Source organism: Kitasatospora sp. NPDC087314 (assembly GCF_044744365.1).
Taxonomy (GTDB): Bacteria; Actinomycetota; Actinomycetes; order Streptomycetales; family Streptomycetaceae; genus Kitasatospora.
The window spans coordinates 283,317-332,091 of sequence record NZ_JBIUYE010000012.1 but is presented as its reverse complement, the minus strand read 5'-3'; the positions used below and the strand labels follow the sequence as shown (position 1 = coordinate 332,091).

At 72.9% G+C, this 48,775-nt stretch carries 50 protein-coding genes and 1 pseudogene (1 of these 51 running past the window's edge); 32 read left to right on the top strand and 19 right to left on the bottom strand.

The window, feature by feature from the left end; translation table 11 throughout:
* Together ACIO5E_RS26760 and ACIO5E_RS26755 are read right to left on the bottom strand one after the other, a co-directional pair.
* The coding region (locus tag ACIO5E_RS26760; RefSeq protein ID WP_400672308.1) for a carboxyl transferase domain-containing protein at positions 1 to 410 on the bottom strand (410 nt) is incomplete at its 3' end.
* A 451-nt stretch (positions 411 to 861) separates the two neighbouring features.
* The gene (locus ACIO5E_RS26755; protein ID WP_400672347.1) at positions 862 to 1,269 is read right to left on the bottom strand and encodes a PLD nuclease N-terminal domain-containing protein; all 408 of its coding nucleotides are present in this window, start codon (positions 1,267 to 1,269) and stop codon (positions 862 to 864) included.
* A gap of 91 nt (positions 1,270 to 1,360) precedes the next feature.
* Here ACIO5E_RS26755 and ACIO5E_RS26750 point away from each other — a divergent pair, with 91 nt between their 5' ends.
* Entirely contained in the window at positions 1,361 to 2,818 is a 1,458-nt protein-coding gene (locus tag ACIO5E_RS26750; RefSeq protein WP_400672305.1) for a menaquinone biosynthesis decarboxylase, read from the top strand.
* On the top strand, positions 2,815 to 3,711 hold the full coding sequence (gene mqnP / locus ACIO5E_RS26745) for a menaquinone biosynthesis prenyltransferase MqnP (RefSeq protein WP_400672303.1): 897 nt from the start codon (positions 2,815 to 2,817) through the stop codon (positions 3,709 to 3,711). Before ACIO5E_RS26750 ends, mqnP begins: the two co-directional genes overlap by 4 nt.
* A 106-nt stretch (positions 3,712 to 3,817) precedes the next feature.
* On the opposite strand, the gene ACIO5E_RS26740 is transcribed toward mqnP, so the two are convergent.
* Entirely contained in the window at positions 3,818 to 4,684 is an 867-nt protein-coding gene (locus ACIO5E_RS26740) for a LysR family transcriptional regulator (RefSeq protein WP_400672301.1), read from the bottom strand.
* A gap of 122 nt (positions 4,685 to 4,806) precedes the next feature.
* Between ACIO5E_RS26740 and ACIO5E_RS26735 the strand changes: the two genes are divergently transcribed.
* Complete coding sequence (locus tag ACIO5E_RS26735; protein ID WP_400672299.1) at positions 4,807 to 5,406, top strand: short chain dehydrogenase; 600 nt, start codon at positions 4,807 to 4,809, stop codon at positions 5,404 to 5,406.
* A gap of 235 nt (positions 5,407 to 5,641) precedes the next feature.
* On the opposite strand, the gene ACIO5E_RS26730 is transcribed toward ACIO5E_RS26735, so the two are convergent.
* Positions 5,642 to 6,433 carry a hypothetical protein gene (locus ACIO5E_RS26730; RefSeq protein WP_400672296.1) on the bottom strand — a complete coding sequence of 264 codons (792 nt, stop codon included), beginning with the start codon at positions 6,431 to 6,433 and terminating at the stop codon, positions 5,642 to 5,644.
* Between the two features lie 165 nt (positions 6,434 to 6,598).
* Here ACIO5E_RS26730 and ACIO5E_RS26725 point away from each other — a divergent pair, with 165 nt between their 5' ends.
* Positions 6,599 to 7,075, top strand: a complete 477-nt coding sequence (locus tag ACIO5E_RS26725; RefSeq protein WP_400672294.1) for a hypothetical protein — start codon at positions 6,599 to 6,601, stop codon at positions 7,073 to 7,075.
* Between the two features lie 76 nt (positions 7,076 to 7,151).
* On the opposite strand, the gene gcvH is transcribed toward ACIO5E_RS26725, so the two are convergent.
* The 3 genes from gcvH to ACIO5E_RS26710 form a co-directional block, all read right to left on the bottom strand.
* On the bottom strand, positions 7,152 to 7,547 hold the full coding sequence (gcvH, locus tag ACIO5E_RS26720) for a glycine cleavage system protein GcvH (RefSeq protein WP_400672292.1): 396 nt from the start codon (positions 7,545 to 7,547) through the stop codon (positions 7,152 to 7,154).
* A gap of 116 nt (positions 7,548 to 7,663) precedes the next feature.
* Complete coding sequence (locus ACIO5E_RS26715; RefSeq protein ID WP_400672290.1) at positions 7,664 to 8,419, bottom strand: alpha/beta fold hydrolase; 756 nt, start codon at positions 8,417 to 8,419, stop codon at positions 7,664 to 7,666.
* A 308-nt stretch (positions 8,420 to 8,727) separates the two neighbouring features.
* Complete coding sequence (locus ACIO5E_RS26710; RefSeq protein WP_400672288.1) at positions 8,728 to 9,954, bottom strand: FAD-dependent oxidoreductase; 1,227 nt, start codon at positions 9,952 to 9,954, stop codon at positions 8,728 to 8,730.
* Positions 9,955 to 10,048: 94 nt separating this feature from the next.
* Here ACIO5E_RS26710 and ACIO5E_RS26705 point away from each other — a divergent pair, with 94 nt between their 5' ends.
* The 3 genes from ACIO5E_RS26705 (at position 10,049) to ACIO5E_RS26695 (ending at position 11,743) form a co-directional block, all read left to right on the top strand.
* The gene (locus ACIO5E_RS26705) at positions 10,049 to 10,822 is read left to right on the top strand and encodes a TetR/AcrR family transcriptional regulator (RefSeq protein WP_400672285.1); all 774 of its coding nucleotides are present in this window, start codon (positions 10,049 to 10,051) and stop codon (positions 10,820 to 10,822) included.
* A gap of 137 nt (positions 10,823 to 10,959) precedes the next feature.
* On the top strand, positions 10,960 to 11,307 hold the full coding sequence (locus ACIO5E_RS26700; protein WP_400672282.1) for a DoxX family protein: 348 nt from the start codon (positions 10,960 to 10,962) through the stop codon (positions 11,305 to 11,307).
* A gap of 67 nt (positions 11,308 to 11,374) precedes the next feature.
* Positions 11,375 to 11,743 carry a VOC family protein gene (locus ACIO5E_RS26695; protein WP_400672280.1) on the top strand — a complete coding sequence of 123 codons (369 nt, stop codon included), beginning with the start codon at positions 11,375 to 11,377 and terminating at the stop codon, positions 11,741 to 11,743.
* 38 nt (positions 11,744 to 11,781) lie between these two features.
* On the opposite strand, the gene ACIO5E_RS26690 is transcribed toward ACIO5E_RS26695, so the two are convergent.
* A complete protein-coding gene (locus tag ACIO5E_RS26690) occupies positions 11,782 to 12,498 on the bottom strand; it encodes an MOSC domain-containing protein (protein WP_400672279.1) in 717 nt (238 codons plus the stop codon).
* A gap of 135 nt (positions 12,499 to 12,633) precedes the next feature.
* Positions 12,634 to 13,377 carry a cyclase family protein gene (locus ACIO5E_RS26685; protein WP_400672276.1) on the bottom strand — a complete coding sequence of 248 codons (744 nt, stop codon included), beginning with the start codon at positions 13,375 to 13,377 and terminating at the stop codon, positions 12,634 to 12,636.
* Positions 13,378 to 13,443: 66 nt separating this feature from the next.
* On the opposite strand from ACIO5E_RS26685, the gene ACIO5E_RS26680 reads away from it, so the two are divergent.
* The 6 genes from ACIO5E_RS26680 to ACIO5E_RS26655 all read left to right on the top strand — a co-directional run bounded on the left by ACIO5E_RS26680 (position 13,444) and on the right by ACIO5E_RS26655 (position 19,367).
* Positions 13,444 to 14,118, top strand: a complete 675-nt coding sequence (locus ACIO5E_RS26680; RefSeq protein ID WP_400672274.1) for a UbiX family flavin prenyltransferase — start codon at positions 13,444 to 13,446, stop codon at positions 14,116 to 14,118.
* A 119-nt stretch (positions 14,119 to 14,237) separates the two neighbouring features.
* A complete protein-coding gene (locus ACIO5E_RS26675; protein ID WP_030232219.1) occupies positions 14,238 to 14,696 on the top strand; it encodes an Lrp/AsnC family transcriptional regulator in 459 nt (152 codons plus the stop codon).
* 4 nt (positions 14,697 to 14,700) lie between these two features.
* Positions 14,701 to 15,663, top strand: coding sequence for a threonine/serine dehydratase (locus ACIO5E_RS26670; protein ID WP_400672272.1), 963 nt, complete (start codon positions 14,701 to 14,703; stop codon positions 15,661 to 15,663).
* A 51-nt stretch (positions 15,664 to 15,714) separates the two neighbouring features.
* The gene (mqnE, locus tag ACIO5E_RS26665; RefSeq protein WP_400672270.1) at positions 15,715 to 16,878 is read left to right on the top strand and encodes an aminofutalosine synthase MqnE; all 1,164 of its coding nucleotides are present in this window, start codon (positions 15,715 to 15,717) and stop codon (positions 16,876 to 16,878) included.
* 112 nt (positions 16,879 to 16,990) lie between these two features.
* Entirely contained in the window at positions 16,991 to 18,217 is a 1,227-nt protein-coding gene (locus ACIO5E_RS26660; protein ID WP_400672268.1) for a L,D-transpeptidase family protein, read from the top strand.
* A gap of 205 nt (positions 18,218 to 18,422) precedes the next feature.
* A complete protein-coding gene (locus tag ACIO5E_RS26655) occupies positions 18,423 to 19,367 on the top strand; it encodes a beta-ketoacyl-ACP synthase III (RefSeq protein ID WP_400672266.1) in 945 nt (314 codons plus the stop codon).
* Between the two features lie 227 nt (positions 19,368 to 19,594).
* On the opposite strand, the gene ACIO5E_RS26650 is transcribed toward ACIO5E_RS26655, so the two are convergent.
* Positions 19,595 to 20,242, bottom strand: coding sequence for a TetR family transcriptional regulator (locus ACIO5E_RS26650; RefSeq protein WP_030055725.1), 648 nt, complete (start codon positions 20,240 to 20,242; stop codon positions 19,595 to 19,597).
* Between the two features lie 435 nt (positions 20,243 to 20,677).
* Here ACIO5E_RS26650 and ACIO5E_RS26645 point away from each other — a divergent pair, with 435 nt between their 5' ends.
* The gene (locus ACIO5E_RS26645; RefSeq protein WP_400672263.1) at positions 20,678 to 23,089 is read left to right on the top strand and encodes a PQQ-binding-like beta-propeller repeat protein; all 2,412 of its coding nucleotides are present in this window, start codon (positions 20,678 to 20,680) and stop codon (positions 23,087 to 23,089) included.
* Positions 23,090 to 23,169: 80 nt separating this feature from the next.
* On the opposite strand, the gene galE is transcribed toward ACIO5E_RS26645, so the two are convergent.
* Positions 23,170 to 24,156, bottom strand: a complete 987-nt coding sequence (gene galE, locus ACIO5E_RS26640; protein WP_280675335.1) for a UDP-glucose 4-epimerase GalE — start codon at positions 24,154 to 24,156, stop codon at positions 23,170 to 23,172.
* 189 nt (positions 24,157 to 24,345) lie between these two features.
* On the opposite strand from galE, the gene ACIO5E_RS26635 reads away from it, so the two are divergent.
* A complete protein-coding gene (locus ACIO5E_RS26635) occupies positions 24,346 to 25,494 on the top strand; it encodes a S1C family serine protease (RefSeq protein WP_400672261.1) in 1,149 nt (382 codons plus the stop codon).
* A gap of 145 nt (positions 25,495 to 25,639) precedes the next feature.
* Here the strand turns inward: ACIO5E_RS26635 and ACIO5E_RS26630 are convergent, their stop codons facing one another.
* A complete protein-coding gene (locus tag ACIO5E_RS26630) occupies positions 25,640 to 26,809 on the bottom strand; it encodes a sensor histidine kinase (protein ID WP_400672344.1) in 1,170 nt (389 codons plus the stop codon).
* Between the two features lie 429 nt (positions 26,810 to 27,238).
* Here ACIO5E_RS26630 and ACIO5E_RS26625 point away from each other — a divergent pair, with 429 nt between their 5' ends.
* The 11 genes from ACIO5E_RS26625 to htpX all read left to right on the top strand — a co-directional run bounded on the left by ACIO5E_RS26625 (position 27,239) and on the right by htpX (position 38,383).
* On the top strand, positions 27,239 to 27,580 hold the full coding sequence (locus tag ACIO5E_RS26625; RefSeq protein WP_371522778.1) for an NADH-quinone oxidoreductase subunit A: 342 nt from the start codon (positions 27,239 to 27,241) through the stop codon (positions 27,578 to 27,580).
* Positions 27,571 to 28,206: an NADH-quinone oxidoreductase subunit B gene (locus ACIO5E_RS26620; RefSeq protein ID WP_400672258.1), complete on the top strand. Its 636-nt coding sequence runs from the start codon at positions 27,571 to 27,573 to the stop codon at positions 28,204 to 28,206. Before ACIO5E_RS26625 ends, ACIO5E_RS26620 begins: the two co-directional genes overlap by 10 nt.
* Entirely contained in the window at positions 28,203 to 29,393 is a 1,191-nt protein-coding gene (locus ACIO5E_RS26615) for an NADH-quinone oxidoreductase subunit C (RefSeq protein ID WP_400672256.1), read from the top strand. Before ACIO5E_RS26620 ends, ACIO5E_RS26615 begins: the two co-directional genes overlap by 4 nt.
* Positions 29,390 to 30,349 carry an NADH-quinone oxidoreductase subunit NuoH gene (gene nuoH / locus ACIO5E_RS26610; RefSeq protein ID WP_400672254.1) on the top strand — a complete coding sequence of 320 codons (960 nt, stop codon included), beginning with the start codon at positions 29,390 to 29,392 and terminating at the stop codon, positions 30,347 to 30,349. Before ACIO5E_RS26615 ends, nuoH begins: the two co-directional genes overlap by 4 nt.
* A gap of 73 nt (positions 30,350 to 30,422) precedes the next feature.
* The gene (locus ACIO5E_RS26605) at positions 30,423 to 30,980 is read left to right on the top strand and encodes a NuoI/complex I 23 kDa subunit family protein (RefSeq protein WP_400672252.1); all 558 of its coding nucleotides are present in this window, start codon (positions 30,423 to 30,425) and stop codon (positions 30,978 to 30,980) included.
* On the top strand, positions 30,977 to 31,684 hold the full coding sequence (locus ACIO5E_RS26600; protein WP_400672250.1) for an NADH-quinone oxidoreductase subunit J: 708 nt from the start codon (positions 30,977 to 30,979) through the stop codon (positions 31,682 to 31,684). Before ACIO5E_RS26605 ends, ACIO5E_RS26600 begins: the two co-directional genes overlap by 4 nt.
* Positions 31,684 to 32,055: an NADH-quinone oxidoreductase subunit NuoK gene (nuoK, locus tag ACIO5E_RS26595; protein ID WP_400672248.1), complete on the top strand. Its 372-nt coding sequence runs from the start codon at positions 31,684 to 31,686 to the stop codon at positions 32,053 to 32,055. The genes ACIO5E_RS26600 and nuoK overlap by 1 nt, the downstream gene beginning before the upstream one ends.
* A complete protein-coding gene (locus ACIO5E_RS26590; protein ID WP_400672245.1) occupies positions 32,052 to 34,085 on the top strand; it encodes an NADH-quinone oxidoreductase subunit L in 2,034 nt (677 codons plus the stop codon). Before nuoK ends, ACIO5E_RS26590 begins: the two co-directional genes overlap by 4 nt.
* Before the next feature lie 62 nt (positions 34,086 to 34,147).
* Entirely contained in the window at positions 34,148 to 35,728 is a 1,581-nt protein-coding gene (locus ACIO5E_RS26585; RefSeq protein ID WP_400672243.1) for a NuoM family protein, read from the top strand.
* A gap of 56 nt (positions 35,729 to 35,784) precedes the next feature.
* Positions 35,785 to 37,332 carry an NADH-quinone oxidoreductase subunit N gene (locus ACIO5E_RS26580; RefSeq protein WP_400672240.1) on the top strand — a complete coding sequence of 516 codons (1,548 nt, stop codon included), beginning with the start codon at positions 35,785 to 35,787 and terminating at the stop codon, positions 37,330 to 37,332.
* Between the two features lie 187 nt (positions 37,333 to 37,519).
* The gene (htpX, locus tag ACIO5E_RS26575; RefSeq protein ID WP_400672238.1) at positions 37,520 to 38,383 is read left to right on the top strand and encodes a zinc metalloprotease HtpX; all 864 of its coding nucleotides are present in this window, start codon (positions 37,520 to 37,522) and stop codon (positions 38,381 to 38,383) included.
* A 33-nt stretch (positions 38,384 to 38,416) separates the two neighbouring features.
* Here htpX and ACIO5E_RS26570 read toward each other — a convergent pair whose 3' ends face one another.
* On the bottom strand, positions 38,417 to 39,868 hold the full coding sequence (locus ACIO5E_RS26570) for a PLP-dependent aminotransferase family protein (protein WP_400672236.1): 1,452 nt from the start codon (positions 39,866 to 39,868) through the stop codon (positions 38,417 to 38,419).
* A gap of 28 nt (positions 39,869 to 39,896) precedes the next feature.
* Here ACIO5E_RS26570 and ACIO5E_RS26565 point away from each other — a divergent pair, with 28 nt between their 5' ends.
* On the top strand, positions 39,897 to 40,772 hold the full coding sequence (locus ACIO5E_RS26565; RefSeq protein ID WP_400672233.1) for a DMT family transporter: 876 nt from the start codon (positions 39,897 to 39,899) through the stop codon (positions 40,770 to 40,772).
* A 31-nt stretch (positions 40,773 to 40,803) separates the two neighbouring features.
* Here ACIO5E_RS26565 and ACIO5E_RS26560 read toward each other — a convergent pair whose 3' ends face one another.
* Complete coding sequence (locus tag ACIO5E_RS26560; RefSeq protein ID WP_400672230.1) at positions 40,804 to 41,268, bottom strand: hypothetical protein; 465 nt, start codon at positions 41,266 to 41,268, stop codon at positions 40,804 to 40,806.
* Between the two features lie 263 nt (positions 41,269 to 41,531).
* Here ACIO5E_RS26560 and ctaD point away from each other — a divergent pair, with 263 nt between their 5' ends.
* The 3 genes from ctaD (at position 41,532) to ACIO5E_RS26545 (ending at position 44,725) form a co-directional block, all read left to right on the top strand.
* Positions 41,532 to 43,190: a cytochrome c oxidase subunit I gene (ctaD, locus tag ACIO5E_RS26555; RefSeq protein WP_400672341.1), complete on the top strand. Its 1,659-nt coding sequence runs from the start codon at positions 41,532 to 41,534 to the stop codon at positions 43,188 to 43,190.
* 149 nt (positions 43,191 to 43,339) lie between these two features.
* The gene (locus tag ACIO5E_RS26550) at positions 43,340 to 43,765 is read left to right on the top strand and encodes a BlaI/MecI/CopY family transcriptional regulator (RefSeq protein WP_280675309.1); all 426 of its coding nucleotides are present in this window, start codon (positions 43,340 to 43,342) and stop codon (positions 43,763 to 43,765) included.
* Positions 43,766 to 43,768: 3 nt separating this feature from the next.
* Positions 43,769 to 44,725, top strand: coding sequence for a M48 family metalloprotease (locus ACIO5E_RS26545; protein ID WP_400672227.1), 957 nt, complete (start codon positions 43,769 to 43,771; stop codon positions 44,723 to 44,725).
* A gap of 21 nt (positions 44,726 to 44,746) precedes the next feature.
* Here ACIO5E_RS26545 and ACIO5E_RS26540 read toward each other — a convergent pair whose 3' ends face one another.
* Positions 44,747 to 45,442 carry an FMN-dependent NADH-azoreductase gene (locus ACIO5E_RS26540; RefSeq protein WP_400672224.1) on the bottom strand — a complete coding sequence of 232 codons (696 nt, stop codon included), beginning with the start codon at positions 45,440 to 45,442 and terminating at the stop codon, positions 44,747 to 44,749.
* Positions 45,443 to 45,515: 73 nt separating this feature from the next.
* Between ACIO5E_RS26540 and ACIO5E_RS26535 the strand changes: the two genes are divergently transcribed.
* Positions 45,516 to 46,424 carry a sigma-70 family RNA polymerase sigma factor gene (locus ACIO5E_RS26535; protein ID WP_400672222.1) on the top strand — a complete coding sequence of 303 codons (909 nt, stop codon included), beginning with the start codon at positions 45,516 to 45,518 and terminating at the stop codon, positions 46,422 to 46,424.
* A 12-nt stretch (positions 46,425 to 46,436) separates the two neighbouring features.
* Here the strand turns inward: ACIO5E_RS26535 and ACIO5E_RS26530 are convergent.
* A pseudogene (locus tag ACIO5E_RS26530) lies at positions 46,437 to 46,676 on the bottom strand (NADP-dependent oxidoreductase); the annotation flags it as partial.
* Here ACIO5E_RS26530 and ACIO5E_RS26525 point away from each other — a divergent pair.
* Entirely contained in the window at positions 46,670 to 46,957 is a 288-nt protein-coding gene (locus tag ACIO5E_RS26525; protein WP_400672219.1) for a LysR substrate-binding domain-containing protein, read from the top strand. The pseudogene ACIO5E_RS26530 and the gene ACIO5E_RS26525 sit on opposite strands and share 7 nt — an antisense overlap.
* Before the next feature lie 36 nt (positions 46,958 to 46,993).
* Here the strand turns inward: ACIO5E_RS26525 and mug are convergent, their stop codons facing one another.
* The 3 genes from mug to ACIO5E_RS26510 all read right to left on the bottom strand — a co-directional run.
* Positions 46,994 to 47,560, bottom strand: a complete 567-nt coding sequence (gene mug / locus ACIO5E_RS26520) for a G/U mismatch-specific DNA glycosylase (RefSeq protein WP_400672217.1) — start codon at positions 47,558 to 47,560, stop codon at positions 46,994 to 46,996.
* On the bottom strand, positions 47,533 to 48,555 hold the full coding sequence (locus tag ACIO5E_RS26515) for a phosphatase PAP2 family protein (protein ID WP_400672214.1): 1,023 nt from the start codon (positions 48,553 to 48,555) through the stop codon (positions 47,533 to 47,535). The genes mug and ACIO5E_RS26515 overlap by 28 nt, the downstream gene beginning before the upstream one ends.
* 142 nt (positions 48,556 to 48,697) lie before the next feature.
* A protein-coding gene (locus ACIO5E_RS26510) for an aminopeptidase P family protein (protein ID WP_400672339.1) crosses the window boundary here: on the bottom strand, positions 48,698 to 48,775 show its 3' portion. 1,002 nt of this gene lie beyond the right edge of the window; 78 of the gene's 1,080 nt are visible here — the last part of the coding sequence; its start codon lies beyond the right edge, outside the window — the gene reads right to left on this strand; it ends in the stop codon at positions 48,698 to 48,700.

Here is a 48,775-nt window from a genome sequence, read left to right as displayed (position 1 = left end):
GCCGCGATGGCCATGTCCATGATCTTGTGGATCTTCTGCGCGTGGGCCTCGCCCAGCGCACCGCCGAAGATCCGGAAGTCGTGCGCGTAGGTGAAGACGGTGCGCCCGTGCACGGTGCCCCAGCCGACGATCACGCCGTCGGTGTGCGGCTTCTTCGCCTCCAGGCCGAAGCCCTGGGCGCGGTGCCGGCGCAGCGGCTCGACCTCGTGGAAGGAGCCCTCGTCCAGCAGCAGCGCGATGCGCTCGCGGGCGGTCAGCTTGCCCTTCGCGTGCTGGGCCTCGGTGGCCTTCTCGCTGGGCCCGCGCCGCACCTTCTCGCGCAGTTCGTGCAGCTCGGCGACCCGCCCCCGGGCGTCGGCCGGGACCTCGGTGACCTCGCCGTCGACCTGCGCCTCATGCACAACCGTCATCTCGAACCACTCCAAGGGTGAGGGAACTGTCCGACAGCCAACGTCTGCTGTGCCCCCGGCTGCGAATCACTTTCTTCACTTATGACTGTACGAGGGGCCGTGCGTTGGTTTCGGCGTCGATTCCGTACAAGGTCGGGTCCGTTTAGATGTCAGGCCTGCACAGAAGCGGCCGGGCCGAGGCCGGAGCGCTGGGTGTCTGTTCGAATACCGGGGGTTGTCGGTCAGATGATGGTCCGATGATCTGAGCATGAAGAAAAGCGCAGGTCAGGGCCGTCGTTCAGTAATGTAGGCCGGTCCTCTTGCGCTTTGCTCAAGCTCCGCTCAAGTCCGGCGGGGTGCCGGTGCCGATCCGTGTTAGCGGCCGTTCAGTCGTAGGGAAGCGCCAAAAACGCCGCAGCCCACCCGATATCGTCCGGGTGGGCTGTCCGGGGGAGCGCCCAGATCGCTCCGATCAGCTTTTTCGGCCGTCCTCCGGCTCGTCCCCGCTCCGCAGCTCCTCCTCGCGGCGGCGCAGATCGGCCTCCCACCGCTTCAACATGTCCTCGTGGTCCTTGTCGCTCTTCTTCAACGAGGCGAGGAATTCGGGGTCGTCGTCCGGTGCGAGCGGGCGGCCGCCGCGCGCGGCCGGGTGGCCGGGGCGGCCGTCGGCGTCACCGGGTGTCCCGGTCCGCAGCAGCCCGCGCTGCTTTCCGGCCACCAGCCAGGCGATCGGGCCCAGCGGCGGGAACAGCAGCACGATGAGCACCCACACCGGCTTGGGCAGGTGCTTCACCTGGTCCTCGGGAGTGGTCAGGCAGTCGATGAACGCCCACACCCAGAGCGCGAGCGGAAGGATGATGGTCAGAAGAATTCTCAGCACGGTGGCGATCTCCCCCCGGCGGTGGTGGTGGCGGGCGTCTTCCCGGGGCCCTTGACCGAGCCAGGCTATCGGGTGGCGGATACTGACAGGCATGGCATACGACGATCTCCGCTCGTTTCTCCGGGCACTGGACCGTGAGGGCGACCTCAAGCGCATCAAGGCAGAGGTGGACCCGCACCTGGAGATCGGCGAGATCGTCGACCGGGTCCAGAAGGCCAAGGGCCCCGCGCTGCTCTTCGAGAACGTCAAGGGCTCGTCGATGCCGCTCGCGATGAACGTCTTCGGCACCGAGCGGCGCCTCGCCAAGTCGCTCGGCCTCAAGGGACCCGACGACGTCGCGGAGAAGATCGCCGGCCTGCTCAAGCCCGAACTTCCGCACGGCTTCACCGGGTTCCGGGACGCCTTCGGCAAGCTCGCCTCGATGGCGCACGTGCCGCCGAGGAAGGTCAAGCCCGGCGAGGCCCCGGTCCAGGAGGTCGTGCTCACCGGCGACGACGTCGACCTGGACGAGCTGCCCGCCCTGTTCACCTGGCCGCAGGACGGCGGGTCCTTCTTCAACCTGGGCCTCACCCACACCAAGGACCCGGACAGCGGCATCCGCAACCTCGGCCTCTACCGGCTCCAGCGGCACGACCGCCGGACCATCGGCATGCACTGGCAGATCCACAAGGACGGCCGCAACCACTACGCGGTGGCGGCCCGCAGGGGCGAGCGGCTGCCGGTCGCGATCGCCTTCGGCTGCCCGCCCGCCGTCACCTACGCGGCCACCGCGCCGCTGCCCGGCGACATCGACGAGTACCTGTTCGCCGGCTTCGTCGCCGGGGAGCGGGTGAAGATGGTCGACTGCAAGACCGTCCCGCTGCAGGTCCCGGCCGACGCCGAGGTGGTGCTGGAGGGCTGGCTGGAGCCCGGCGAGATGCTCCCCGAGGGCCCGTTCGGCGACCACACCGGCTTCTACACCCCGCAGGAGCCGTTCCCGGCGCTGAAGATCGACTGCGTGACGATGCGCCGCCGTCCGATCCTGCAGTCCATCGTGGTCGGCCGCCCGCCGACCGAGGACGGCCCGCTGGGCAAGTTCACCGAGCGGTTCTTCCTGCCGCTGCTGAAGATCATCATCCCGGACATCGTCGACTACGACCTGCCCGAGGCCGGCGGCTTCCACAACTGCGTGATCGTCTCGATCGACAAGAAGTACCCCAAGCACGCCCAGAAGACGATGCACGCCATCTGGGGCGCGCACATGATGTCGCTCACCAAGCTGATCATCGTGGTGGACGCCGACTGCGACGTGCACGACTACCAGGAGGTCGCCTGGCGGGCCTTCGGCAACGTCGACTACAGCCGCGACCTGACGGTGGTGGAGGGCCCGGTGGACCACCTCGACCACGCCTCCTACCAGCAGTTCTGGGGCGGCAAGGCGGGCATCGACGCGACCCGCAAGCTCCCCGAGGAGGGCTACACCCGGGACGGCGGATGGCCCGAGATGGTCTCCTCGGACCCGGCCACGGCCGAGCTGGTGTCCCGTCGCTGGAAGGAGTACGGACTGTGAGCACGGCTGCCGTCGAGACCCCGGGGCGTACGAAGGCCTTCCTGCGCCTGGTGATGATCGAGCACTCGGTCTTCGCCCTGCCCTTCGCCTACATCGCCGCGCTGACGGCCATGTTCCTCGCCGACAGGCGGGTGCACTGGGGCGAACTGTTCGTCGTCACCGTCTGCATGGTCGGCCTGCGCACCTTCGCGATGGCCGCCAACCGGATCATCGACCGCGAGATCGACGCCCGGAACCCGCGCACGGCTTCGCGCGAACTGGTCACGGGTGCGGTGTCGTTGAAGACCGCGTACCTCGGGTCGGCCGTCGCGCTGGTGGTCTTCCTCGGCGCGGCGGCGATGCTCAACCCGCTCTGCCTGGCGCTTGCGCCGGTCGCCGTCGTGCCGATGGTGGTCTACCCCTACGGCAAGCGCTTCACCGACTTCCCGCAGGCCATCCTGGGCCTGGCCCAGGCCATGGGCCCGGTGGGTGCTTGGCTCGCGGTGACCGGAACCTGGTCGTGGGACGCCGTCGTGCTGGGCGTCGCGGTCGGCGTGTGGATCGGCGGCTTCGACCTCATCTACGCCTGCCAGGACGTCGAGTCCGACCGGCACGGCAAGGTGCGGTCGGTGCCGGCCCGCTTCGGCATCCCGGCGGCGATCCGGGGCGCGCGGGTGTGCCACGTCATCACAACGCTTCTGCTGGGGTGGTTCGCGTTCTTGACGGACGCCGGTGCGGCGTTCTGGGTCGGCCTGGTCGTCGTCGCGGGGGCGTTCATCTACGAGCACAGCATCGTCAAGCCGAACGACCTGTCGAAGCTCAACCGCGCGTTCTTCCAGACCAACGGATTCGTGGGCATCTCGCTGTTCGTCTTCGCCCTGCTGGACCTGATCACCCGCGGGCTCGGGATCTGATCTCTGCAAGGTCGCTGTTTGTATCGACCCCGTCGCCGTGGGTCGACTCGTCCGATGCCATCGCCAGTCGGCTATCGATCTTCACGCCCATGTGCGAAGTCTCCGGCTAGCCGCTCACCACTTCCCGGACCACCGTGAGGAAGTCTTCCGTCCGGGGATGGACGGGGTGAGCGGGGTGGGCGAGGTAGACGGTGGCGCCAGGGGCGTCTGAGACCGGGAGGAAGCGGACGCCTGGATGGCTGTGGCTCTCCGCAGTACCTTCCGCGCCGAGGCCGAACGCACCGCCGGTGGCGATGAGGTTCAGCCACTCGTCCACGTTGCCCACCTCGACCGTCCCAACCGGGCACTGCTCCGGGGGCCACAGGTCCGGTGAGGCGGTACCGACACCCGGCCACAGGGCCAGCGGGAGGTCCCGGCCGGCGGTGAGTTCGGCCAGCAGCACCCGGTCCCGGCCCGCAAGGGGGTGGTCGTCGGACAGAGCCGCGACCTGGCCTTCCGTGTAGAGGGCCTCGGTACGGATACGCGGATCGGCGGGGACAGCGCGGAGCACTGCCACGTCGGTGTCCCCGGTGGCGAGGCCTGCGGTGCTGTTGTCCCGCCGGACCACCTCGAGCGGGGTGTGCGGGTGGGTGCGACGCCACGACCGGAGCAGCGGGACGGTCTGCTGTCCGAGCACCGCGCAGGTGTAGCCCAGCCGTAGGGGGCGGGAGATCGTCCGGGCTTCCGCGAGGGCCGCATCCAGGTGGGCGAGGATCGCCCGGGCGTGTTCGAGGAGGGTGGTGCCGGCCTGGGTGAGGGCCAGGTGCCGGGAGGAGCGGTCGACGAGCCGGACGCCGACGCGGGTCTCCATCTGGGCAAGCGTGCGGGAGAGGGCGGGCTGCGTCATGTGTAGCCGGGCTGCGGCGGCGGTGACGGTGCCCGCCTTGGCCAGCGCGTCCAGGGCCCTGAGGTGACGCAGTTCCACATCATCCATGCCGGCAGAGCATAGTCCCTAACCAAACGGCATTTCCGGGGATGGGGCGTGATCCGTAGCGTCACAGGTACCCGGGGCGGTTCCCGGGGTTCGGTCCCGAGACGTGATGGACGGTGTGGGTCATGAGGATTCTTCTGGTCGGTGCGAGTGGAACGCTGGGCAGTGCGGTGCGCCGGGCGCTCGCGGAGCGCGGCCATGAGGTGATCGGCGTGGGCCGCACGGGCGGGGACCTGGTGGCCGATGTCGCCGACCCGGAAGCGGTGGCCAGGCTGTACACGCAGGCAGGCCCGCTGGACGCGGTCGCGGTCACGGCGGGCGACGCCGTGTTCAAACCGCTCGGCGAGCTGACCGCCGACGATGTCGCAGCGACGTTCCGTGGCAAGGCGCTGAGCCAGATGGAGCTGGTCCGCCAGGGCGCCTCCCAGGTAGCCGGGACCGGCTCGTTCACTCTGGTCAGCGGGATCCTCACCGAGGAGCCGATCGTGGCCGGGGCTGCCGCATCCGCGGCGAACGGTGCCATCGAGGCGTTCGTACGAGCCGCCGCGATCGAACTCCCGCCCCAGCGGATCAACGCGGTGAGCCCGACCGTGGCGGAGGAGTCCCTGCCCGCCTACGGGCCCTTCTTCCCCGGCATGGAGGCGGTACCCGCCACCCGCGTGGCGACAGCGTACGTCCGCTCAATCGAGGGCGCGCAAACCGGCCAGATCTACCGGGTCCGCTAGAAGAAACCGAGCCAGGGCCGGACGCTTCTCCACCACGGCACTGACCACGCACGCCATGCGCGGACGCACCGTCCGTGGCCGCGGGGACCGGGAAGGCTTCGTCATCTCCGGCAGCCGGTCGGCGGCCACGACGGCGAGCGCGGCCTTGAGCGAGGCCGGGGTCCTCTCGGGGCGGGGAGTGGTGTCGGGCCCGGGACGACTCATGAGGCAATCCTGCCGTCCCGCCTGAGTCTGGTCAGCGGAACAGGGCCGCGTGGTCCGTGGCCCAGGCGCGGAAGCTGCGGGCCGGGGTGCCGGTGATGTCCCGGACCGTCGTGGTGGCGGGCTCGGGGTCGGCGATGCGGGCGTGGATGAAGTCCAGTGCGCCGTCCGCGATGGCCGGGGGACGGCCGGTGGTGAGCATCCTGTGTCGGGCGGCTGCGCGGGGGATCTCCTCCCAGCGGGCCGGGCGGCCGGCGGCCTCGCCGATGATCCGCACCTGCTCCGCCTGCGTGGGTGACTCCGGGCCGGTGAGCAGGTACCGGGCGCCGTCGTGGCCGTCCTCGCTCAGGGCTCGGACAGCGACCGCCGCGGTGTCCCGCTCGTCCACCGGGTTCAGCCGGGCCGCACCGCCGTAGCCCTGCACGGCGGCCCCGGACCGGACTTCCTCCGCCCACTGCAGCGCGGTGGCGAACCCGTACGCCCGCAGCACCGTGTGCCGCACCCCGCTTCCGGCGAGCAGTGCCTCCACCTCGCCCTCGGCCCGGACGGCCGCGGAGGAGAGGAACACCACCCGCCCGACATTCCGGGCCAGTACCCCCACCGCCGACGCCGCCCCGTCCGCCGTGGGGAACAGCCACCCCAGCAGCACCGCGTTGACACCCTGGGCCGCCGCCTCCAGCGACGCCGGGTCGAGCAGCTCCCGCTGCGCCAGCGTCCGTACCCGCACCCCGGCGGCCGCGAGCTGCAGCCCGACATGCCGCCCGACCGTTCCGGAGACGCCCACCGCCAGCACGGGTGACGTGTCGTCAACTCGCTTATCTGTCATGTCTCGAACGTAAGCGACAAGTATGAGACGCCCAATGCGTGCGGGTCTCCGGTCCATGCGCCATCGTCCACCCGGCGCGCGGCAACTCACGCGCGCTTTTTCTCCGTCCTTTCGAACGGTCTCCTCCAGGACCGTCGCCTCAGCTATACCGCGCGAGGCCTCCTCGTGGATCTCCTCTCCCGCCCGGACGGCTGGCGCGAGGACGGGCGGCACATGGCCGACACCAGCCCGCAGGGGCGTGGCGCGATCCGCCGGGCGTTCAACGAGCTCAAGGAGGCCGGGTACTACCGGGTCGAGAAGGTCCGGATGCCCGACGGCACGATCCGCACCGACGTGCACGTGGACGACGCTCCTCGGCGCCCGGCGTCACCGAGTACCCCACCCCCGGACTCCGGTGGGCCTGATACCGGCCCCTCTGACACTCCTCCCGTAAAGAACCCGGAAGAAGTACCCACCCTCCCCGTCAAGTTGACCGAACCCGACCCGCAGGTCCGGGAGGCGGTCGCCACGCTCCACCGGGGCATCCGCCGCGAACCCCGCCCGCGCCTCGGTGAGGCCGAGGCCGCCGCCCGCACCGGGGCCGCCCGAGCCCGCACCGCCCTCCTCGCCGCCCGCGGACTCGTCCTGGCCCCCACCGTCTGACCGGGCTCCTGCTGTGCACAGGAAGTCGGCGGTTCGACTTCCTGTGCACGCGGCCCGGGGGAGGGTCGGGGCGCTGCTACTCCGACTCGCTGGCGATGAAGGCCTTGTACTGGGCGGCCGTGAGCAGCTGCTTCAGCTCGTCGGGCTTGGTCAGCGTGAGCTCGACCATCCAGCCGTCGCCGTACGGGTCCGTGTTGATCAGCTCGGGCTCACCGTCCAGTTCCTCGTTCACCGCGGTGATCGTTCCGGTGAGTGGCATGAAGAGTTCGCTCACCGACTTGACCGACTCCACCGTGCCGAACGCTTCGTCGGAGTCGAGCTCCTTGCCCACGGTGGGGATGTCGACGAAGACGATGTCACCGAGCTGCGTCTGCGCGAACTCGGTGATGCCCACCTGGGCCTTGTCCTTTCCGGTGGTCCGCACCCACTCGTGGTCCTTGGTGTACTTGAGGTCTGCCGGGACGTTGGCCATGGAGGTCTCCGCATGGTCGTCGTGACTGCGCTGACGGTTGGTCAGCCATGTGGAGGAGCCTGCTACAGATCCCCGCTCTTCGACGCGAAGCTCGCCCGGCCGGGTGAAGGCGGGTGTCAGTTGTGCAGGAAGGACTCCAGGGAGGTGGCCAGCGCCACCGGGGTCTCGTACATCGGGTAGTGCCCGCTGCCGCCGATCTCCTCCAGTTCGGCGTTGGGGTAGTGGGCGAGCCAGGTGCCGCGCATCACCTCGGCGGTGAGGGCGAGGTCGTGCTCGCCGACGATCACCTTGACCGGCACCGGGTTCCCGCTGATCCGCTGTTCCAGGTCGGCCGTCGCCCAGTCCCGGACGTACCCGCCGAAGGCCTCGGGCGTGGAGAGCCGCAGCGACTGGTCGACCATGCGGTCCAGCCAGACCCGGCCGGCCCGCTGGCCGGTGACCAGGTCGAGGATGGCGAACCGCTTCTCCCGGTCCTCGGCGGCGCCGTAGAACAGCGCCTCGTCGGTCTCGTCCAGCGGGTACGCCCCGGCCGGCACCGGGGCGAGGCCGACCAGCTTGCGCACCCGCAGTGGCGCCTCGGCGAGCACCTGCTGGGCCGCCTTGCCGCCCATCGAGTGGCCGACCAGCGAGAAGCGGTCCCAGCCGAGCTGGTCGGCGAGGGCGAGCGCGTCGGCGGCGATCTCGGCGAGCGTGTAGCTGCCGGGGACGTCCTTGCGCTCCCCGTAGCCCCGGTAGTCGAGGAAGGCGTAGCTGAAGGCGCCGCCGTCGAGGTAGTCGAGGAAGGGGCCCCAGCCGGCGCTGGTGCCGAACCAGTCGTGCAGGACCAGGACGTGGTGGTCGCCGGCGCCGGTCAAGCGGTGAGGGATCGTCATGTCATCGGTCGTTCCCGGCAATCCGGCCTTCCGAACGGACAGTCGGCGCGATCTTCCGCTGTCGCCGGCCGGAGCGGGAAGTCGGCGGGGCCGACGTCCCGCTCCGGGGTGGTGCTGTCACTGGTCCCGGGTGTGCTCGAGGTCTTTCGGGACGTCGGCCACGAGGGCCGCCCTCGTTTTGTCGGCGGTGCGCTGACGGACTGTCAGCCGCGAGGAAGGGCCTGCCGCAGATCCGCGGCCCCGTCCGGGACGTTCATCCGGACGGGTGGCCGCGGGGGAGGCGCGGGCCGCCGCCGCGGATCATCCGATCAGGCGGCGCTTCGCCGGGCGAAGGCCGGGGCGTGCTCCGGGCGGGGGCCCAGGGCGATCAGGCGGGACGGGATCTGGCGGAAGCCCGGGACGAAGCGGGCGAGCAGTACGAACCGGGCGGGCGGGCCGACCCGGTGGCCGGAGAGCACCGGGGTGAACATGACCCCGTGCAGCATCCGCTGCATCCGCTGCATGATCACGGCGGGCCGCCACCGCCGCCGCTGGACCCTGGCGAGGTCCGCGGTGCTCGGGCGGCCGCGCCGCAGCGGTTCGGCGAGCAGGGTGGCGGCCGCGACGGCGTCCTGGATGGCGAGGTTGATGCCCACCCCGCCGGCCGGGGACATCGCGTGGGCGGCGTCGCCGATGAGCAGCAGCCCGTCGGTGTACCAGCGGTGCAGCCGGTTGAGTTTGACGTCGAGCAGGTGGACGTCGTCCATGCTCGCCAACTGGTCGACCCGGTCGGCGTACTGGGGGAACAGTCGGGCGATGCGGGCGCGGAAGCGCTCGACGCCTTCGGCGCGAAGCCGCGGGTCGGAGCCCTTCGCGGCGAAGTAGGCGATCTGGAAGTAGTCGTCGCGGGTGAGGCTGAGCGCCAGCTCGCCGCGCGAGAACGCGGGCGTCAGGTTGGGCGGGTTGCCCTGCTCGTGGGGGTGGCGGGGCAGTCGGAGCCACCAGGTGTCGAACGGCACCGGGAACTCCTCGGGGACCAGGCCGGCCTCCCGGCGAAGCGTCGAGTGCCGGCCGTCCGCGGCGACGGTGAGGTCGGCGCGGATCTCGCCCTCCTCGCCGTCCCGGGTGCGGTAGCGCACGCCGGCGACCCGGCCGCCCTCCCGGATCAGTCCGGTGGCCTCGGTGTTCATCCGCACGCTGAACGTGGGCTCCTTCTTCGCCTCCGAGACGAGGAAGTCGAGCAGGTCCCACTGGGGGATCATCGCGATGTAGTTGTACGGCGCGGGCAGCCGTTCGAAGGCGCTCAGCGCGACCAGGCCGACGCCCGCCACGGGCACCACCATGTTGCCGAGGCGGCTCTGCGGCAGGGCGGCGAACCCGCGACCCAGGCCGAGTTCGTCCATCAGTCGCACGGTGGACGCGTGGACGGTGTCGCCGCGGAAGTCGCGCAGGAAGTCGCCGTGCTTCTCCAGCACGGTCACCTCGATGCCGGCCCGGGCGAGAATCAGGCCCAGCATCATGCCGGCCGGCCCGCCCCCGGAGATGACGACGCTCATGGGACTCTCCTCTCAGTGCTTCACTGCCTGATTGGAACTCCTGCATAGAGAGTCTATGGAACGATCTCAGATGTCAAGTAGTATTCTGTTTCACATGAAGGATCTGGTGACCGCGGCCCTTGCGGCGGCGAAGGAACGGGGCCAGGACGTCGCGGACGTCCCGCTGACGGCGATCGCGGCCGCGGCCGGCATCTCCCGCAGCACGCTGTTGCGCCGACTCGGCGGCTCCCGGGCCGCGCTGGACGAGGCCGTCCGGCAGGCGGGCATCGACCCGGGCGGCCGTCCGCCGGTCCGGGAGCGGGCGATGGCGGCGGCGTCCCGGCTGGTGGCCGAACGCGGCCTCGGCGGGGTCACCCTGGACGCCGTCGCGGAACGTGCCGAATGCTCGCTGCCCAGCCTGCACACGGTCTTCGAGGGTCGGGACGGCCTGCTCTCCGCCGTCTTCGAGCGATACGGCCCGCTGCCGGACCTGGAGGCGCTGGTGGCCGACCCGCCGGAGAGCCTGGAGGACACCGTCCGGGTGCTCTGCCGGACCTTCGTCGCGGCCTTCGACCGCGAGCCGCGGATCGTCCCGGCGGTCTTCGCGGACCTGTTCAGCCGACCGGACGGTCCGGCCGCCCGGATGGTGGCGGCCACCTTCCCGCGCCTGTTCGACTACCTGTCCCGGCTGCTGCTGCCGCACATCGAGGCCGGGCGGATCCGGCCGCTGCCGTTCCCGGTCCTGGTCCAGCTGCTGCTCGGCCCGCTGATCAACCACGTCCTCCTGCGCCCGGTGCTCGAACCCGCCCTCGGCGGCGGGCTGCCCTCGCTGGACGACTCGATCGAGCTGTTCGCGGACGCCTACCTGCGGGCCGTCGCCCTGCCGTAGGGCGGGCACGTGGCAGGGGCGTGACGCGGCCAGGTGGCGCGGCCGGAAAAAGATTTCCCGCAGGAGCTGTCACACGTGGGCGGTGGGCCGGGTCAGTGGAGTGACCGAGCACAACACGCCGCTTGAAGGAGCTTCACATGTCCGTCGCCCACGTCATCGTCACCGTCCTCGGCGCCCTCATGACGGGATTCTCGGCCGGATCCGTCTTCCGCAAGGCCGAGTTCGTCGTCGGCCCGCTGGTCCAGTACGGCGTGCCGCGCTCCTGGTGGATCTGGCTGGGCGTGGCCAAGGCGGCCGGCGCGGTCGGCCTGCTGGTCGGCCTCGCCGTCCCGGTGATCGGCGAACTGGCCGCGATCGGGCTGGTGTTGTACTTCGCCGGCGCCGTCGCCACCGCGCTGCGGGCCCGCGACCACGCGCACGTCGTGTTCCCGATCATCTACGCGGCCCCGGCCGCCGCCGCCCTCGTGCTCGGGCTCGCCGCCTGAACCCCCGGACCGCCGGCGAGAATTGCGCCCGAAGGACGCCCGTCCGAATCCCGCCGGAGGAGACCCCGTGATCGGCAAGCTGCAGTGCCTCGTCATCGACTGCCCGGACCCGGCCGTGCTGGCCCGCTTCTACGCCGGGCTGCTGGGCGGCGAGATCGACCGGCCGGACCCGCGCTGGTCACTCGGCGAGGACTGGTCCACGCTGCACCTCGACGGCGGTACGGTGCTCTGCTTCCAGGGCGTCGCCGACCACCGCCCGCCGCGCTGGCCGGACCCGGAGCACCCCCAGCAGGCGCACCTGGACATCGACGTCGGGGACCTGGCCGCCGCCGAGCGCGAGGTGCTCGCGCTCGGCGCCGTCCGGTTGCGCGACGTCGGCCGCTGGCGCATCTACGCCGACCCCGCCGGGCACCCGTTCTGCCTGGTCCGGGCGTAGCCGGCCGGCCGCACCGCGGGCGGCGGCGGCGCGGCCCGTCAGTCGAGGACCAGGCGGTCGCCGAGGCGCAGCCGTCCGGGGGCGGCGACCTCGGCGAGGGCGTCGAGCCGGCCGTCGTGGGCGTGTACGACGGCCTTGAGGATCTCGGGGGCGTGCGGCAGGCCCGGCTGGGCGGTGCCGGTCATCGCACAGCGCTCGCTGGAGCGGACGAAGGCCAACCGGGCGCCGTCGGAGGCCTCGGTGTGGGCCCGCCGGCCGAACCAGGAGTCCTCGACGAACGGCGGGGTGCCGGGCGGGGTGCGCAGCACCAGGTTGGGGCGGAACCGGCGCTCGTCGACCACGGCGCAGGGGACGGCCTCGCGGACCCAGTCCAGGGTGGCGGTGGTGAACACGCTGACCGGCAGCTGGTCGAAGTGCGAGACGGCGTCCTCGCGGGCGAGTTCGACGTCCCCGCGCTGGAGGTAGGCGCGCAGGAAGGCGGTCGGGTCGGCGACCGGGCGGCCGAGCGGGTCGAACAGCTCGGGGCCGTCGATCCGGTGGCCGAGGCGGGCGGAGAGGCGGAGCAGGCCGTCCATCCGGCGGAAGCGGCGGGTGTTCTTGCCCGAGCCGAGTTTGCCGTCCCCGTCGCGGACGGCGTAGAGGCGGTCGCCGGCCAGGCCGCGCTCGTCCACCTCGACGGAGTCGAGCCGCTCGCCGCCGGTGGATTTCACGGGGTAGCGCCAGAGTCGCTCGATCACTCCGATGATCTCTGCCATGGCCGGACAGCGTAGCGGCGGCGCCGGGGGATGGTCTAGACCAAGTCCGGTAGGGTGGTTGGCCGAAAACCTCCGGCCCGCTCGGTGGCCAGGTCGGGCCACCGTCCGCGCGCCCCCGGTCGGGCCGCCGTCCGTTCAGCCCAGCCGGGCCACCGCCCGGACCGGCGCGCCGTCCGCCGCCACCAGTCGCAGCGGGAACAGCGACACCTCCACCGGCCGTCCGGCCTCCTGGGCGTCCAGCAGCGCCCGCAGATCGGTCAGGTTCTCCGCGATCACCCCGCCGCCGGGCGCCCCCAGCAGCACCCGGTGCGCGGCGAGGGTCGGCTCGTCGGCGGCGGGCTGGTCGTGCTCGTCGGTGAGGTCCGCGAGCAGCGCGGCGACCGCCGGGTCGCCCGGGCCCGGGTCGGGGGTGGGGTCGACGCTCAGCGCGTCCACCCCGACGGTCCGCACTCCGGCGGCGACGATCGCCTCGGCGGCGGCCTCGGTCAGGGCGGGGTGGGCGAGGTACGCGTCGGTGCCCCAGTGCCGTGCCCAGCCGGTGGCGAGCAGCAGGACGGACCCCTCGCCGGCGCGCTCCAGGGCGGGCGCGAGCAGCTCGGGGGTGACGGCGCCCCGGGGCTCCAGCCCGCGCAGGTCGGCGAGCACCGCCGGGCCGGTGAACCGTTCCAGCGGCAGCCCGTCCAGGGTCGGCCAGGTGACGTTCACGTGGTAGGGCGCGTCCACGTGCGTCCCGGACTGCGAGCCGAGGTGCAGGGCCAGCACGTTCACCCCGGCGGTGGCGGTGGTGAGCGCGGGCTCCAGCAGGACGGCCGGGTCGCCGGGGTAGACCGGCATCGCGGTGGTCACCTGATGGGTGAGGTCGACGAGGGTCGCTGGCATGACCCCATCCTCCCAGGGGTGCCCGTGGATGAGGCCCGACCGGGTAAGGCCGGATAGAAATGGGCCATGGGAACAGTCAAGCGTCAGCCGTGGGTGGTCGGGGTCTCGGGTGCGTCGGGGACGCCGTACGCCGCCTCGGTGATCCGGGCGCTGCTCGCCGCCGGGGAGCCGGTGGACCTGATCGTCAGCCGCGCGGCCCGGCTCACCATCCTCGACGAGACCGGCATCTCCTTCCGGGACGCCCACTGGCGCGCCGACCTGGCCGCCTGGCTGGGCACCGACGAGGGCCTGGACGACGTCCGCTACTGGTCCGCCGGGGACTTCGCGGCCGGCCCGTCCAGCGGCTCGTACCCGGCCAAGGGCATGCTGGTGGTGCCCGCGACCACCGGCGCGGTGGCCGGGATCGCGCTCGGCCTGAGCAAGGACCTGCTGCAGCGGGTGGCCAGCGTCACCCTCAAGGAGCGCCGCCCGCTGGTCGTGTGCGTGCGTGAGACGCCACTCAACGGGGTGACGTTGAAGCACCTGGTGGAGCTCGACGTGCAGGGCGCCGTCGTCCTCCCCGCCTCGCCCGGCTTCTACGCCGGCGGCTCGACCGTGCGCGAACTCGTCGATTTCGTGGCCGGTCGGGTGCTGGACGCGGTCGGCGTCCCGCATTCCCTGTACCTGCGCTGGGAAGGGGAGTTGGGGGCGGCGGCCCGCCAGGGAGGCGGGAACGGCAGCGTGTCGGCTGAGGGGGAGTGAGAAGGCCGAGAGCGGGAGAGTATCTTCTCTGCGATATCCGGGTTGTTCCGCGCATGGCGCCTTTGAATCCGGATAATGATCTGTGGGTCTGGTGAGGTTCGGAAGGACGCGGACGGTATATGGACACGGTGGACAGACAGCTCATCCAGGCGCTCCGGGAGAACGGCCGCGCGTCCTACGCCGAGCTGGGCCGGCTGGTCGGACTCTCCGGCCCGAGCGTCACGGACCGGATCAACCGCCTGGAGCAGGCCGGCGTCATCACCGGCTACCGCGCGACGGTCAACCCGGCCTCGCTCGGCTTCGGCGTCACGGCCCTGATCGGTCTTCAGCTGACCGACGCCGCCGACCACGAGGACGTCGCGTTCCGGCTGAAGGACCTCAACGAGGTCGAGGACTGCTGGTTCATCGCGGGTGACGACTCGTACATGCTCAAGGTCCGGGTGGCCGACGTGGCGGGCCTGGAGTCGGTGGTCAAGCGGATCTCGGGCACGAAGGGCGTGGCCCGCACCCGTACCACCGTCGTACTCTCCACCAAGTGGGAGAACCGGGTGAGCGAGCTCCCTCCCGAAGGAGAGTGACGTCATGGCACTGGTCGGTCTGGAGGAGCTGCGCGCAGCCCGGCAGCGGATCGCGGGGGTCGCCGTGCGCACCCCGCTGGTTCCCGCCCCGTGGGCGGCCGAGGGCGAGCGCCGGCTCTGGCTGAAGCCGGAGAACCTCCAGCCGACCGGGGCCTTCAAGACCCGCGGCGCGTACAACCGGCTGGCCGCGCTCACCGAGGGCGAGCGGGCCCGCGGCGTGGTCGCCCAGTCGAGCGGCAACCACGCGCAGGCGGTGGCGTACGCGGCGGGGCTGCTCGGCATCAAGGCCGTGATCGTGATGCCGGACACCTCCCCGGCGGTGAAGGTGGAGGCCACCCGGGGGTTCGGCGCCGAGGTGATCCTGGTGCCGCCGGGGGAGCGGGACACCCTGCCCGGCGAGCTGGCCGAGCGGCACGGCTACGTCTGGGTGCCCCCGTACGACGACCCGTTCATCATCGCGGGCCAGGGCACGGTCGGCCTGGAGATCGCCGAGGACGCCCCGGCCGGGCTGGACACCGTCCTGGTGCCGGTCAGCGGCGGCGGCCTGATCTCCGGGACGGCGGCCGCGCTCAAGCTCACCCGCCCCGGCATCCGGGTGGTCGGCGTCGAGCCGGAGCTGGCCGCCGACGCGCAGGCCAGCTTCCGGGCCGGTCGCCGGCTCGCCTGGCCGGTCGCCGACACCTACCGGACCATCGCGGACGGCCTGCGCACCCCGTCCGTCGGCGAGCTGCCCTTCGAGCACCTCACCGCGTACGTGGACGACGTCGTCACCGTCACCGAGGACGAGATCCGGGCCACCGTCGCCCTGCTGGCCCGCCGCGGCCGCCTGGTCGCCGAGCCCTCCGGCGCGGTCGCGCCGGCCGCCTACTTCCACCGCGCCGCCGAGACCGGGGGCCAGACGGTGGCGGCCGTGGTCAGTGGTGGCAACATCGACCCCGCACTGCTCGCTGAGCTGCTGTCGGCATAGGCGTACGCTCGGTCCGGCAAGGAATCGAAGTCGGAGGAGGCGGGGCACCGCATGGACGCAGGGCTCAAGCGCGAGCTGGAGGCGAAGGTCTACGCGGGTGAGCGGCTGACCCGCGAGGACGGGATCGCGCTCTACGAGAGCGACGACCTGGCCTGGCTGGGCGGACTGGCCCACCACGTGCGGACGCGGAAGAACGGCGACGTCGTCCACTTCAACGTCAACCGCCACCTCAACATGACCAACGTGTGCAACGCGTCCTGCGCGTACTGCTCGTTCCAGCGCAAGCCGGGCGAGAAGGACGCCTACACGATGCGCATCGAGGAGGCCGTCCGGCTCGCCAAGGCGATGGAGGTCGAGTCCCTCACCGAGCTGCACATCGTCAACGGCCTGCACCCGACCCTGCCCTGGCGCTACTACCCGCGCTCGCTGCGGGAGCTGAAGGCGGCCCTGCCGAACGTCTCGCTGAAGGCCTTCACCGCCACCGAGATCCACTGGTTCGAGAAGATCAGCGGCCTGTCCGCCGACGAGATCCTGGACGAGCTGATCGACGCCGGCCTGGAGTCGCTGACCGGCGGCGGCGCGGAGATCTTCGACTGGGAGGTCCGCCAGCACATCGTCGACCACGACACCCACTGGGAGGACTGGTCGCGGATCCACCGCCTCGCGCACAGCAAGGGCCTCAAGACGCCCTGCACCATGCTGTACGGCCACATCGAGGAGCCCCGCCACCGGGTCGACCACGTGCTGCGGCTGCGCGAGCTGCAGGACGAGACCGGCGGCTTCCAGGTCTTCATCCCGCTGCGCTACCAGCACGACTTCCACGACTCCAAGGACGGCGTCGTGCGCAACCGGCTGATGGCCCGCACCGAGATGGCCACCGGCGCCGAGGCGCTGAAGACCTTCGCGGTCTCCCGGCTGCTCTTCGACAACGTGCCGCACGTCAAGGTCTTCTGGGTGATGCACGGCGTCACCACCGCCCAGCTGGCGCTCAGCCACGGCGCGGACGACATGGACGGCTCGGTGGTCGAGTACAAGATCACCCACGACGCGGACAACTTCGGCACCCCGAACAAGCTCGGCCGCGACGACCTGCTCGATCTGATCCGTGACGCCGGTTTCCGCCCGGTCGAGCGCAACACCCGCTACGAGATCATCCGCGAGTACGAGGGCCCGGACCTGACGCGCCGCGAGGCCCCGCAGGCCATGCGCCTCTGACGTCGTCTCCCGCCGCCCGGGCCGGTCCTCGGCCCGGGCGGCGGCTTTCTTCACGGCCTCCGCACCCGCCCCGGGTTTACCAACCGGTACACCGTTTGGCAGGATCGGCGGCATGTCCGGTTCTCATCGCGCCACCCCGTACCCGTCGTACGAGCCGATGCCGGAGCCGGTGTACGGGGCGCCGCAGCAGCCGTACGAGCCGTACCAGCAGCCGGTCCACCAGGAGCACGGCGGCTACCAGCAGCACCCCCCGCAGCAGGCCCAGGACGGGTACGGCGGGTACTTCGACGCCTACGACCAGCCGTTCCAGGCGTACCCGCCCGAGTCCGGCCCCGGGCCGATGCCCGGCCCCGAGCCGCTGTACGGCCCCGAGCCGCCGTACGAGCCGGAGCCCAGCTACGAGCCGCTGCCCGAGCCGCGTCCGGCCCCGGCCGCCGCGGCACCCGTGGAGGGCCGGGCCGCCGCCCGCGGACGACGTCGCAAGCCGAAGCGGAAGCGGCACGGCAAGGCCGTGACCGCGGGCACCGCGCTGCTGCTCGCGGCCGCCGCCGGCTGGTACACCGTCGGCCAGGACACCGCCAAGCCCGGCCTCACCACCGCCGAAGGGCCGGGCCCGGAGGGCGTCGCCACCCCCGACCAGCCGTCCCCGGCCGCGGGCGGCGCCCAGCCCGCCGCGGCCAAGGCGGCCTCCGACCGGCAGACCGGGAGCCCGGCCGCCGACCGCAGCCAGGTCCGCACGGACGGCTCGGTCGCCGCGATACCCGGCCTCGGTGCCGACTTCGCCGCGAAGATACCCGCCGAGACCACCCAGGTGGTGCTCGCCTCCGGCCAGGACAAGAACGGCAACAAGAACACCGTCACCCTCTGGACCCGCACTCCCGAGGGCCGCTGGCTGGCCGGTGAGACCTGGCAGGGCCACAACGGCAACAACGGCTGGACCACCGACCACAACGAGGGCGACCTGCGCAGCCCGATCGGCGTCTTCTCGCTCACCGACGCCGGCGGCCGCAACGCCGACCCGGGCAGCAAGCTCCCGTACGACAAGGACCCGAGCTTCGTGGTCTCCGGGACGGGCTTCTTCGGCGACCAGCTGGCCGGTTCCTTCGACTACGTGGTCGCGATCAACTACAACCGGGTGCCCGGGAACTCGCCGCTCGACCCGCGCCGGCCCCAGGGCGCGAAGAAGGGCGGCGGCATCTGGATCCACGTCGACCACGACGGCCCCACCCACGGCTGCGTCTCGATCCCCGAGGACAAGATGGCCCAGCTGATCCGCACCCTGGACCCGGCGGCCCACCCGGTGATCGTGATGGGCGACGCGACCTCGCTCGCCGCCTGACCCCGGCGTTCCGGACGGCGTTCCGGCGGCGGCCCGGGCGGTGTCCGCCCGGCCGTGCGCCCCACCGTGCCTCGCGTGGTGCGCCCCGGCGCACGCGGAGGCCAGTCGCCGCAACGCCCGTTGTCGGGCTCCTACAGATCACGGGGACGGATCCTGTAGCCGGTCGCGCCCGGCTGACCAGCCGGTAACCCGGTTCCATGGCACTATGAGCGGTTCGCGCATTGTGGCACTCGGCCACTACCAGCCCCCCAAGGTCCTCTCCAACGACGACCTGGAGGCGCTCGTCGACACCAACGACGAGTGGATCCGCAGCCGGGTGGGCATCAGAACCCGGCACATCGCCGAGGGCGAGACCCTGGTCGACCTCGCCACCGAGGCCGCACAGAAGGCACTCGCCAACAGCGGTCGGACGGCCGACGAGATCGACCTGGTCGTGGTCGCCACCTGCACCGCGATCGAGCGCAGCCCCAACACCGCCGCCGCGGTGGCCGCCCGGCTGGGCGTCCGCGCGCCCGCCGCCTACGACATCAACACGGTCTGCTCCGGCTTCTCGTACGCCCTGGCCACCGCCGACCACGCGATCCGGGCCGGAGCGGCCCGGCGCGCACTGGTGATCGGCGCCGAGCGGATGTCCGACACCCTCGACTGGACCGACCGCTCCACCTGCGTGATCTTCGGTGACGGCGCCGGCGCCGCGGTGGTCGAGGCCCAGGAGGACGGTGCCGAGCCCGGCATCGGCCCGGTGGTCTGGGGCTCCGAGCCGGAGCGGGGTGACGCCGTGGTGATCACCGGCTGGGACCCGGTGATCAGCCAGCAGGGCCAGTCGGTGTTCCGCTGGGCCACCACCCAGCTCGCGCCGCTGGCCCGCCGGGCCTGCGAGCAGGCCGGGATCGACCCGGCGGACCTGAAGGGCTTCGTGCCGCACCAGGCCAACCTGCGGATCATCGACGCGATCGCCGCCAAGCTGGGCCTCGCCGACGCGGTGGTGGCCCGGGACGTGGTCGACTCCGGCAACACCTCGGCCGCCTCCATCCCGCTGGCCTTCTCCAAGCTGGTCGAACGCGGTGAGCTGTCTCCCGGCGACCCGGTCCTGCTCTTCGGCTTCGGCGGCGGCCTCGCCTACGCCGGCCAGGTGGTCCGCTGCCCGTGACGGCGTGGAGCCGGATCTCCTGAGTCCCCCACAGCGCCCCTGCGGGCCCTGGAAGCGAACATGCCGGTGGGCGGGCACCCTGTGTGAGGGGCGCCCGCCCACCGGCATGTCTGGCGCGCGTGCGGTACGTCGGCGGACCTCCCCCGAGGACACGGCCGCCGTCCGTCGTACCCCGGAACAGGAGGCCGGGGCTGCGCGCGGAGCGGATGGTCGGTTGAACGGATGGTCTACTTGGGCGGCTTCTTGCCGGTGACGCCCAGGTACACCAGGGGAGCGAGGTTGGGCTTGAGGTCCTTGACCTTGACGCCCCAGGATGTGAAGGCCTTCTGGTGCTCGGCCGCCGAGGCGAGCAGCGAGACCAGGGCCCCGGCGACGGCATTCGGGTCGAGTGATTTGTCGGCCTGACCCTTCGCCTGGAGTTCCTTGACGGCCTCCGCGAGCGGCTTGGCGACCGCGTTGAGGACCGTCATGCGGATCTTGAAGAACCGCTTGTCCCCTTCGGCGGCACCGAGCGTGACCACTCGGAGAATGGCGTCGTTCTTGCGCCAGAAGGCGAGGAATCCGTCGACCAGTTCTTCCGAAGTGGTCGGGCCGGACTTCCCTGCCCAGGACTTTCCGGCCACCAGCTCTTTGAGGGTGTCGGCGTCCTTGGCCATTTCCTCGGCGATTTCGAGGACAGCGCCCTCGACATCCGGGAAGTACTGGTAGAAGGTCGCGGGGGAGGTACCCGCCATACGGGCGACGTCGATGACCTTGACGTCCCGATAGGGCGACGTGCTGAGCATCTCGCGGAGGCAGTCGAGCAGCTTCTGCCGCGTCTCCTGTCCGCGTCGCCCGGCGACGCGACCGTCGACGGTGCGAACTTGTCCTGTCATGCCGTCAGCTTACCGTGGCACGATCTTGGCGCGATTCGGTGATGCGACTATTACTCCGCACGGGGGTTGCTATAGGGGCATGAACCACTTCGGACGGATATTCACCGTGCTCCGGAGGTGCCGTTGAAGCCCCCCCGTGTGCTTTTGACCCCACAGCGTGACGGCGAGTCCGCTGAGGGGTGGTCGAGTGACAGAGCGTGACGATCGCCGGTGTCGAAAGATTCATGCCGGGATGGAGGGTCCGGGCGTCCGAACGCAAGCCGCCGCCGGAACGGGCGTCAGAATCCGGCCGTTCCGTCATCGCTGACCGGGCGGTGGCGTCCCCGGGGCTGCTGCCGGATCTGGGCGGGGGAGGTTGGAGATGCGCCGGGCGGCATTGGAGAATCGGGTCCGGCACCACGCGGCGGGTGCGGAAAACGGGGAGGTGGCAGCGGAGTGGACCAGCTGACGGCGCACGATCCGAGGCGGATCGGGCCCTTCGAGGTGCTGGGGCGGCTCGGCGCGGGTGGGATGGGGCTGGTCTACCTGGCGCGCTCCGCCTCCGGTCGGCGGGTGGCCATCAAGACCGTCCGGGGGGAGCTGGCCGAGGACGAGCTGTTCCGCGTCCGTTTCGCCCGTGAGATCGAGGCGGCCAAGACGGTCGGCGGCTTCTACACCGCGGCCGTGGTGGACGCGGACGCGGACGCCCGGGTGCCCTGGCTGGCCACCGCGTACATCCCGGCCCCCTCGCTGGAGGACCTGGTCGAGGAGTGCGGGCCGCTGCCGGTGGACGCCACCCGTTGGCTGATCGCGGGCATCGCGGAGGCGCTGCAGTCCATCCACGCGGCCGGGCTGATCCACCGCGACCTCAAGCCCTCCAACGTGCTGGTGGTCGAGGACGGCCCGAAGGTGATCGACTTCGGCATCGCGTCCGGCGTCTCCAGCACCCGGCTCACCATGACCAACGTCGCGGTCGGCACCCCCGCCTACATGTCCCCGGAGCAGGCCAAGGACAGCCGCAACGTCCGGGGCGCCAGCGACGTCTTCTCGCTCGGCTCGCTGATGGTGTTCTGCGCCACCGGGCACCCGCCCTACCGCGGCTCCAACCCGGTCGAGACGGTGTTCCAGCTGCTGCGCGAGGAGCCCGACCTGTCCGGGATGCCGCGCGAGCTGATGGACCTGGTCCGCGCCTGCATGCGGCAGGCGCCGGAGCACCGGCCCAGTCCGGCGCAGATCCAGGCCGAGTTGGCCCCGCACCTGTTCTCCCGGGACGACGCAGCCGGCGAGGTCGGCGACTGGCTCCCCGCGAACGCGCTGGAGCTGATCGAGCGCAAGCGCGGCCGCCGCCCGAGCGCGCCGCAGCGGGCCGTCCACCTGCCGGTCGGCGCGCCGCCGCCCCCGGCCGGGCCGCCGCAGGCCGGCCCGCTCCAGCACCAGCCGCCGCAGCCGCACCAGCAGGTCCCGGTGCAGCGCCCCGGCCTGGACGACCCGCGCACCCACCCGGGCGGCGGGCACGCGCCGCCGCCGTCCGGGCCGGTGCACACGGGGCCGCGGCCGGGCCCGGGCCCCGACGGCGAGATCCCGACCGCGAAGATCGCCTCCCCCAACAAGCACCGCGCGCCGACCGGCGGCGGGGCCGTCGAGGTGCGGCTGTCCGGAGCCTCGGTGCGGATAGGCCCCGGGCCGCGGGCCGAGCACGAGCAGCCCGGTCCGGGCACCGCCCCGGCCGAGACCGACTGGGTCCGCCGGATCACCCCGCCGCCGACGCCGCCGGCCGCCCACTGGCGCCCCTGGCGGTTCCGGATGTCCAACGACGTCTGGGGCACCCCGGTGGTCGCCGACGGCACGCTGTTCGTCTCCAGCTTCGAGGTGCACGCGCTGGACATCGCCTCCGGCGAGCGCCGGTACAAGACCCGGGACGTCGCCTGGGCGCTCGCGGTGGACGCCGGCCGGGTGCACGCCGCCGACGGCCCGCACCTGTACACCGTGGACGTCGCGGACGGCACCGAGCGCTGGCGCACCTCACTGGACGGCTGGGTCTACTCGCTCTCCGCCGCCGACGGGGTGCTCTGCTGCGGCGTCCGGGGCGGCGGCGTCCAGCTGCGCTCGGCCGCCAACGGCGCCGAGCTGTGGCGGGCCGACGACGCCCAGCAGGACTACGAGAACCCGCAGTCCGGGCCCGTCCTGGTGGCCGGCTCCGCCTACTACTACGGCGCCGGGCGGCTGCGCTGCATCGACCCGCGCGGCGCCGGCCTGCGCTGGTCCTTCCCGGTCGGCGAGGACGTGCCCTCGCACCCGGTCGAGCGCGGCGGTGTGCTGTACGTGACGGCCGGCACCCGGGTGTACGCGCTGGACGCGGCCAGCGGGGTCGAGCGCTGGCGCTTCGAGGCCCCGGTGGTGCTGTTCACCCCGCCCGTGCTGGACGCCGACGCGGTCTACGTGGCCGACTACCTCGGCACGGTGTACGCGCTGGACGCGGCCACCGGCCGGGACCGCTGGCGCGGGGTCACCGGCAGCCGGCAGGGCGCCGAGCCGGTGGTGGTCGGGGACGGCATGGTGCTGGTCGGCAGCGGCGAGGTGCTGTACGCCTTCGAGGCGGCGAGCGGGCGGGAGCGCTGGCGCTACACCGCGCGCGGCGAGATCGTCGGCTCCCCGGCGGTGGCCGACGGCCTGGTGCACCTGGGCAGCCGGGACCACTCGCTGCACACCCTGGACCTGGCGAGCGGCCAGCTGCGCTGGGAGCTCGGCACCAAGGGCGAGCTGACCGGCTCGCCGGTGGCGGTCGGCGGCCGGGTCTTCGTCGGCTCCAAGGACCGCTGCGTGTACGCGTTGGACGCCTTCTACGGCACGGCCGTCCCGGTGCGCTGAAACGGTGCGCTGAACCACTGCGGCGGCGGGGCGGGTGCCCCGCCGCCGCGGCGGTCGGGTCGGAGCGGGGTCGGCTCGGGTCAGGCCTTGCGGGCCTCGGGGTGGCGGCTGCACCAGCCCTCCCACGCGGAGGAGACCATCTCCGCCACGCCGTGGCGCGCGTTCCAGCCCAGCTCGCGGCGGATCAGGTCGGCCGAGGCCACCACCCGGGCGGGGTCGCCGGGGCGGCGCGGGGTCACCTCGGGGGTGGTGTCGTAGCCGGTGACCTCGCCGATCACCTCCAGCATCTCCTTGACGCTGACGCCCTCGCCGCGGCCGATGTTGAGCACCAGCGAGGTCTCGCCGGCCGGGTCGGCGGCCAGCCGCTTGGCGGCCGCGACGTGGGCCGAGGCGATGTCGGAGACGTGGATGAAGTCGCGGACGCAGGTGCCGTCCGGGGTGGGGTAGTCGCCGCCGAAGACCCGCGGCGCCTGACCGGCGGTGAGCCGCTCGAAGACCATCGGGATCAGGTTGAAGACCCCGGCGTCGGAGAGCTCGGGCGAGGCGGCGCCGGCCACGTTGAAGTACCGCAGTGCCACGGTGGAGATGCCGTGGGCCTTCCCGGCGGCGGCGACCAGCCACTCGCCGGCCAGCTTGGTCTCGCCGTACGGGCTCATCGGCGCGCAGGGGGTGGACTCGGTGACCAGGTCGACGTCCGGCATGCCGTAGACGGCGGCGGAGGAGGAGAAGAGGAAGCGCTTGACCCCGCCCTCGGCGGCGGCCTCCAGGACGGTCTGCAGGCCGATCATGTTCTCCCGGTAGTAGAAGAACGGCTGCTCGACGGACTCGCCGACCTGCTTCTTGGCGGCGAAGTGCAGGATGCCCTCGACCGCGTGCTCGCGGATGGCGGCGTCCAGGGCGGCCCGGTCCAGGGTGGAGCCCTTGACCAGGGCGACGCCGTCCGGCAGCCGGGAGGCGTCGCCGGTGCTGAGGTCGTCCAGGACGGCGACGCGCTCACCGGCGTCGAGCAGCTGGCGGACGACGTGCCCGCCGATGTATCCGGCACCGCCGGTGATCAACCAAGTCATGCGCTGATCCTAGGGTCCGTCGTCAAACTCCCGTCGTCCGCCCGAGGACGGGAGCTTCACGACGGACCCCGGGGCGTTCGGGTTACGTGGCGGCTGGCGGGCGAGTCGAACGGTCGAATCGTACAAATCGGTGAAATGCTGACAAAGATTTCCGTGCTATCAGCGTGGTGACGAATCGGAGGCAGCCAGGTGAGCCGAAAGAAGGAACACGCCCGTCCCCTGCCGGCCGGGCCCCGGCCGACCGGTCCCAAGGCGGCGCGCGGCCGGTGGCCCGCGGCCGGTGTGGTGGCCGTGCTGACCGCGCTGGCCCTGGCCGGGTGCAGCAGCTCCTCCTCGTCCCCGGCGCCGGTCGCGGACTCCTCGTCGGCCAAACCGGCCTCCTCGGAAGCCTCGCAGCCGGGCGGCGGGGACCAGTTGCAGAACGCCTACCAGAAGGTGATCGCCGACGTGCTGCCCTCGGTGGTGCAGATCACCACCGGTGACAGCCTCGGCTCGGGGATCGTCTACGACGACAAGGGCGACATCGTCACCAACGCCCACGTGGTGGGCACCGCGACCACCTTCACCGTCACCCTCGCCAACAGCACCAAGTCGCTGGACGCCACGCTGGTCGGCAGCTATCCCGACTCCGACCTCGCGGTGATCAAGCTGAGCAGCCCGCCGAGCGGCCTCAAGCCGGCTTCCTTCGGCGACTCCGCCAAGGTCCAGCTCGGCCAGATCACCCTCGCCATGGGCAGCCCGCTCGGCCTCTCCAGCAGCGTCACCCAGGGCATCGTCTCGGCCATCGGGCGGACCGTCTCCGAGCCCCGGGGCGGCGGCTCGCCGGGCGCCACCATCGGCAACATGGTGCAGACCTCGGCCGCGATCAACCCGGGCAACAGCGGCGGCGCGCTGGTCAACCTGGACAGCCAGGTGATCGGCATCAACACGCTCGCGGCGACGGAGCCCCAGACCAACGGCGCGGCCGCGCCCGGCATCGGCTTCGCCATCCCGGCGTCCACCATCACCAACATCACCGACCAGCTGATCAAGCAGGGGAAGGTCACCAACTCCGGCCGGGCCGCGCTCGGCATCACCGCCCGGACCAGCTTCAACCAGCAGTTCCAGCCCTCCGGCGCGGTCATCGTGGCGGTCACCGCGGGCGGTCCGGCGGCCACGGCGGGACTGCAGGCCGGCGACGTGATCACCAAGCTCGGGGACGTCACGGTCGACTCGCTGAACGCGCTCACCACCGCGCTCGCCTCGCTCACCCCGGGCAGCAAGGTCACCGTCACCTACACCAGGGACGGCAGCAGCAAGACGGCCGACGTCACCCTCGGCACGCTGGGGGCCGCCTAGGCCGCCTGAGCCGCCTAGACCACGCCCGGCCCGGCCCGGCCGACCGCGCGCCGCGCAAGGGTGCCACCGGCCGGCCGCCGCACCGGACGGCGCCGGGACCTCGTCACTGCCTCGACGAGGTCCCGGCGCCGTGCCACGCCCGTGCTCAGCGGCGGGCGGTGTGGGTGTGCCAGGGCAGTTCGACGGTGACGCTGGTCGGGCCGCCCTCCGGGCTCTGCACCAGGAACACCCCGTCCACCGCGCGGATCCGCTCGGCCAGCCCGGCCAGACCGCTGCCCGGGTAGGGGGCCGCGCCGCCCTTGCCGTCGTCCTGGACCAGCACCATCAGCTGGTTGTCCGAGCGCCAGACGTCGACCGAGGCGGAGCGGGCGCCGGCGTGCTTGGAGACGTTGGTCAGCAGCTCGCTGACGGTGAAGTACGCGATGCCCTCGACCGCCGAGTCCGGCCGCTCGGCCTGGCCGTCCGGACCCTTCAGGTCGACGTTCACCCTGACCCCGCCGGGGACGGTGCAGCGGGCGGCGACCGCGGACAGCGCCGCGTCCAGGCCGCGGTCGGTGAGCACGGCAGGGTGGATGCCCCGGGCCAGGTCGCGCAGTTCCTGCAGGGCCAGCTTCACTTCGCCGTGCGCGTTGTCGACCATCTTCGTGGCGGCCGCCACGTCGTCCTCGGTCTCGATCTCGCGCAGCCGCTCCTTGGCCATGCCCAGGTCCATGGCCAGCGCGACCAGACGGGCCTGGGCGCCGTCGTGCAGGTCGCGCTCGATCCGGCGCAGGTCGGCGGCGGCGGTGTCGACCACGGTGCCGCGGTCGTCCTCCAGCTCGCGCACCCGCTCGGCCAGGGCGCCCGGGAAGAGCAGCGACTCGATCAGGATCCGGTCGGTCGCCGCCATCCCCCGGATCGCCCAGGGCAGCACCGGCCACATCACGATGACCGCGACCAGGGTCAGGGTGAAGCTCAGGATGCCCCAGGGCAGCATCAGCACGTTGTAGAGCACCGAGCGCCAGTTCAGCAGGTCGGTCAGGTGGGCGATGGTGAAGCCGACCACCCCCGGCCGGCGCGGCCGCACCGGCTCCGGCTCGTGGATCTCGGAGCCGTACGCCGACCGGGCCCGACGGCGGCCCAGCCCGCCCATGACGCGGCAGCCGGCCAGCCCGGCGGCCAGCAGCGGCAGGCCGATCACGGTGACGGACAGTCCCAGGCCGACCGAGAGCATGGTGATGGCGAGCACGAAGCCGGCGATGCCGAGCGGCAGGTTGAGCAGCAGCTGTCCGGCCTGCCGCCACATCCGTGCGCCGTACAGCGGGGGGCGCTCCATTGACGCGTCCTGCTCCCTGATGGCGTCCGCGGCGCGGCGGTGCAGAGGCTTCATCTGGATCTACCGTCCCTCTTGATCGAGCTGGTGCACCAAGCTTCTCGAACCGGGGGCGGGCGAGGCCATGGGGGTGATACATCTTCCGGAGCGGGGGTTATCCCTACCCCTGCCCTGGTCGTCGAGCCACTCCCGGGTGTTCACCGGAGTGTCCACCGGACGTCTTGCGGAGCGGGCAGGGTTCGGGCGGAGCGGAGCCCTCCCCTTAGACTCACGCATTGGCCATGGTTATGACCGTGAGAGGAAACGTCGTAGAACTGCCTTGAGGGGCTGTTCACGGCCGAGGTGGAGGGCGAAGGCATGGAGGGGCAGCACGCGGCTGCCGTCGCGGCCGACCCGGCGGTCGGCGGCGGCTACTTCGACGCGTACGCCGCGATGGGCCTGCTGGCCGTCGTCGGGGTGCTCTTCGTCGCCGTGGCGTTCACCGCCAACAGACTGCTGCGGCCGGTGGTGTACTCGCCCGAGAAACTCCTCGCCTACGAGTGCGGGGTGGACCCGGTGGGCGAGGACTGGGCGCACACCCAGATCCGCTACTACGTGTACGCCTTCCTGTACGTGATCTTCGCGGTCGACGCGATCTACCTGTTCCCGTGGGCGACGGTCTTCGCCACCGCCGGGTACGGCGCCGGAACGCTGATCGAGATGTTCCTCTTCATCGGCTTCCTCGCGGTCGGCCTGCTCTACGCCTGGAAGAAGGGCGTTCTGGAATGGACGTGACGCACACCCACTCGCACGGCGCCCAGGGCGGGCCGGTCCCGCTCGGCCTCCCGGACCCGTCCCGCCCCGGTGCCGTCGAGCGCCGCGGCATCGGTCCGCTGGCCCGGCTGGCGCCCGATCCGGTCAAGGTCGTGCTCAACTGGGGCCGCCGCTACAGCCTCTGGTGCTTCAACTTCGGCCTGGCCTGCTGCGCGATCGAGTTCATCGCCGCGTCCATGGCCAAGCACGACTTCATCCGGATGGGCGTCATTCCGTTCGCGCCCGGCCCCCGTCAGGCCGATCTGATGATCGTCTCCGGGACGGTGACCGACAAGATGGCGCCCGCCGTCAAGCGCCTCTACGAGCAGATGCCCGAGCCGAAGTACGTCATCTCCTTCGGCGCCTGTTCCAACTCCGGCGGCCCGTACTGGGACTCCTACTCGGTCACCAAGGGCGTGGACCAGATCATCCCGGTCGACGTCTACGTGCCCGGCTGCCCGCCCAGGCCCGAGGCGCTGCTCCAGGGCATCCTCAAGCTCCAGGAGAAGATCGCCGCCGAGTCGCTGCCCGACCGCTACACCGCGCCCGCGGCGGCGCTGCGCCGCCCGCTGGTGGCGGGGCCGTCGACCGAGGGAGGGGCCTCGTGAGCGAGCGAGCCGTCGAAGGGCGCACCGCCGAGCAGTACGCGGCGTCGGTCGGGGAGTGGGCGACCGGCGCCGAGGCTTACGGGCTGATCACCGTCGACGTCCCCGCCGAGCACTGGATCGAGGCGCTCACCAACGCCCGCGACGTGCTCGGCCTGGGCTTCTTCGACTGGCTGAGTGCCGTCGACGAGCTCGCCGAGGGCTTCTCCGTGGTCGTGCACCTCGCCTCCGCCGACGCCCCGGGCGTCCGCCACCTGACGCTGCGCACCCGGGTGCCGCGGGACGGCGCCGCGCTGCCGACGGCCGTCCCGGTGTACGCGGGCGCCGCCTGGCACGAGCGCGAGACCCACGAGATGTTCGGCATCGACTTCCCCGGGCACCCCTACCTCGCCACCCTGCTGCTGCCGGACGGCTTCGAGGGGTACCCGCTGCGCAAGGAGTTCGTGCTCGCGGCGAGGGTCGCCAAGGCCTGGCCGGGTGCCAAGGAGCCGGGCGAGTCCGACCACGGCGACGGGCCGGCCCGACGCAAGATGCAGCCGGCCGGCGTGCCGGACCCGAACGAGTGGGGGCCGCTGAAGGGCACCCTGCCGCCGGTCGCCGAGCGGCCGGCGCGCGGTGCGCGGGCGGCGGGCGCGGCCGGGCGGACGCCCCGGGCGGCTGCCGGTGCCGCTGCCGCCGCAGGTGAGGAGACGCCGGCGGTGCGGGCGGATCGGCCGCGGCGGACCAGGTCGGTGGCGGAGGGGTCGGCGAGCCAGCCCGGCACCGAGCCGGCCGCTGCCGGTGCCGCTGCCGTTGCCGCCGCAGGTGAGGAGACGGCGGCGGTGCGGGCGGACCGGCCGCGGCGGACCAGGTCGGTGTCCGCCGGCTCGGTCAGCCAGGCCGCGGAGCCGACGGCTGCCGAGGCCGCTGAGGTCGTTGCGCCCGCTGAGGCTGGCGCGCCGGTCGAGCCGAAAGCCGGGCGCCCGGCGCCCGCGCGGACCCGCTCCTCGGACGCGCCCTGGCACCACCCGGTGCCCGCGCACGACGAGCCCGCCTCGCCCGCCGACTCAGCTGCACCCGCGGAGCCCGCTGCGCCGGTCGAGCCCGCCGAGGCGCAGACGCCCGCGGAGCCGGCGGAGCCCGCCGCGCCCGCGGGCGAGCAGGACGAGACCTCGGCCGGACCGGCCGGCCAGGACGGAGGCGGCACGTGAACCTGCTCGACACGGTGCTGCGCTGCGTCGCCACCCTGGTCGTCTTCCTCGTCTTCCCGCTGGTCATCGGCCAGACCGAGCACAAGGTCATGGCGCACATGCAGGGCCGGCTCGGCCCGATGTACGCCGGTGGCTTCCACGGCTGGGCGCAGCTCGTCGCGGACGGCGTGAAGTTCGCGCAGAAGGAGGACATCGTCCCGGCCGGGGCGGACCGCCGGATCTTCCAGCTGGCGCCCGCCGTCTCGCTGCTGCCGTACCTGTTCGTGCTGCTGGCGATCCCGGTCGGCCCGGACGGCTTCGTCGGCCAGGCGATCGACGCCGGCCTGTTCTTCGTGCTGGCCGTGATGGGCGTCGGCGTGATCGGCAAGCTGATGGCCGGCTGGGCCTCGGCGAACAAGTTCTCGCTGCTCGGCGGCCTGCGCACGGCCGCGCAGCTGATGTCCTACGAGCTGCCGATGGTGCTGGCGGCGGCCTCGGTGGCGATGGCCGCCGGCACGCTGTCGCTGCCCGGGATCGTGGACGCCTGGGAGTGGTACTGGCTGCCCTGGCAGCTGATCGGCGCGTTCGTGTTCTTCACGGCCGGCCTGGCCGAGCTCCAGCGCCCGCCGTTCGACATGCCGGTCGCCGACTCGGAGATCATCTTCGGCGCGTACACCGAGTACACCGGGCTGCGCTTCGCACTGTTCCTGCTGTCCGAGTACGTGGGCATCCTGGTGGTGTCGGCGCTGACCGCGGTGCTCTTCCTGGGCGGCTGGCACGGCCCGCTGTCGGACCAGCTCGGCTGGCTCTGGATGATCCTGAAGACCTTCGCGCTGGCCTTCGTGGTCATCTGGCTGCGGGTCACCTACCCGCGTCTGCGCGAGGACCAGCTGATGCGTTTCGCGTGGACCGGGCTGATCCCGCTCGCCCTCGTCCAGCTGGCCCTCACCGGCATCATCAAGGTGGCGATCTCATGAGCGAGCGAAGCGAGCGAATCATCATCAGGCGCGTGTGGGCGAATGCCCCTGCCGGGCGAAGCGAGGTGGGCGCATGAGCTTTCCCGGTGCCGGCCTGGCCAAGGGCTTGGCCGTGACTCTGCGGACGATGACGAAGAAGAGCGTCACCGCGCAGTACCCCGAGGTGCAGCCGGTGCTGCCGCCGCGCTCGCGCGGCGTCATCGCGCTGCTGGAGGAGAACTGCACGGTGTGCATGCTCTGCGCGCGCGAGTGCCCGGACTGGTGCATCTACATCGACTCCCACAAGGAGACGCTGCCGGCAGCCGAGCCGAACGCGCGGGCCCGCACCCGCAACGTGCTGGACCGGTTCGCCATCGACTTCTCGCTCTGCATGTACTGCGGGATCTGCATCGAGGTGTGCCCCTTCGACGCGCTGTTCTGGTCGCCGGAGTTCGAGTACGCCGAGACGGACATCCTGGAGCTGACCCACGAGCGGGACAAGCTCCGCGAGTGGATGTGGACCGTCCCGGCGCCACCGGCGCTGGACCCGGCGGCCGAGGAGCCCAAGGAGATCGCCGCCGCGCGCAAGGCGGCGGACAAACTGGCGGCCGCCGCGGCCGCCGCCGCTTCGGAGGAGGGGGAGGCCCCGTGAGTGCCGCCACCCTGCTCGCGGCGACCGGCTCGTTGGAGCCGGCCGCCCGTTCGTTCCTGTCCCCGACCGGGGTGGAGATCGTCTTCCTGCTGGTCGGTGTCGCCGTGCTGGGCTCGGCCCTGGTCGCCGTCACCACCAAGCAGCTGGTGCACGCCGCGCTCTGGCTGGTGGTCGCGCTCGGCGGGCTGGCGGTGGAGTTCCTGCTGCTCACCGCCGAGTTCATCGCCTGGGTGCAGGTGCTGATCTACCTCGGCTCGGTGATCGTGCTGGTGCTGTTCGGACTGATGCTCACCAAGGCGCCGATCGGGCGTTCGCCGGACGCCGACTCCAAGAACCGCTGGGTGGCCCTGGCCGTGGCGCTTGCCTCGGCCGGGACGCTGGTGACGCTGGTCGTCGACGCCTTCCGGACCTCCTGGATCGACCTCGGCGCGGGGGGCGGCTCGGCCGCCGTCACCGGGGAGAGCCTGTTCCGCCACTGGGTGCTGCCCTTCGAGGCCCTCTCCGTGCTGCTGCTGGCGGCGCTGGTCGGCGCGATCGTGCTGTCGCGCGGGTCGAAGCGGCGGGTGCCGGCGCCCCGGGCGGGCCGGCTGCGCGCCGGTCGGCCGGTCGGGTCGAACGGGACCGTCGCCGCGACCGTGCCCAAGCCGGCCGCTCCCGCCGCCCCCGCCTCTCCCGCGTCGCCGACCACCGAGCAGGAGGGCTGATGCACCTCGCCTACCCCGTCGTCCTCGCCGCGCTGCTGTTCAGCGTCGGCGTGTACGGCGTGCTCGCCCGGCGCAACGCCGTCCTGGTCCTGATGTCCGTCGAGTTGATGCTCAACGCCGTCAACCTCAACCTGGTCGCCTTCGACACCTGGCTGCGCGACTCGCTGCACGCCGGCCAGGCGCTCACCCTGTTCACCATCACCGTCGCCGCCGCCGAGATCGGACTGGGGCTCGCCATCGTCCTGCTGCTGTTCCGGGCCCGGGGCACGGCGGACATCGACCGGGCCACCGCGCTCGGCGACCCGGCCGAGCCGTTCGCCGAGGAGGCGCCGACCGGAGCCGAGGCACTGAAGGGCCAGGCCGCCGCATGAACCTCGCCCTGCCCGTCCTCGTCCCCGTGCTGCCCGCACTCGGTGCCGCCGCGACCCTGGCCGTCGGCAAGAAGGCGCCCGGACTGGCCCGGCCGCTGGCCATCGTGCCGGTCGCCGTCTCGGCCGTGCTCGCCCTGGTCGTCGCCCTCCAGCTCGGCACCGGCCAGGCCCTCGACGCCGCCACCCGGCTCACCCCGACCGGCGGCCCGGACATCGCGCTCGGCCTCCACCTGGACGGCTTCAGCTCGCTGATCTCCGTGCTGGTCGGCCTGGTCGCCACCTGCGTGCAGGTCTACTCGACCGCGTACCTCAAGGAGGACCCGCGCTACCCGTCGTACGCGGCGCTGGTCTCGCTGTTCACCGCGGCGATGTTCCTGGTGGTCTACTCGGGCGACCTGATCGTGCTGCTGGTCGGCTGGGAGGTCATGGGCATCTGCTCGTACTTCCTGATCGGCCACCACTGGGAGACCGAGGACGCCCGCTCGGCCTCGCTGAAGGCCTTCCTGGTCACCAAGCTCGGCGACGTGCCGTTCCTGTTCGGCATCTTCCTGCTCGGCGCGGACGCCGGCAGCTTCCGGGTCCCCGACGTGCTGGCCGCCGCCGGCGACGGGCGGCTCGGCCACCCGACGCTGATCGCCCTGCTGCTGCTCGCCGGGGTGGCCGGCAAGAGCGCGCAGTTCCCGCTGCACACCTGGCTCCCGGACGCGATGGCCGGTCCGACGCCGGTCTCCGCGCTGATCCACGCCGCCACCATGGTCGCGGCCGGCATCTACCTGGTCGCCCGACTGCTGCCGGTGTTCCTGCTGTCGGGTGCGGCGCTGGTCGTGCTCGCGGTGATGGCCGCCGTCACGATGATCGGCTCGGCGCTCTGCGCGCTCGCCCAGGACGACCTCAAACGGGTGCTCGCCTACTCCACCGTCGGCCAGCTCGGCTACATGGCCGGGGCGCTGGCCGCCGGCGACCGCGAGGCCGCCGTCTTCCACCTGGTCAGCCACGGCGCGTTCAAGGCGCTGCTGTTCCTGGCCGCCGGTGTGGTGATCCACGCCGCGCACACCAACTCGATCTCCGCGATGTCCCGGATCCCCGGGCTGCGCAAGCGCGTCCCGGACGCCTACTGGACGATGGGCATCGCGCTCGTCGCCCTGGTCGGGCTGCCGCCGTTCTCCGGCTTCTTCAGCAAGGAGGCGGTGCTGACCGCCGCCGAGCACGCCGCCAACGGCGAGGCGCTCACCAACGGCCTCGGCCCGGCCTCGGCCGTGCCGGAGGCCGCCGGGTGGATCGTACTGATCTCGGCCGCGCTCACCGCGTTGCTCACCGCCGCGTACGCGACCCGGCTCTACCTGCTGGCCTTCCACAGCCCGGCCACTGTCGCGGCCACAGCTGCGGCGTCCGGCGCCGAGCACGAGGCGGACGCGCCGTACTCGCCCGAGCTCGACGAGGCCGACCCGGCCACCGCCGAGCCGGCCGCGATGCGCTGGCCGCTCTGGGTGCTGGCGATCCCGACCATGGGCTTCGGCATCGCCGGGCTGCGCTCGGACTGGCTGCCCGCGCTGCTGGACGGCGGCTCGCTGCGCCCCTCCGCGGTCACCGCCGTCATCGGCACCGGGCTCGCCGTGATCGGCGTGCTCGCGGCCTACGGCGCCTGGCGTTCGGCGACCGCGCGGCTGACCGCCGGCCGACCCGTCCCGGCCGGCACCGGCCGGGTGCCCGAGCAGGCCGGAGCCCCGGCCGCCGAGGTGATCGTCGCCGACCCGGGCCGCACCCTGCTCGGCCCGCTGTTCGGCCCGGCCCGGCACGGCTTCGGCGTCGACCGGCTGTACCACGTGCTGTTCGTCCGCCCGGTGGCCGCCGCCGCCCGACTGGTCCGCTTCCTCGACCGCGAGGTCGTCGAGACCTACGTGCGCGGCAGCGGGGCCGGCGCCAACCTGCTCGGCCGGGCCGTCCGGCTCGCGCAGACCGGCAACGCGCAGACCTACCTCAGCGCACTGCTCGCCGGCGTCGTCCTGCTGGCCGTCCTGGTGGCGGTGTAGCGGATGCCGTACCTCCTCTCCCCGGTTCCCCCGATTCCGACCGCCGCCCGTAGGAGCCCCCGATGAACGCAGTCCTCATCGCCCTCCTGGTGCTGCCGCTGCTCGGCGCCGCGCTCACCCTGGCGCCGGTGTTCGGCCCGGGGCCGGCCGCCGCCGACCGGCGGGCGCTGCGGCTGAACAGCGTCGTCACCGGCGCGGTGTTCCTGCTCACCGTCGCCCTGGCGGCCGGTTTCGACCACGATGAGCCCGCCCGGATGCAGGCCACCACCGACGTGTCCTGGATCCCGGCCCTCAACGTGCGCCTGCACCTCGGCGTGGACGGCGTCTCGCTGCCGCTGATCGTGCTGACCGCACTGCTCACCTTCCTCTGCGCGCTGTACTCGGAGAAGCGGCTGCCGGGCGGGGACGCCCGGGGCGGAACCCCTGATGGGCACCGTCCCTCGGCGAAGGCCTTCGTCGGGTTGTTCCTCCTCCTCGAGGTCGGCATGCTCGCCACCTTCGCGGTGCTGGACCTCCTGCTCTTCTTCCTGGCCTTCGAGATCGTGCTGATCCCGATGTACTTCCTGATCGCCCGCTGGGGGAGCGGCGCGAAGGCCCCCGCCGCCAACCGGTTCATCCTGTACACGCTGCTCGGCTCGGCCGTGATGCTGCTCGGCTTCCTGCTGATCGGCAGCAAGGCCGGCACCTTCGACATGCAGGCCCTGGCCGCCGCGCACGGCGGCGGACTGAGCCACACCACCCAGGTGATCGCCGCGCTGGCGATCATGGTCGGGCTCGCGGTCAAGGCCCCCGCCTGGCCGCTGCACAGCTGGCTCCCGGACGCGCACACCGCCGCCCCGACGGTGGGCTCGGTGCTGCTCGCCGGCGTGCTGCTGAAGATGGGCACGTACGGTCTGGTCCGCGTCCTCCTCCCGGTCGTGCCCGACGGCACCGCGACGCTCGCCCCCTACCTGGGCGCGTTCGCCGCCGTCGGCATCGTCTACGGATCACTGGCCTGTCTGGCGCTGGCCCGCCCCGGCGCCAAGGGCGACCTCAAGCGCCTGATCGCGTACTCCTCCGTCGGCCACATGGGCTTCGTCCTGCTGGGCATCGCCTCCCTCACCCCGGTGGGCGTCAACGGCGCGCTGTTCGCCAACATCGCCCACGGCCTGATCACCGGTCTGCTGTTCTTCGTCGTCGGCGCCCTCAAGGACCGCTACGGCACGGCGGACCTCGACACCCTCGCCGGCGCCACCGGGGCCGCGCTGTACGGCCGGGCCCCGCGGATCGGCGCACTGCTCGCCTTCGCCGCCGTCGCCAGCCTCGGCCTGCCCGGCCTGGCCGGCTTCTGGGGCGAGCTGCTCGCCATGTTCGGCGCGTTCGACCCGGCGGACGGCCTGTCGCGCCCCGCGTTCGTCACCTACATGGTGCTGGCCGGTCTCGGCACCCTCCTCACCGCCGCCTACCTGCTGATCGTGGTCAAGCGCGTCTGCATGGGCGACCCCAAGCAGCCCGCCCCGGTGGACGGGCTCGCCGACCTGCGCCCGTACGAGGCCGTCAGCTGGACGCCGCTGGCCGCCCTCACCCTGCTCGCCGGCCTCTGGCCCGCGCTCCTGCTCGGCCTCTCCGATCCCGCCGTCAAGCACCTCCTCGGGGGTGGCTGACCGTGCTCGGAGCCCAGATCGCCGCACTCGGACCTCACTCCACGGGGCAGCACACTGTGACCTCCCTCGCCGTAGCCAACCCGGGCAGCCTGATCCAGTCCGTGGACTGGGTGGCGATCGCGCCCCCGCTGATCGCCGCGGTGGCCGCCCTCGCCGTCCTGGTCACCGACCTGTTCCTGCCCGAGCGGCACAGGAAGTGGCTCGGCCGCCTCACCGCGGCCGGACTCGCCCTCGCCCTCATCGCGCTCCTCCCCCTCACCGGGGGATCACCCCGGGCGACCTTCTGCGTGCAGAACGTAGCAGGGGCCACTGACAACGCAGGCTGCTCGTACGTCGCCGACCACTTCGCCCTGGTGTTCCAGCTGCTCGCCCTCGGCGGCGCGCTGATCGCGGCGCTGCTCTCCGCGCACACCGTCGAGGAGGAGAAGCTGCCCGGCGGCGAGTACTGGTTCCTGCTGCTCTCCAGCGCCACCGGCGCCGCCCTGCTGCCCGCCTCCCGCGACCTCGCCACCATGGTGATCGCCCTGGAGGTCGCCTCGCTGCCCGCCTTCGCCCTGGTGGCGCTGCGCCGGGACGGCCGGGGCGCCGAGGCCGCGCTCAAGTTCTTCGTCTCCTCCGTCACCGCCACCGCCGTGATGCTGCTCGGCATCGGCTTCGTCTACGCGGCCAGCGGCAGCCTGCACCTCAGCGCCGTCGCGCAGGGCCTGGAGCACGCCCCCGGACAGCTCAAGCCGCTGGCCGAGGCGGGCGCCGTGCTGACCCTGGTCGGGTTCGCCTTCAAGGTCGCCGCCGTCCCGTTCCACTTCTGGGTGCCCGACACCTACACCGGAGCCCCACTGCCGGTGGCCGGCTACCTCTCGGTGGTCGGCAAGGCGGCCGGCCTGTCCGGCCTCGCGCTCGCCACCACCATCGCGTTCCGCCCGTACGCGCACACCTGGGGCCTGGCGCTCGCCGTGCTGGCCGCCGTCACCATGACGGTGGGCAACGTCGGCGCGCTGCGCCAGCGCTTCGACACCCGGTACAGCGCGGTGCGGCTGCTCGCCTGGTCCTCCGTCGGCCAGGCCGGCTACCTGCTGGTGCCGCTCGCCGCCGCCGGCTACGCGCCCACCGGGGTCGACCCGCTGGGCGCCACCGCCGCGTACGCGCTGATCTACGGCGTGGTGAACCTCGGCGCGTTCGGCGTGGTCGCGGCGGTCGGCCGCCGGGCCGGGACGAGCGTGGACGACTTCCGCGGCCTGTTCGCCCGGCGCCGCTGGACGGCCCTCGCGCTCGCCTTCTTCCTGCTCTGCCTGGCCGGGCTGCCGCCGGGCGTGATCGGCCTGTTCGGCAAGGTCGTGGTGTTCCGGGCGGCCGTCGACGCCGGGCTGGGCTGGCTGGCGGTCGTGATGGCCGTCAACGTGGTCGTCGCGCTGTACTACTACCTGCTCTGGACGGCCCGGCTGTTCGCCCCCGCGCCGGACACCGAGCCGCTGGGTGCGGCCGAGGTCGAACGCCGGCTGCCGGCCGGCCTGACCGCCACGCTGGGGCTCACCGCCTCGGTGGCCGTGGTCCTGTCGTTCGCCCCGCAGCTGGTCCTCCAGGTCGCCGGCGGCAGCCTGTTCTGAGCCCGCCGGGGCCGCCCGCGACGGTGGCCGGCCGGGCGGGCGCGGGGGCGGGCGCGGCGCCGAGGCGCCGGTGCCGCGGCGGTGTCACGCCCGTCACAAGGGAACAAGGCCCGGGCCCCCACCCGTTGACCGGGCAAGAGGGACGAGGCAGAAAGGGCTTCCCCACCGCACCATTGGAGGGCCTGACGTGCATCGCCGGCACAACGGACTGAGGACCGCCGTCCTGATCGGCGGACTCTCGGCGCTCATCTTGGTGATCGGCGGTTTCTTCGGCCGGACCGGCTTCGTGATCGCCCTGCTGGTCGCCCTCGGGACCAACGCCTACGCCTACTGGAACAGCGACAAGCTCGCCCTGCGGGCCATGCGGGCCCGGCCGGTCAGCGAGATCGAGGCGCCGCAGCTGTACCGGATCGTCCGCGAGCTCTCCACCGCGGCCCGCCAGCCGATGCCCCGCCTCTACATCTCCCCGACCCCCGCCCCGAACGCCTTCGCCACCGGCCGGAACCCGCGCAACGCGGCCGTCTGCTGCACCGACGGCATCCTGCAGCTGCTGGACGAACGCGAGCTGCGGGGCGTGCTCGGGCACGAGCTGAGCCACGTCTACAACCGGGACATCCTGATCTCCTCGGTCGCCGGGGCGCTCGCCTCGGTGGTGATGTTCCTGGTGAACTTCGCCTGGCTGATCCCCCTCGGTCGCAGCGACGACGACGACGGGCCGGGCCTCTTCGGCATGCTGGCCATCATGATCCTCGGCCCGCTCGCCGCCGGGCTCATCCAGCTGGCGGTCAGCCGCTCCCGCGAGTACCAGGCCGACGCCGACGGCGCCCGGATCACCGGCGACCCGCTCGCCCTGGCCAGTGCCCTGCGCAAGCTCGAAGCCGGCACCCGCCGGCTGCCCCTCCCCCCGGAGCCGCAGCTGCAGACCGCCAGCCACATGATGATCGCCAGCCCGTTCCGTCCGGGCGAGGCCGGTGCGAAGCTCTTCTCCACCCACCCGCCGATGGCGGAGCGCATCGCCCGGCTGGAGCGCATGGCGGGCTACCGGCCCTGAGGCCTCGCCGCCCTGGTGGCGGTGGCGGTTCCGTCAGCCGACCACCTCCTCGTAGGCGCGCCGGAGGCGGCGGACGCCCTCGGGCAGGCGGGTGGGGGTGTCGACCGCGGCGTAGCTGAGGCGGAGGTGGGGGGCCGGGGGCTCGGCCGGGTGGTACGGGCGGCCGGGGGTGACCAGGACGCCGGCGCGCAGGGCGGCCGCGGCGAGGGCCGCGTCGTCGGTGCCGTCGGGCAGCCGCAGCCAGAGGTGGTAGCCACCGGGGCGGTAGGCGCCGAGCAGGCCGGGCAATTCGTGGTGCAGGGCGGCGACGGTGGTGGTGCGGCGGTCCCGCAGTTCGGCGGCGAGGGTGCGCAGGTGGCGGGCCCAGCCCGGGTCGCCGACCAGTTCGAGGGTGGCCTCCTGGAGCGGCCGGGGCACGAAGAAGCTGTCCACCACCTGGGTGGCCCGGAGTCGTTGCAGGGCCGGGCCGCGGGCGGTGAGGGCGCCGACCCGCAGGTTGGGCGAGGTGGGCTTGGTCAGCGAGCGCAGGTGCACCACGACCCCGTCCGGGTCGTCGGCGGCGAGCGGGCGCGGCAGGGCGGGGGCGTCGGCGTGGGCGAGTCGGCGGGCGAAGTCGTCCTCGACGACGAAGGCGCCCGCCGCCCGGGCGATCCGCAGCACCTCGGTGCGGCGCGCGGGGGAGAGCACCGCGCCGGTGGGGTTCTGGAACAGCGGCTGGCAGACGAAGGCCCGGGCGCGGGTGGCGTCGAAGGCGGCGGCCAGCAGGTCGGTGCGGACGCCGTCCGCGTCGACCGGGACGGGGACGGGCCGCAGCCCGGCGGCCCGGGCGACGGCGAGGGTGCCGGGGTAGGTCGGGGACTCCACCAGGACCGGACTGCCGGGGGCGACCAGTGCGCGTAGCGCGATGGTGAGCCCGCTCTGCCCGCCGGCGGTGATCAGGACGTCGCCGGCGCCGAGCGGCCCGCTGTTGCCGCCGATGTCGCGGGCGAACCAGCCGCGCAGCTCGGTGAGGCCGTCGGCGGGCGGGCGGTCCCAGGCGCCGGGGCGCCGGCCGGCCCGGGCGAGGGCGGCGGCGAGCAGCCGCTCGGGCAGCAGGGAAGCGTGCGGGTAACCGCCGTTGAGGTCGACGACGTCGGGCGGCGGCACGTTCAGGATGCCGAACAGCGGGTCGGCGGCGAGGTCGCGGGGGCCGGAGTCGGCGCTCAGCGCGACCTCCTGCCAGGAGAGGTCGCCGGGCCGGGCGGCGGACGCGGTGGCGGGCGAGCCGCCGGTGAAGGCCGAGGCCCGGAACACCCCGGCGCCCGGCCGGGAGACCACCAGGCCCTCGGCGGCGAGCAGCGCGATGGCCCGGGAGACCGTCACCGGGCTGACCTGGTGACGTTCCACCAGGGCCCGGCTGGACGGCAGCTTTCGTCCTTCCGGGTAGCGCTCGACCTCCGGTCGCAACCTGTCGGCGAGTTCGGCCCCACTGCTACGCTCGTTCATGACGGCACAAGATAGCGCTACCCGCCCGATGGCGATAGCACCACAGAGCCCCGCCTCCGGCACCGCCCTGGCCGCCCTCGGGGTGGCCTCCTTCTCGCTCAGCTTCCCCGCCACCGCGTGGGCCCTGACCGGCTTCGGCCCGTGGACCGCGACCGGGCTGCGCGGCGCCGTGGCCGGCCTGCTCGCCGCGCTCTACCTGGCCGCCGCCCGCGCCCCGCTGCCGCCCCGGCGGCACTGGCCGGCCCTGCTGGTGGTGTCGGGGGGCTGCGTCCTGGGCTTCCCGCTGCTGACCACGCTCGCCCTGCGGACCTCCTCGACGGCCCACTCCGCGGTGGTCATCGGCGTCCTGCCGCTGGCCACGGCGGTGTTCGCGGCGCTGCGGACCGGGCGCCGGCCGTCCCGGGCGTTCTGGGCGGCGGCGCTGGCCGGGGCGGTGGCGGTGCTCGCCTTCACCCTGCTGCAGAGCCACGGCCAGCCGACCGTCGCCGACCTCCACCTGTTCGTGGCGCTGCTGGTCTGCGCGGCCGGGTACGCGGAGGGCGGACGGCTCTCCCGCGACCTGCCGGGCGCCCAGGTGATCGCCTGGGCGGTGGTGGCCGCGCTGCCGGTGACACTGCTGACCACCGCGCTCGCCCTTCCCGCCGAGCCGGTCCACCTCGGGGCGAAGGCGCTGGCCGGGCTGGCGTACACGGCGGCGGTGTCGCAGCTCGGCGGCTTCGTGCTCTGGTACCGGGGGATGGCGGCGATCGGGGTGCCGAGGGCCAGCCAACTGCAGCTCGGGCAGCCGCTGTTGACGCTGGTCTGGTCGGTGCTGCTGCTGGGCGAGGAGCTGCCGACGGCGGCACCGGTCACGGCCGGGGTGGTGCTGGTCTGCATCGCCGTCACGCAGCGCGCCCGTACCTGAGACGGGTACGGGCGCGCGGACCACCGGGTCGTCAGGACGGGGTGCCCGCCTCGGGGCGGTAGACGCAGAGCGCGCAGATGATGAAGATGTCCAGCGCGATCACCACGAGCGACCAGAGCGGGTAGTACGGCAGCACCAGGAAGCTCTCGAGGGCGCTCAGCGCGGTGAGGAAGATGCCGGCGAAGCGGGCCCAGGCGGCACCCTTCAGGAGGAACGCGCCGACCACCGCGACCAGGACGCCGATGATGATGTGGATCCAGCCCCAGCCGGTGAGATCGAACCGGAAGACGTAGCGGGGGGTGTGGACGAAGAGGTCGTCGTTGGAGACCGCCATGATGCCCCGGAAGACCTCCATGATGCCGTTGATCAGCATCAGCACACCCGCGAACATCACCAGGCCGGGGGCCCAGTCGCTGAACGCGTTGCCCGGCGTCGGCTGCGGTGTGCCGGAGCCGGTGCGCCAGGGCTGCTCGGGGTTGGACGACGGGCTGCTCATGGGCTCCTCCAAGGGCCGAACGGGCCTGGGGGCGGACCGTACGGACTTCGACCGTCCGTCGGGCCGGGGCGCCGGGCAACCGGGTGGGGGCCGTTCGAGTGACGCGTCGTGCGCGGCCCCGGGCAGCCCCGGGTGGCGACTGGTAGTGGTTGTCCGACTACTGTCCGGCCCCGGTCCGGCCCCGAGCACGGAAGGCGCGCTGCGTGACTCTTCTGCCGAAGGACGTCGTCGAGCAGGCCCCGCACCCGTCGCGCGCCCCCCGGCTGGAGCACTGGTTCACCGCCCGGCGCCGCCGCCGCGGCCGGGCGCTGGTGGGCTGGCTGACCACCACGGACCACAAGCGCATCGGCACCCTCTACATGACCACCGCCTTCCTGTTCTTCCTGGTCGGCGGCCTGATGGCGATGCTGATGCGCCTCGAACTGGCGCGCCCCGGAATGCAGTTGCTCGACAATCAGCAGTTCAACCAGCTGTTCACCATGCACGGCACGATCATGCTGCTGATGTTCGCCACCCCGCTGTTCGCCGGCTTCGCCAACTGGATCATGCCGCTGCAGATCGGCGCGCCCGATGTGGCCTTCCCGCGGCTGAACGCGCTCGCCTACTGGCTCTACCTGTTCGGCTCGCTGATCGCCGTGTTCGGCTTCCTGACCCCGGACGGCGCCGCCGACTTCGGCTGGTTCGCCTACGCGCCGCTGAACAGCGCCGAGCACAGCCCCGGCCTCGGCGCGGACCTGTGGATCATGGGACTGGCCTTCTCCGGCTTCGGCACGATCCTGGGCTCGGTCAACTTCATCACCACGATCGTCTGCCTCCGGGCACCCGGCATGACCCTGTTCCGGCTGCCGATCTTCGTCTGGAACATCCTGCTCACCGCCGTGCTGGTGCTGTTCGCCTTCCCGGTGCTCGCCGCCGCACTGCTCTGCCTGGAGTCGGACCGCAAGTTCGGCTCGCACGTCTTCGACGCGGCCAACGGCGGGGCGATGCTGTGGCAGCACCTGTTCTGGTTCTTCGGCCACCCCGAGGTGTACATCATCGCGCTGCCGTTCTTCGGCATCGTCACCGAGATCATCCCGGTGTTCAGCCGCAAACCGGTCTTCGGCTACTCCGGCCTGATCGGCGCGACCATCGCCATCACCGGGCTGTCGATCACGGTCTGGGCGCACCACATGTTCGTCACCGGACAGGTGCTGCTGCCGTTCTTCTCGATCATGACGATGCTGATCGCGGTGCCGACCGGGGTGAAGTTCTTCAACTGGATCGGCACCATGTGGCACGGATCGCTGAGCTTCGAGACGCCGATGCTGTGGACGGTCGGCTTCCTGGTCACCTTCCTGTTCGGCGGCCTCACCGGGGTGCTGCTGGCCTCGCCGCCGGTCGACTTCCACGTCTCCGACTCGTACTTCGTCGTCGCGCACTTCCACTACGTGGTCTTCGGCACCGTCGTCTTCGCGATGTTCGCCGGATTCCACTTCTGGTGGCCCAAGTTCACCGGGCGGATGCTGGACGAGCGGCTCGGGCGGATCCACTTCTGGACCCTCTTCGCCGGCTTCCACGCGACCTTCCTGGTGCAGCACTGGCTCGGCGCCGAGGGCATGCCGCGCCGGTACGCGGACTACCTGGCCTCGGACGGCTTCACCACGCTCAACACCGTCTCCAGCATCGGCTCCCTGCTGCTCGGCGCCTCCACCCTGCCGTTCCTCTACAACGTCTGGAACACCGCCCGCTACGGGGAGAAGGTGACCGTCGACGACCCGTGGGGGTACGGACGGTCGCTGGAGTGGGCCACCTCCTGCCCGCCGCCGCGGCACAACTTCGTCCGGCTGCCGAGGATCCGCTCCGAGTCCCCGGCCTTCGACCTGCACCACCCCGCCATCGCCGAGCTCGACCGGCGGCAGAACGCGCGGGAACCGCTGCGCTGAGCGGGGGCGGGGCTGGGACGGGTCGGGCGGTCGGCGGCGGAAAGCCCGGGCCGGCTTGCGCGGACCGGTTCGTGCGGGGCTTCCGCTCGTTAGGATGAACGCGTGCCCCGCCGGCTCCGGGGCGCGGCATCCGGAGGGAGTGGGCCGTCATGGCAGACGAGAGGCACGCCCCGGCGGCCGTGGAAGCGCCCGCCCGACGGCGTGGCCAGGGGGAGCTGGAGGCGCAGGTGCTGGCGGTGCTCCAACAGGCGCCCGGCCCGGCCACCGCGGGGTGGGTCCAGGAGCGCCTGGAGGGCGATCTGGCGTACACCACGGTGATGACCATCCTGTCCCGGCTGCACGCCAAGAACGCCGTCTCGCGGAGCCGTTCGGGACGCTCCTACCTGTGGCAGGCCTCCTCCGACGCGGCCGGGCTGGCGGCGCTGCGGATGCGCCGGATGCTCGACGGGGAAGCGGACCGGGACGCCGTCCTGGCCAGCTTCGTGACCGCGCTGCTCCCGCATGACGAGGACCTGCTACGGGCGCTGCTCGACGCCGCGTCCGCCGATCCGGCAGCGGCCGACCGTGAGAGCTGACCCGTGGGCTTCTTCGTCTTCCTCCCGCTCATCCTGCCGCTGACCGCGGTACCGATCGCGCGTCTCACCGAGCAGCACCTGCACCCGCGCGGCGCGACCCGGCTGATGACCGTGATCAGCGCGGTGCTGGCGGTGTGCAGCGTGCTCTGCCTCGGGCTGATCGGCGTGGTGGGCACCGCGCAGATCCCCGGCAACCCGCTCCCGGACAGTTGGTCCGACCCGGAGGTGCGGGCCGCGCTGCCGTATCACGAGACGGTCGGGACGGCCGCGATGTGGCTGCTGGTCCTGGTGTCCGCGGCCTGCGCCCGGACGGTCGGCCGGCACCTGCGGGTGCGGTCCCGGGCCCGGCGGGCGCTGACCGGGCTGCCGGCGGGGCCCGGGCCGGTCGGCGACCTCGCGGTGCTGCCGGACCGCAGCCCGTACGCGTACGCGCTGCCCGGCTCGCCGGGGCGGGTGGTGGTCTCCACCGGGATGCTGGCCGGGCTGCCCGAGGACGAGCGCGAGGCGCTGCTCGCGCACGAGCGGGCGCACCTGCGCCACCACCACCACCGGTACCTGCTGACCACCCAACTGGCCGCCTGCGTCAACCCGTTCCTGCGGCCGCTGCAGCACGCGGTGGCGTTCAGCGCGGAGCGGTGGGCGGACGAGGAGTCGGCCCAGGAGGTGGGGGACCGCCGGATCACCGCGCGGGCGGTGGCCCGGGCGGCCCTGGTGTCGCACACGACCCCGGCGCCCGGTTTCGCGGCCTTCGCCGCTCCGACGGCCGCGCCCGGCCCGGTGCCGCGCCGGGTCGCCGCGCTGCTCGGCCCGGTGCCGACCTCCCGCAACTGGCCCCCGGCGAAGACCCGGGCGGGTCTGGCCGCGATGGTCGCCGCGGCCGGTACGGCGGCGTCGGCGCTTTGCGCGCTCAACGCCGCCGTGGCCCTGCTGGTGGTGCTGAAGGCCGTCACCCCGCTGTAGGCCGTCGCCCGCCGCCGGCCGTCACCCCGCGGTAGGCCGCCCGGCGGCGAGTGCGTCCAGGGCGGCCTCGGCGTCCGCCCGGGACTTCGCGGCGAGCGGCTGCAGCCCGGCCAGGGCGGGGACGTCGTCGGCGCGGGTGAGCTCCGCGATGTGCAGGCGCTCGGGCGGGACGCCGAGGTTGGTGAAGTAGGCCCGCAGGTAAGGGATCTGAAAGTCGAACCCCTCGCGCGGGGTGCCCGGGCCGTAGCCGCCACCACGGGCGGCGGCGATCACCACCCGGGTGCGGCGCAGCAGGCTCTCGCCGGTGGCCGGGTCGGTGTAGCTGCCGGGGAAGCCGATCCGATCGAACCAGGCCTTGAGCGCGGCCGGGACGGCGAAGTTGTACATCGGCACGCCGAGCAGCACGGTGTCGGCGGCGAGCAGCCGGTTGATCAGCGGGTGGGTGAGGGACCACTCGCGTTCCTCGTCCGGGCCTTCGGCGAGGGCGGCGACGTCGGCGACCGGGACGGTCCCCTTGCGCTCGACGCGGCGGCCGAGGGCCGCGTACCCGGCGCCGATCGGGGCGACGGGTTCGGCGGTGAGGTCCCGGTAGACGTAGCGGCCGGCGGCGCCGTGCCGGGTACGCCAGGCGGCGGCGAACCGGGCGGTCAGCGCGCGGCTGACCGAGTCGCCGAGGCTGATGCTGGAGTCCAGGTGCAGCAGGGTGGTGGTGGTCACAGCGTTCTCCCGTCACTTTGGTGCTGGGCGGATCGTCATCGGTGTGACGGGCCGGGCCGAGGAAAGGTGACCGATGGACCGGGACGAGGTGCTGGCGGCGAGGTTCGAGGCCGAGCGGGGGCGGCTGCGGGCGGTCGCCCAGCGGATGCTCGGGTCGACGGGCGAGGCGGAGGAGGCCGTCCAGGAGGCGTGGCTGCGGCTGCACCGGGCCGGGCCGGACGAGGTGGACAACCTGCCGGGCTGGCTGACCACGGTGGTCTCCCGGATCTGCCTGGACGTGCTGCGGGCCCGCGCGGTGCGCCGCGAGGAGCCGGTCGGCGACGCGCTGCCGGATGCGGCGGGGGCCGCTGCCGCGGCGGGCGACGGGACGGTGGGCGAGGGGACGGACCCGGAGCGGGAGGCGCTGCTGGTCGAGTCGGTGGGCCGGGCGCTGCTGGTGGTGCTGGACCGGCTGGGGCCGGCCGAGCGGGTCGCCTTCGTGCTGCACGACGGCTTCGCGGTGCCGTTCGAGCAGATCGCGCCGATCGTCGGCCGGACCCCGGTGGCCGCCAAGAAGCTGGCCAGCCGGGCCCGGCAGCGGGTGCGGGGGACAGCCGCGCTGGCGCCGGAGCGCCTGGCCGGGCACCGGCGGGTGGTGGAGGCGTTCCTGGCCGCCGCCCGGGGCGGGGATCTGGACGCGCTGTTGGCGGTGCTGGCGCCGGACGTCGTGCGCCGGGCCGATCCGGCCGCGCTGCCGGCCGGTCGGTCCCCGGTGGCCCGGGGCGCGGCGACGGTGGCCCGGGAGACGACGGTGTTCGGCCGGCGGGCCCGGTTCGGCGCGGTGGCGCTGGTGGACGGGGCACCGGGGATCGTGATCGCCCCGGGTGGGCGGTTGCGGCTGGTGCTGCGGGTGGCGGTGGCGGACGGCCGGGTGGCCGGCTACGAGGTGATTGCCGACCCGGCCCGGCTGGCCGCCCTGGAGCTGGCCGTGCTGCCGGGGTGACCGGGGCGGGCCCTACTCGGTGAGCCGGACGATCGTCTTGCCGGTGTTGGCGCCCCGCAGCAGGCCGAGGAAGGCGTCCACCACGTGCTCGAAGCCGTGCACGACCGTCTCGTCCGGGACCACCGCGCCGGAGCGCAGGTGCGGCACCAGGAAGTCGTACAGCTCGGGGCGGGCGTCGCGGTGGTCACGGACCAGGAAGCCCTCCAGGCGCAGGCTCTTGCCGACCACGTCGAAGAGGTTGCGCGGTGCGGCGGTGGCGGCGGCAGGACTGGATCCCGCCCGCGACCGTCGACGTCGAGGACGACACGGTGGCCGTCTCGCTGGTCTCGCAGGGCCTCGGCATGGCGATCATGCCCCGGACCGCGCTGCTCGGTGCCCCGGCCGGCCTCGCCGTCACCGACCTCGGGCCGCACCCGCCCAGCCGCTTCGCCGGGTACGTCACCACGCCCGAGCCGGCCGGGACGGCCGCCGTCCGGGCGCTGATCCGCGAACTGCGCGAGCTCCCGCTGCCGGACGGGCTGACGGCGGCCTGACCGGCCGTCGGACGCAGGGCGCGTCCCGACCGCCCGTCAGCCGTCGAGCGCGTCCCGGAGCCTGCGGAACTCGGCGGCCAGCGCGTCCAGCGTGTAGTGCGCGTTGAGCCCGCTCGGGTTGGGCAGCACCCACACCTCGGTGTCGCCGATGCCCTCCGGCTGGCGGCCGATCGCGGCCCGCCGCTGCCCGAAGGCCGTCCGGTAGGCGCCGATGCCGAGCACGGCCAGCACGCGCGGACGCAGCCGCAGCACGCGGTCGGTGAGCGCGGCGCCGCCCTCGCGCAGCTCCTCGCCGGTCAGCTCGTCGGCCTTGGCGGTGGCGCGCGCCGCGACGTTGGTGATGCCCAGGCCGAGCGCGGGCAGCTCGCCCTGCTCGTCCGGGCGCAACTGGCGCGCGGTGAAGCCGGAGCGGTGCAGGGCGGGCCAGAAGCGGTTGCCGGGGCGGGCGAAGTGGTGCCCGGTGGCGCCGGACCACAGGCCCGGGTTGATGCCGCAGAACAGCACCCGCAGCCCGGGCCCGGTGACGTCCGGGATGGTGGTGTCCTTGGCGGCCAGCAACTGCTCGGCGGTGGGCTTCACTGAGGGGTGGGGCTGAGTCGGCACTCGGCCAAGTCTGCCCTCCCCCGGGCGAGTCCGGTACGCCGGTTCCTCAGCAGGAGCAGGCCGAACACCACCACGGCCGCGTACGCCCAGCCCGCGAAGATGTCGACGATGAAGTGCTCGGCGCCGTACACCAGGGTGAACGCCATCGCGAGCGGATAGGCGACCAGCAGCGCCCGCAGCCAGGGGCGGGCCGTCGGCCAGAAGAAGAACAGCAGCATCGCCGGGTAGGCCGAGTGCAGCGAGGGCATCGCGGCGACGTCGTTGGCGAACTGGCTGCCGTTCTCGACCAGCGAGTCGGCCTGCGGCAACCCGCTGGAGGAGATCACGTCCCACACCACCCGGGTGAGCCCCGGCAGGTGGCCCTCCTGGGCGACCAGCCACGGCGGGTCGGCGGGGTAGAGCAGGTACGTCGCGAAGCCCGCGAAGGTGAGCAGCAGGTAGCAGGAGAGCAGTTGCCGGAACCGGTCGTGCCGGCGCCGCCAGAGCACCGCGAGCAGGACGAAGACCAGGAAGAAGTGCGAGAGGTAGACGGCGGCGGCCGCGTAGTCGTACCAGTGCGGCGAGCCGGGCGTCCACAGCGCGTGCTGGAGCCGGACGGTCCAGGTCTCTCCGAAGCCGAGCACCTCGTCGGCGCGCAGCTGCGGCAGCCAGTGCGGGGCCCACGGGGTGTGCGCGCCGTAGCCGCGCAGCAGCGAGTACGTCCAGACCGCGGCCATCACCGGCACCCAGTCGCGCAGGACCAGCAGGAAGCTGCGCCAGCCGTGCCCGCTGTGGACGGCGGCGGTCAGCAGCGCGCCGATCAGCCAGCAGAACACCACGTCGTTGGCGGACGGCAGGCCCTCGGCCCGCAGGTACCAGACGAAGCCGAGCAGGTAGAGCGGCCAGGCCAGCAGCCGCAGTCTCGCCAGGGCGGGGTGTCGGCGGGGCGGGGTCACGGGGCGCAGTCGCCCGGCCCGCACGGGCGGTGGTGGGGCCGGGCGGAGCAGCTTGGTCATGCGCACTGAAACTAGCAAGACAAACTTGGAGGACTCTGGGTGGACGGTGACCGGATCTTAAGAATTGCCCCGGCCGGCGGTAGCCCCGACCGGCCGGCCGGCGCAAGGCCCCGGCCGGTCGGTCGGGTGGTCCTCGGGTGGTTCAGGAGACGATCCCCAGCTCGTGCGGGGTGTTGTTGAGCCGGCGTCCGCCGGTCGGGGTGACCGTGACGATGTCCTC

Excerpts from the sequence above, each read along its gene's own strand:
- ACIO5E_RS26750 (WP_400672305.1), top strand. The coding sequence starts at position 1,361 with ATGGCATACGACGATCTCCGCTCGTTTCTCCGGGCACTGGACCGTGAG.
- ACIO5E_RS26740 (WP_400672301.1), bottom strand. The coding sequence starts at position 4,684 with ATGGATGATGTGGAACTGCGTCACCTCAGGGCCCTGGACGCGCTGGCC.
- ACIO5E_RS26735 (WP_400672299.1), top strand. The coding sequence starts at position 4,807 with ATGAGGATTCTTCTGGTCGGTGCGAGTGGAACGCTGGGCAGTGCGGTG.
- ACIO5E_RS26730 (WP_400672296.1), bottom strand. The coding sequence starts at position 6,433 with ATGACAGATAAGCGAGTTGACGACACGTCACCCGTGCTGGCGGTGGGC.
- gcvH (WP_400672292.1), bottom strand. The coding sequence starts at position 7,547 with ATGGCCAACGTCCCGGCAGACCTCAAGTACACCAAGGACCACGAGTGG.
- ACIO5E_RS26715 (WP_400672290.1), bottom strand. The coding sequence starts at position 8,419 with ATGACGATCCCTCACCGCTTGACCGGCGCCGGCGACCACCACGTCCTG.
- ACIO5E_RS26710 (WP_400672288.1), bottom strand. The coding sequence starts at position 9,954 with ATGAGCGTCGTCATCTCCGGGGGCGGGCCGGCCGGCATGATGCTGGGC.
- ACIO5E_RS26705 (WP_400672285.1), top strand. The coding sequence starts at position 10,049 with ATGAAGGATCTGGTGACCGCGGCCCTTGCGGCGGCGAAGGAACGGGGC.
- ACIO5E_RS26700 (WP_400672282.1), top strand. The coding sequence starts at position 10,960 with ATGTCCGTCGCCCACGTCATCGTCACCGTCCTCGGCGCCCTCATGACG.
- ACIO5E_RS26690 (WP_400672279.1), bottom strand. The coding sequence starts at position 12,498 with ATGGCAGAGATCATCGGAGTGATCGAGCGACTCTGGCGCTACCCCGTG.
- ACIO5E_RS26685 (WP_400672276.1), bottom strand. The coding sequence starts at position 13,377 with ATGCCAGCGACCCTCGTCGACCTCACCCATCAGGTGACCACCGCGATG.
- ACIO5E_RS26680 (WP_400672274.1), top strand. The coding sequence starts at position 13,444 with ATGGGAACAGTCAAGCGTCAGCCGTGGGTGGTCGGGGTCTCGGGTGCG.
- ACIO5E_RS26675 (WP_030232219.1), top strand. The coding sequence starts at position 14,238 with ATGGACACGGTGGACAGACAGCTCATCCAGGCGCTCCGGGAGAACGGC.
- ACIO5E_RS26670 (WP_400672272.1), top strand. The coding sequence starts at position 14,701 with ATGGCACTGGTCGGTCTGGAGGAGCTGCGCGCAGCCCGGCAGCGGATC.
- mqnE (WP_400672270.1), top strand. The coding sequence starts at position 15,715 with ATGGACGCAGGGCTCAAGCGCGAGCTGGAGGCGAAGGTCTACGCGGGT.
- ACIO5E_RS26660 (WP_400672268.1), top strand. The coding sequence starts at position 16,991 with ATGTCCGGTTCTCATCGCGCCACCCCGTACCCGTCGTACGAGCCGATG.
- ACIO5E_RS26655 (WP_400672266.1), top strand. The coding sequence starts at position 18,423 with ATGAGCGGTTCGCGCATTGTGGCACTCGGCCACTACCAGCCCCCCAAG.
- ACIO5E_RS26650 (WP_030055725.1), bottom strand. The coding sequence starts at position 20,242 with ATGACAGGACAAGTTCGCACCGTCGACGGTCGCGTCGCCGGGCGACGC.
- galE (WP_280675335.1), bottom strand. The coding sequence starts at position 24,156 with ATGACTTGGTTGATCACCGGCGGTGCCGGATACATCGGCGGGCACGTC.
- ACIO5E_RS26630 (WP_400672344.1), bottom strand. The coding sequence starts at position 26,809 with ATGGAGCGCCCCCCGCTGTACGGCGCACGGATGTGGCGGCAGGCCGGA.
- ACIO5E_RS26625 (WP_371522778.1), top strand. The coding sequence starts at position 27,239 with ATGGGCCTGCTGGCCGTCGTCGGGGTGCTCTTCGTCGCCGTGGCGTTC.
- ACIO5E_RS26620 (WP_400672258.1), top strand. The coding sequence starts at position 27,571 with ATGGACGTGACGCACACCCACTCGCACGGCGCCCAGGGCGGGCCGGTC.
- ACIO5E_RS26605 (WP_400672252.1), top strand. The coding sequence starts at position 30,423 with ATGAGCTTTCCCGGTGCCGGCCTGGCCAAGGGCTTGGCCGTGACTCTG.
- nuoK (WP_400672248.1), top strand. The coding sequence starts at position 31,684 with ATGCACCTCGCCTACCCCGTCGTCCTCGCCGCGCTGCTGTTCAGCGTC.
- ACIO5E_RS26590 (WP_400672245.1), top strand. The coding sequence starts at position 32,052 with ATGAACCTCGCCCTGCCCGTCCTCGTCCCCGTGCTGCCCGCACTCGGT.
- ACIO5E_RS26585 (WP_400672243.1), top strand. The coding sequence starts at position 34,148 with ATGAACGCAGTCCTCATCGCCCTCCTGGTGCTGCCGCTGCTCGGCGCC.
- ACIO5E_RS26570 (WP_400672236.1), bottom strand. The coding sequence starts at position 39,868 with ATGAACGAGCGTAGCAGTGGGGCCGAACTCGCCGACAGGTTGCGACCG.
- ACIO5E_RS26565 (WP_400672233.1), top strand. The coding sequence starts at position 39,897 with ATGGCGATAGCACCACAGAGCCCCGCCTCCGGCACCGCCCTGGCCGCC.
- ACIO5E_RS26560 (WP_400672230.1), bottom strand. The coding sequence starts at position 41,268 with ATGAGCAGCCCGTCGTCCAACCCCGAGCAGCCCTGGCGCACCGGCTCC.
- ACIO5E_RS26550 (WP_280675309.1), top strand. The coding sequence starts at position 43,340 with ATGGCAGACGAGAGGCACGCCCCGGCGGCCGTGGAAGCGCCCGCCCGA.
- ACIO5E_RS26535 (WP_400672222.1), top strand. The coding sequence starts at position 45,516 with ATGGACCGGGACGAGGTGCTGGCGGCGAGGTTCGAGGCCGAGCGGGGG.
- ACIO5E_RS26515 (WP_400672214.1), bottom strand. The coding sequence starts at position 48,555 with ATGACCAAGCTGCTCCGCCCGGCCCCACCACCGCCCGTGCGGGCCGGG.